This window comes from Pseudomonas sp. 10B238, from assembly GCF_000970615.1.
Taxonomy (GTDB): domain Bacteria; phylum Pseudomonadota; class Gammaproteobacteria; order Pseudomonadales; family Pseudomonadaceae; genus Stutzerimonas.
Genome location: NZ_KQ033937.1, coordinates 56,916 through 112,731, shown reverse-complemented (window position 1 = coordinate 112,731; position 55,816 = coordinate 56,916). Strand labels below are relative to the sequence as shown.

56 protein-coding genes, 1 tRNA gene, 1 pseudogene and 2 riboswitches (2 of these 60 only partly in view) are annotated in these 55,816 nt (G+C 60.2%); of the genes and pseudogenes, 28 read left to right on the top strand and 30 right to left on the bottom strand.

Annotation, left to right across the window (positions count from 1 at the left end; genetic code table 11):
• Both RT21_RS17045 and RT21_RS17040 read right to left on the bottom strand, forming a co-directional pair.
• Positions 1-1,110, bottom strand: the 5' portion of a protein-coding gene (locus tag RT21_RS17045; RefSeq protein WP_046163665.1) for an acetyl-CoA C-acyltransferase family protein. It extends 78 nt beyond the left edge of the window; 1,110 of the gene's 1,188 nt are visible here — the first part of the coding sequence; its start codon is at positions 1,108-1,110; its stop codon lies beyond the left edge, outside the window.
• A 195-nt stretch (positions 1,111-1,305) separates the two neighbouring features.
• Positions 1,306-3,444 (bottom strand): NosR/NirI family protein, encoded by a 2,139-nt coding sequence (locus RT21_RS17040; RefSeq protein ID WP_046163664.1) that lies wholly within the window; start codon positions 3,442-3,444, stop codon positions 1,306-1,308.
• Positions 3,445-3,671: 227 nt separating this feature from the next.
• Between RT21_RS17040 and RT21_RS17035 the strand changes: the two genes are divergently transcribed.
• From RT21_RS17035 to RT21_RS17020, 4 genes are all read left to right on the top strand, one after another.
• Positions 3,672-3,983: a hypothetical protein gene (locus tag RT21_RS17035; RefSeq protein ID WP_046163663.1), complete on the top strand. Its 312-nt coding sequence runs from the start codon at positions 3,672-3,674 to the stop codon at positions 3,981-3,983.
• An 80-nt stretch (positions 3,984-4,063) separates the two neighbouring features.
• Positions 4,064-4,357: a GNAT family N-acetyltransferase gene (locus RT21_RS17030; RefSeq protein ID WP_046163662.1), complete on the top strand. Its 294-nt coding sequence runs from the start codon at positions 4,064-4,066 to the stop codon at positions 4,355-4,357.
• A gap of 71 nt (positions 4,358-4,428) precedes the next feature.
• Entirely contained in the window at positions 4,429-4,782 is a 354-nt protein-coding gene (locus RT21_RS17025; RefSeq protein WP_046163661.1) for a YkgJ family cysteine cluster protein, read from the top strand.
• 34 nt (positions 4,783-4,816) lie between these two features.
• Positions 4,817-5,158, top strand: coding sequence for an FKBP-type peptidyl-prolyl cis-trans isomerase (locus RT21_RS17020; protein ID WP_045426653.1), 342 nt, complete (start codon positions 4,817-4,819; stop codon positions 5,156-5,158).
• A 132-nt stretch (positions 5,159-5,290) separates the two neighbouring features.
• On the opposite strand, the gene RT21_RS17015 is transcribed toward RT21_RS17020, so the two are convergent.
• The 10 genes from RT21_RS17015 to RT21_RS16970 form a co-directional block, all read right to left on the bottom strand.
• Positions 5,291-6,559, bottom strand: coding sequence for a D-amino acid dehydrogenase (locus tag RT21_RS17015; protein ID WP_046163660.1), 1,269 nt, complete (start codon positions 6,557-6,559; stop codon positions 5,291-5,293).
• Between the two features lie 61 nt (positions 6,560-6,620).
• A riboswitch (glycine riboswitch) is annotated at positions 6,621-6,708 on the bottom strand.
• A 4-nt stretch (positions 6,709-6,712) separates the two neighbouring features.
• Positions 6,713-6,810, bottom strand: a riboswitch (glycine riboswitch).
• A 214-nt stretch (positions 6,811-7,024) separates the two neighbouring features.
• A complete protein-coding gene (locus RT21_RS17010) occupies positions 7,025-10,144 on the bottom strand; it encodes a hybrid sensor histidine kinase/response regulator (protein ID WP_046163659.1) in 3,120 nt (1,039 codons plus the stop codon).
• Positions 10,145-10,371: 227 nt separating this feature from the next.
• Complete coding sequence (locus tag RT21_RS17005; protein WP_046163658.1) at positions 10,372-10,722, bottom strand: hypothetical protein; 351 nt, start codon at positions 10,720-10,722, stop codon at positions 10,372-10,374.
• 158 nt (positions 10,723-10,880) lie between these two features.
• Positions 10,881-12,290, bottom strand: a complete 1,410-nt coding sequence (locus tag RT21_RS17000) for a DegQ family serine endoprotease (protein ID WP_045426645.1) — start codon at positions 12,288-12,290, stop codon at positions 10,881-10,883.
• Positions 12,291-12,564: 274 nt separating this feature from the next.
• Positions 12,565-13,839 carry a DUF2254 domain-containing protein gene (locus RT21_RS16995; protein ID WP_046163657.1) on the bottom strand — a complete coding sequence of 425 codons (1,275 nt, stop codon included), beginning with the start codon at positions 13,837-13,839 and terminating at the stop codon, positions 12,565-12,567.
• Positions 13,840-13,934: 95 nt separating this feature from the next.
• Positions 13,935-14,603, bottom strand: a complete 669-nt coding sequence (locus RT21_RS16990; protein WP_046163656.1) for an HAD family hydrolase — start codon at positions 14,601-14,603, stop codon at positions 13,935-13,937.
• A gap of 124 nt (positions 14,604-14,727) precedes the next feature.
• Positions 14,728-15,201 carry a DoxX family protein gene (locus tag RT21_RS16985; protein WP_046163655.1) on the bottom strand — a complete coding sequence of 158 codons (474 nt, stop codon included), beginning with the start codon at positions 15,199-15,201 and terminating at the stop codon, positions 14,728-14,730.
• Positions 15,202-15,222: 21 nt separating this feature from the next.
• Positions 15,223-16,002 (bottom strand): HvfC/BufC N-terminal domain-containing protein, encoded by a 780-nt coding sequence (locus RT21_RS16980; RefSeq protein ID WP_046163654.1) that lies wholly within the window; start codon positions 16,000-16,002, stop codon positions 15,223-15,225.
• Positions 15,999-16,835 carry an MNIO family bufferin maturase gene (locus tag RT21_RS16975; protein ID WP_046163653.1) on the bottom strand — a complete coding sequence of 279 codons (837 nt, stop codon included), beginning with the start codon at positions 16,833-16,835 and terminating at the stop codon, positions 15,999-16,001. Before RT21_RS16975 ends, RT21_RS16980 begins: the two co-directional genes overlap by 4 nt.
• Positions 16,836-16,848: 13 nt before the next feature.
• Positions 16,849-17,121, bottom strand: a complete 273-nt coding sequence (locus RT21_RS16970) for a BufA1 family periplasmic bufferin-type metallophore (protein ID WP_045426630.1) — start codon at positions 17,119-17,121, stop codon at positions 16,849-16,851.
• A gap of 218 nt (positions 17,122-17,339) precedes the next feature.
• Between RT21_RS16970 and RT21_RS16965 the strand changes: the two genes are divergently transcribed.
• The 3 genes from RT21_RS16965 (at position 17,340) to RT21_RS16955 (ending at position 19,220) form a co-directional block, all read left to right on the top strand.
• The gene (locus RT21_RS16965) at positions 17,340-17,906 is read left to right on the top strand and encodes a sigma-70 family RNA polymerase sigma factor (protein ID WP_046163652.1); all 567 of its coding nucleotides are present in this window, start codon (positions 17,340-17,342) and stop codon (positions 17,904-17,906) included.
• Positions 17,903-18,544 (top strand): DUF1109 domain-containing protein, encoded by a 642-nt coding sequence (locus tag RT21_RS16960; RefSeq protein WP_046163651.1) that lies wholly within the window; start codon positions 17,903-17,905, stop codon positions 18,542-18,544. Before RT21_RS16965 ends, RT21_RS16960 begins: the two co-directional genes overlap by 4 nt.
• A gap of 88 nt (positions 18,545-18,632) precedes the next feature.
• Positions 18,633-19,220, top strand: coding sequence for a LysE family translocator (locus tag RT21_RS16955; RefSeq protein ID WP_046163650.1), 588 nt, complete (start codon positions 18,633-18,635; stop codon positions 19,218-19,220).
• On the opposite strand, the gene RT21_RS16950 is transcribed toward RT21_RS16955, so the two are convergent.
• Together RT21_RS16950 and RT21_RS16945 are read right to left on the bottom strand one after the other, a co-directional pair.
• The gene (locus tag RT21_RS16950) at positions 19,202-20,080 is read right to left on the bottom strand and encodes an AraC family transcriptional regulator (protein ID WP_046163649.1); all 879 of its coding nucleotides are present in this window, start codon (positions 20,078-20,080) and stop codon (positions 19,202-19,204) included. The two genes, RT21_RS16955 and RT21_RS16950, sit on opposite strands and share 19 nt — an antisense overlap.
• A 118-nt stretch (positions 20,081-20,198) precedes the next feature.
• A complete protein-coding gene (locus RT21_RS16945) occupies positions 20,199-21,161 on the bottom strand; it encodes a hypothetical protein (RefSeq protein WP_046163648.1) in 963 nt (320 codons plus the stop codon).
• A gap of 286 nt (positions 21,162-21,447) precedes the next feature.
• On the opposite strand from RT21_RS16945, the gene RT21_RS16940 reads away from it, so the two are divergent.
• Both RT21_RS16940 and RT21_RS16935 read left to right on the top strand, forming a co-directional pair.
• Positions 21,448-22,503 carry a DUF1615 domain-containing protein gene (locus RT21_RS16940; RefSeq protein WP_046163647.1) on the top strand — a complete coding sequence of 352 codons (1,056 nt, stop codon included), beginning with the start codon at positions 21,448-21,450 and terminating at the stop codon, positions 22,501-22,503.
• A gap of 58 nt (positions 22,504-22,561) precedes the next feature.
• Positions 22,562-23,815, top strand: coding sequence for a cation:proton antiporter domain-containing protein (locus RT21_RS16935; RefSeq protein ID WP_046163646.1), 1,254 nt, complete (start codon positions 22,562-22,564; stop codon positions 23,813-23,815).
• A 51-nt stretch (positions 23,816-23,866) separates the two neighbouring features.
• Here RT21_RS16935 and RT21_RS16930 read toward each other — a convergent pair whose 3' ends face one another.
• On the bottom strand, positions 23,867-24,472 hold the full coding sequence (locus RT21_RS16930; protein ID WP_046163645.1) for an exopolysaccharide biosynthesis protein: 606 nt from the start codon (positions 24,470-24,472) through the stop codon (positions 23,867-23,869).
• Between the two features lie 283 nt (positions 24,473-24,755).
• The gene (locus RT21_RS16925; RefSeq protein WP_025241475.1) at positions 24,756-25,067 is read right to left on the bottom strand and encodes a con-10 family general stress protein; all 312 of its coding nucleotides are present in this window, start codon (positions 25,065-25,067) and stop codon (positions 24,756-24,758) included.
• 435 nt (positions 25,068-25,502) lie between these two features.
• Between RT21_RS16925 and RT21_RS23840 the strand changes: the two genes are divergently transcribed.
• The gene (locus RT21_RS23840; protein WP_164863219.1) at positions 25,503-25,673 is read left to right on the top strand and encodes a hypothetical protein; all 171 of its coding nucleotides are present in this window, start codon (positions 25,503-25,505) and stop codon (positions 25,671-25,673) included.
• A gap of 236 nt (positions 25,674-25,909) precedes the next feature.
• Here the strand turns inward: RT21_RS23840 and RT21_RS16920 are convergent, their stop codons facing one another.
• The 3 genes from RT21_RS16920 to RT21_RS16910 all read right to left on the bottom strand — a co-directional run bounded on the left by RT21_RS16920 (position 25,910) and on the right by RT21_RS16910 (position 29,528).
• Entirely contained in the window at positions 25,910-27,094 is a 1,185-nt protein-coding gene (locus RT21_RS16920; protein WP_046163644.1) for an MFS transporter, read from the bottom strand.
• Between the two features lie 181 nt (positions 27,095-27,275).
• Entirely contained in the window at positions 27,276-28,181 is a 906-nt protein-coding gene (gene yedA / locus RT21_RS16915) for a drug/metabolite exporter YedA (protein ID WP_046163643.1), read from the bottom strand.
• 114 nt (positions 28,182-28,295) lie between these two features.
• On the bottom strand, positions 28,296-29,528 hold the full coding sequence (locus tag RT21_RS16910) for a M24 family metallopeptidase (RefSeq protein ID WP_046163642.1): 1,233 nt from the start codon (positions 29,526-29,528) through the stop codon (positions 28,296-28,298).
• 161 nt (positions 29,529-29,689) lie between these two features.
• Here RT21_RS16910 and RT21_RS16905 point away from each other — a divergent pair, with 161 nt between their 5' ends.
• From RT21_RS16905 to RT21_RS16880, 6 genes are all read left to right on the top strand, one after another.
• The gene (locus RT21_RS16905; protein ID WP_045426588.1) at positions 29,690-30,253 is read left to right on the top strand and encodes a cupin domain-containing protein; all 564 of its coding nucleotides are present in this window, start codon (positions 29,690-29,692) and stop codon (positions 30,251-30,253) included.
• Between the two features lie 250 nt (positions 30,254-30,503).
• The gene (locus RT21_RS16900) at positions 30,504-32,105 is read left to right on the top strand and encodes an ABC transporter substrate-binding protein (RefSeq protein WP_046163641.1); all 1,602 of its coding nucleotides are present in this window, start codon (positions 30,504-30,506) and stop codon (positions 32,103-32,105) included.
• Between the two features lie 171 nt (positions 32,106-32,276).
• Complete coding sequence (locus RT21_RS16895; RefSeq protein ID WP_045426583.1) at positions 32,277-33,287, top strand: ABC transporter permease subunit; 1,011 nt, start codon at positions 32,277-32,279, stop codon at positions 33,285-33,287.
• 12 nt (positions 33,288-33,299) lie between these two features.
• The gene (locus RT21_RS16890) at positions 33,300-34,211 is read left to right on the top strand and encodes an ABC transporter permease subunit (RefSeq protein ID WP_046163640.1); all 912 of its coding nucleotides are present in this window, start codon (positions 33,300-33,302) and stop codon (positions 34,209-34,211) included.
• Between the two features lie 52 nt (positions 34,212-34,263).
• Positions 34,264-35,292: an ABC transporter ATP-binding protein gene (locus RT21_RS16885; RefSeq protein WP_046163639.1), complete on the top strand. Its 1,029-nt coding sequence runs from the start codon at positions 34,264-34,266 to the stop codon at positions 35,290-35,292.
• A complete protein-coding gene (locus tag RT21_RS16880) occupies positions 35,282-36,295 on the top strand; it encodes a peptide ABC transporter ATP-binding protein (RefSeq protein ID WP_046163638.1) in 1,014 nt (337 codons plus the stop codon). The genes RT21_RS16885 and RT21_RS16880 overlap by 11 nt, the downstream gene beginning before the upstream one ends.
• A 141-nt stretch (positions 36,296-36,436) precedes the next feature.
• On the opposite strand, the gene RT21_RS16875 is transcribed toward RT21_RS16880, so the two are convergent.
• Both RT21_RS16875 and RT21_RS16870 read right to left on the bottom strand, forming a co-directional pair.
• Complete coding sequence (locus RT21_RS16875; RefSeq protein WP_046163637.1) at positions 36,437-36,709, bottom strand: DUF1652 domain-containing protein; 273 nt, start codon at positions 36,707-36,709, stop codon at positions 36,437-36,439.
• 346 nt (positions 36,710-37,055) lie between these two features.
• Positions 37,056-37,145, bottom strand: a tRNA-Ser gene (locus tag RT21_RS16870).
• A gap of 128 nt (positions 37,146-37,273) precedes the next feature.
• Between RT21_RS16870 and RT21_RS16865 the strand changes: the two genes are divergently transcribed.
• The 7 genes from RT21_RS16865 (at position 37,274) to RT21_RS16835 (ending at position 41,476) form a co-directional block, all read left to right on the top strand.
• The gene (locus RT21_RS16865) at positions 37,274-37,942 is read left to right on the top strand and encodes a Bax inhibitor-1/YccA family protein (protein WP_045426571.1); all 669 of its coding nucleotides are present in this window, start codon (positions 37,274-37,276) and stop codon (positions 37,940-37,942) included.
• Positions 37,943-38,030: 88 nt separating this feature from the next.
• Positions 38,031-38,423: a sulfurtransferase complex subunit TusD gene (gene tusD, locus RT21_RS16860; protein WP_046163636.1), complete on the top strand. Its 393-nt coding sequence runs from the start codon at positions 38,031-38,033 to the stop codon at positions 38,421-38,423.
• Positions 38,423-38,782: a sulfurtransferase complex subunit TusC gene (gene tusC / locus RT21_RS16855; RefSeq protein ID WP_046163635.1), complete on the top strand. Its 360-nt coding sequence runs from the start codon at positions 38,423-38,425 to the stop codon at positions 38,780-38,782. Before tusD ends, tusC begins: the two co-directional genes overlap by 1 nt.
• Positions 38,782-39,084, top strand: a complete 303-nt coding sequence (gene tusB, locus RT21_RS16850; RefSeq protein ID WP_046163634.1) for a sulfurtransferase complex subunit TusB — start codon at positions 38,782-38,784, stop codon at positions 39,082-39,084. The genes tusC and tusB overlap by 1 nt, the downstream gene beginning before the upstream one ends.
• Positions 39,081-39,416 carry a TusE/DsrC/DsvC family sulfur relay protein gene (locus RT21_RS16845; protein WP_046163633.1) on the top strand — a complete coding sequence of 112 codons (336 nt, stop codon included), beginning with the start codon at positions 39,081-39,083 and terminating at the stop codon, positions 39,414-39,416. The genes tusB and RT21_RS16845 overlap by 4 nt, the downstream gene beginning before the upstream one ends.
• Positions 39,413-40,393, top strand: coding sequence for a glycosyl transferase family protein (locus RT21_RS16840; protein WP_046163632.1), 981 nt, complete (start codon positions 39,413-39,415; stop codon positions 40,391-40,393). The genes RT21_RS16845 and RT21_RS16840 overlap by 4 nt, the downstream gene beginning before the upstream one ends.
• Before the next feature lie 84 nt (positions 40,394-40,477).
• Positions 40,478-41,476 carry a glutathione S-transferase family protein gene (locus RT21_RS16835; protein ID WP_046163631.1) on the top strand — a complete coding sequence of 333 codons (999 nt, stop codon included), beginning with the start codon at positions 40,478-40,480 and terminating at the stop codon, positions 41,474-41,476.
• A 30-nt stretch (positions 41,477-41,506) separates the two neighbouring features.
• Here the strand turns inward: RT21_RS16835 and cysG are convergent, their stop codons facing one another.
• From cysG to ftsK, 6 genes are all read right to left on the bottom strand, one after another.
• The gene (cysG, locus tag RT21_RS16830) at positions 41,507-42,904 is read right to left on the bottom strand and encodes a siroheme synthase CysG (RefSeq protein ID WP_046163630.1); all 1,398 of its coding nucleotides are present in this window, start codon (positions 42,902-42,904) and stop codon (positions 41,507-41,509) included.
• A gap of 159 nt (positions 42,905-43,063) precedes the next feature.
• Complete coding sequence (gene serS, locus RT21_RS16825; RefSeq protein WP_046163629.1) at positions 43,064-44,344, bottom strand: serine--tRNA ligase; 1,281 nt, start codon at positions 44,342-44,344, stop codon at positions 43,064-43,066.
• A gap of 69 nt (positions 44,345-44,413) precedes the next feature.
• Complete coding sequence (crcB, locus tag RT21_RS16820; RefSeq protein ID WP_046163628.1) at positions 44,414-44,788, bottom strand: fluoride efflux transporter CrcB; 375 nt, start codon at positions 44,786-44,788, stop codon at positions 44,414-44,416.
• Entirely contained in the window at positions 44,785-46,110 is a 1,326-nt protein-coding gene (locus RT21_RS16815; RefSeq protein ID WP_046163627.1) for a replication-associated recombination protein A, read from the bottom strand. The genes crcB and RT21_RS16815 overlap by 4 nt, the downstream gene beginning before the upstream one ends.
• A 75-nt stretch (positions 46,111-46,185) precedes the next feature.
• Positions 46,186-46,812 (bottom strand): outer membrane lipoprotein periplasmic chaperone LolA, encoded by a 627-nt coding sequence (gene lolA / locus RT21_RS16810; RefSeq protein ID WP_046163626.1) that lies wholly within the window; start codon positions 46,810-46,812, stop codon positions 46,186-46,188.
• Between the two features lie 15 nt (positions 46,813-46,827).
• A complete protein-coding gene (gene ftsK, locus RT21_RS16805; RefSeq protein WP_177327101.1) occupies positions 46,828-49,230 on the bottom strand; it encodes a DNA translocase FtsK in 2,403 nt (800 codons plus the stop codon).
• 213 nt (positions 49,231-49,443) lie between these two features.
• On the opposite strand from ftsK, the gene trxB reads away from it, so the two are divergent.
• The 4 genes from trxB to infA all read left to right on the top strand — a co-directional run bounded on the left by trxB (position 49,444) and on the right by infA (position 52,194).
• Complete coding sequence (trxB, locus tag RT21_RS16800; protein WP_046163625.1) at positions 49,444-50,391, top strand: thioredoxin-disulfide reductase; 948 nt, start codon at positions 49,444-49,446, stop codon at positions 50,389-50,391.
• A gap of 44 nt (positions 50,392-50,435) precedes the next feature.
• On the top strand, positions 50,436-51,116 hold the full coding sequence (aat, locus tag RT21_RS16795) for a leucyl/phenylalanyl-tRNA--protein transferase (RefSeq protein WP_046163624.1): 681 nt from the start codon (positions 50,436-50,438) through the stop codon (positions 51,114-51,116).
• Between the two features lie 52 nt (positions 51,117-51,168).
• Positions 51,169-51,876 carry an arginyltransferase gene (locus tag RT21_RS16790; RefSeq protein WP_046163623.1) on the top strand — a complete coding sequence of 236 codons (708 nt, stop codon included), beginning with the start codon at positions 51,169-51,171 and terminating at the stop codon, positions 51,874-51,876.
• Positions 51,877-51,975: 99 nt separating this feature from the next.
• Positions 51,976-52,194 carry a translation initiation factor IF-1 gene (gene infA / locus RT21_RS16785; RefSeq protein WP_002553999.1) on the top strand — a complete coding sequence of 73 codons (219 nt, stop codon included), beginning with the start codon at positions 51,976-51,978 and terminating at the stop codon, positions 52,192-52,194.
• A 185-nt stretch (positions 52,195-52,379) separates the two neighbouring features.
• Here the strand turns inward: infA and clpA are convergent.
• Together clpA and clpS are read right to left on the bottom strand one after the other, a co-directional pair.
• Positions 52,380-54,649 (bottom strand): annotated as a pseudogene (clpA, locus tag RT21_RS16780) (ATP-dependent Clp protease ATP-binding subunit ClpA).
• A gap of 28 nt (positions 54,650-54,677) precedes the next feature.
• Positions 54,678-55,040 (bottom strand): ATP-dependent Clp protease adapter ClpS, encoded by a 363-nt coding sequence (clpS, locus tag RT21_RS16775; RefSeq protein ID WP_046163622.1) that lies wholly within the window; start codon positions 55,038-55,040, stop codon positions 54,678-54,680.
• 213 nt (positions 55,041-55,253) lie between these two features.
• Here clpS and cspD point away from each other — a divergent pair, with 213 nt between their 5' ends.
• On the top strand, positions 55,254-55,511 hold the full coding sequence (gene cspD / locus RT21_RS16770; protein ID WP_045426519.1) for a cold shock domain-containing protein CspD: 258 nt from the start codon (positions 55,254-55,256) through the stop codon (positions 55,509-55,511).
• A gap of 57 nt (positions 55,512-55,568) precedes the next feature.
• Here the strand turns inward: cspD and icd are convergent, their stop codons facing one another.
• Positions 55,569-55,816 carry the 3' end of an NADP-dependent isocitrate dehydrogenase gene (gene icd / locus RT21_RS16765; protein ID WP_046163621.1) on the bottom strand. The gene runs 1,009 nt beyond the window's last position, so the window shows 248 of its 1,257 coding nt (coding positions 1,010-1,257); its start codon lies beyond the right edge, outside the window; it ends in the stop codon at positions 55,569-55,571.

Sequence of the window (55,816 nt, the reverse complement as noted above, 5' to 3'; positions counted from 1 at the left end):
GCGCTGCAGTTCGTGGATCGCCTTGACCGCAATGATCGCGCCGGTCGCGCCCACCGGATGACCGAGGGAGATACCTGAACCGTTGGGATTGACCCGCGCCGGGTCCATGCCCAGCTCTTGCATCACCGCGCAGGCCTGGGCGGCGAAGGCTTCGTTGGCTTCGATCACGTCGATCTGATCGAGACTGATCCCGGTGCGCTCCAGCACCTTGCGCACGGCCGGCACCGGGCCGATGCCCATGTAGGCCGGGTCCACGCCCGCATGGGCATACCCGACCAGCCTCGCCATGGGCTTGAGCCCCAGCGCCTGCGCACGCCCGGCCTCGGCCAGCACCAGCGCCGCAGCACCATCGTTGAGCCCGGAGGCGTTGCCCGCGGTCACGGTGCCGTTGTCCTTCTTGAACACCGGTTTCAGCGCCGCGAGGCGCTCGGCGGTCAGGTCCCCACGGATATGTTCGTCGGCCTCGAATTGCACGGTCCCCTTGCGGGTGGCAACCGCGACCGGGACGATTTGCTCACGGAAGCGGCCCTGTTCCACCGCGCGAACGGCCCGCTGTTGGCTTTCCAGCGCCAGCGCATCCTGCTGTTCACGGCTGATGCCATAGCGCTCGGCGACGTTTTCCGCGGTCACGCCCATGTGGAACTTGCCCCAGGGGTCATGCAGCAGGGTATTCATGTAGTCGATCGCCTGGCTGTCGCCGAGGCGCGCGCCCCAGCGCAGGTTCGGCAGGATGAACGGACCGCGGCTCATGCTCTCTGCACCGCCACCAATGGCTACGTCGGTATCGCCCAGCAGGATCGACTGCGCCGCCGAAATTACCGCCTGCAACCCCGAGCCGCACAAGCGGTTGACGTTGAAGGCCGGGGTTTCCAGCGGAATACCGGCATCCACCGCTGCCACGCGCGCCAGGTAACCATCGCGCGGTTCGGTGGGGATCACGTTGCCCATCACCACGTGGCCCACAGCGTCAGCGGGCGTTCCGGAGCGTTCCAGCACGCCGCGGCAGGCCGTGGTGGCGAGGGCGATCAGGTCGACATCCTTCAGCGCACCGCCAAAGGAGCCGATCGGGGTGCGCACGGCACCGACAACGACGATTTCACGTTCAGCCATAGGGGCCTCTTCGAAGCAGGGAATCGGGCGCGCCGCCAGGAGCCGGCGCACGGAATCGCCCGATCCTAGCGAAGTCCGGCTGCGGAACAATAGCCATCGGCGCAGAACTGCTGTGCAGCATTGCAGAACCGGGCGGTCAGCCTGCGTCGCTAATCTGAAAAGTCAGGCGACTAAAGCGTGGCTGGGTGACCCGCCTTATGGCGCCGGCAGCGGTTGCGGCGCCATGGCATCGGTGGCGATCAGCTCGCCATGGACGTGGCGCCCGGCCTTATCTGCCCGTTTGCGCGCACTGATGGTGGCCACGCACTGGTCGTCGTTGTTGAGGATGACGATGCACTCCAGACACTGAATGCACTCGTCATAGTCGATGCGCCCGTCACGCTTAATCGCGCCGATCTCGCAGTGGTTCTTGCAGTGCTGGCAGGGTTGGCCGCACGCATCGATACGCTTGAGCCAGGAGAACAGGTGGAACTTGCCAAGCATCGCCAACCCAGCGCCCAGCGGGCAAACGTAGCGGCAATAGAACTTGTGCACGAACAGACCCAGCCCGAGCAGAACCACGGCATAGAGCACGAACGGCCAGGAGCGGACGAAGAATAGTGTGATGCTGGTTTTGAACGGCTCCACTTCGGCGAGCCGCTCGGCCAGCGTCAGCGAATAGAAGGCGGTCGGCACCAGACCGATAAGAATCAGGTATTTCAACCACTGCAAGCGCTGATGGCGCCGATCAGAGATTTTCCACTGGCGGATACGCAGGCGCCTGGCCAGCCAGCCGAGCATTTCCTGCAGCGCACCAAACGGACAGAGCCAGCCACAGAACACGCCACGACCCCAGATGAACAGGCTAACAAAGGTGAAGCTCCAGAGGATGAAGATCACCGGATCCATCAGGAACACCCGGATATCGAAGTTCTCCCCCAGCGCCAATAACAGGGTGAAGATGTTCACTACCGAGAGCTGGCCCTGGGCATACAGGCCTATGAACACCAGCGTGAACAACAAAAAACCGGCACGGAACAGATGGAAGCCACGGCTGTGCCGGCTGATGCGATGCTGCCAGATGAACACTGCGCTCAGCAGGATCAGCGATACGACAAGCACGCCGATCTGCCACATGCGCTCCTGCCACATGCGCAGCCAGATAGGCGCCGGCTCGGCAGCAATCTGCGCCTCTTCGATGTTGAACAGCTGCTGGTCGAGCTGAAAGTCACGGGTGAACTGCGTGCTGCTTTGCACCAGATGGTTGCGCTGCAGGTTCACGTTCAATCGCAACCCGGCAGGCTCGGCAGGGTTGAACGCGCTGTGTGTCTTGATGCGGAAGATCTGCGCCTCGACCTCATCGAGCGGCGCGTCGAGCAGGTCCATCACCGCGCCGTTGTTGAAATTCATGTCATACAGGTCAATGGCGTGGCCGTTCTGCATCAGTACCAACCGGCTGGGCGATGTGGCTGGCACGAAGTCGCCCGGCACATGCCGATACATACCCGAGGAGAGCACCAGCACCGCTTGCTCGCCGGCTTTCAATTCCTCGTTGAGCTTGGCGAAGCCGGCGTCGCCCAACAGATTGCGGCCAATGCTTGGCGCGTTCAGGTAGGCGAAGTAGAGGTCGGTGAAGGGCTGCGTATCGCTCTCCGGCTCGATATCCAGGTACCCCTCAATGGAATGACCCAAGCCGCGTTCGACCTCCTCGCGGCTGATCGTCCAATGCTGGAGATAGCCGCGCTGCAGCAACTGTGACCAGTCGAGCGGTTCATAGAGGTCGGGCTTTGCCGTGGCCAAGGGTCCGCTGGCAAATCCTTCGAGCAGCTTGCGGGCCACGCTCAGGGCTGACAGCAACACGGTCTCGTTGAGGATCACTACCGACACCGTAGCCTTGCTCACCCCATCGATGCGGGCAATCGACTCACTTCCGCTCGCCCCACCCTGTGCACCGCCCACCACAATGGGTATGCCAATCGATTTCTGTTGGTACTGGTCGACGAAGTCGAACAGCGGCTGTTCCCCGAGCCCGTGCAGAAAAACCGGCTCGTGATGTTCCAGAACCTTCACCCCGGCCAGCACACCCTGGGTGTCCATGCCGATCAGCAGACGGATCGGTTTGCCGGAAAAGCCCTGCAGGTTTGAATAATCGGTGGACTCGAAGGCATAGCCGAGCAATTCGTCTAGCTGATAGACGCTGTGCACAGGCGGACTGTCCTGCTTCGGCTCGATGCGCGTGGCTTTAGGAAAAAGCTGCTGGATCTGCCCGTCCAGCCCCTGTGCGGGCAGCGTCGGGCTGGCCAGCACGCCCAGCAGCACAAGCATGCAGAAAAGAAGGCTGGCGCGGCGAGTCATGGATGCCTCTTGGCTGTTGTTATACAGCCATGCTATCCACCGCTCGCGCCCCCGCCATGCGACTTGCTGGCTGGAACGCCAGTACTTCAGTCTTAGATTCTGATCGTCAGCCGTGAGCGATCGTTTTCACCCGGTCCGATGTGCGCCCGTCGCGCAACGCCTTCGGCACGGAACGATGCACGCCGTCACCGGGCCCAAGCTAGACAACCCAAACGGGAGGCCCAGCGATGACCAAGGCAGTCAAACCGGACGCCGAACAACCCTACTTCGACGCCCCTGCCCATATTCCTGGCGGTAGCGATCACCAGATTCCGCACAGCCACCGGCTCGTGTACCGCGACTACGATGTGATCGTCCACCTCACCGGCTACGAGTACGAGACCTTCGGCGAAACCCTCTGGGCCGTGGGTGCCGAGGTGGTCAAAGAATTGGAAATCGTCGTCCCGGTGAGCGTCGACCAGACGCAGCATTACCGCAGCTACGACGAAGCCTTGGCGCATGGCACGACGCTGGGCAAGCGGCTGGTCGACGGGCTCTGACCCGCGTCCGCCAAACCTTTGAAAAGTCACTGGCTGCGGCATGCGGCCAGATCAACCAGACCAACGGGAGAATCCATTCCATGAACGACAACAACGCGGTCGTACGACACGACGAGTCCCAACAGCGCTACGTCCTTGAAGTCGACGGCAAGGAATTGGGCGTCGCCAGTTATCAGGACGAGAGCGACCGTCAGGTCTTCACCCACACGGAGGTCGATCCGAGCCTGGAGGGCCAGGGCATGGGCAGCAAACTGGTTCGCGAGGCACTCGATGACGCCCGTCGTCGCGGCAAGCGCATCGTGCCGATGTGTGAGTTCGTTGCGGCCTATGTGAAGAAGCATCACGATTGGGACGACATCATCACCGCGCAATAAAAGCACGCCGAGGGGCAAGCATTTACCGCTCAGGCGAGTACCATGCCGGCCCCTGAACCGAAGCGCTTCGCATGACCTGTACCAACCGCAAGATCGATCACCTTCGCCGGCAAATTCCGGGTTTCGCCTGCGAACCCGGCTGCCACGATTGCTGTGGCCCGGTCACTGCCTCCTCCGAAGAAATGGCCCGCTTGCCGCACAGGAGCGTTGCCGCACATGACGCGGCGATGGCGCACTGGAACTGCGTTCACCTCGGGCCGAACGGCTGCGAGGCTTACGAACAACGCCCGTTGATCTGTCGGCTGTTCGGCACCACGGCCAGCCTGCCCTGTCCGCGCGGCCGCGGTCCGGAAATCCCCACGACACCAGAGGTGGAAAAGCAGGTGCACCAACTTATCGCCAGCACCCGTCAATTGCTGGTTTAAAGGCGTAGCCAGAAAAGACATCACGAGAGACACGATGAGCAACGAACTGCGGATTGAAGACATCCAGCTCGGCGACGGCAAGGCCGTGGTCAAAGGCGCCCTGATCACCACGCAATACCGTGGCCAACTCGAAGACGGCCGTACCTTCGACTCGTCCTATGATCGCGGCAAGCCGTTTCAGTGCGTGATCGGCACCGGTCGCGTTATCAAGGGTTGGGACCTGGGGCTCATGGGCATGAAGGTTGGCGGCAAACGCAGGCTTTTCGTTCCCGCCCACCTCGCCTATGGCGACCGGCAGGTAGGTGAGCACATCGCGCCGAACTCGAACCTGCTGTTCGAGATCGAGCTGCTGGAAGTGCTGACCCGTGACGACTGAGAGCGATCTCTGAGCAGGCATCCGCCCGCTTGCGGGATTGAATAGAGAGAGCAGCCCATTCAGCGGCCGCTCCACAAACAGACGTATTCGCACCGATGACGGCTGCAGCCCGAGGGGCAGCCGTCAAGCAGATCAGGCGTGGGCCGGTTGACCGCTAGCGGCAGGAGTCGACGACCGAGCGCTGCCCATGGACTCGCTCACCACGTCACCCAGCATGTCGGCAGTAATGGCGCAGAGCGTCCAGCCGAGATGGCCGTGGCCGGTGTTGTAGAACACACAGGGTGAGCTGCCGCGTCCGACCTTGGGCATCATGTTCGGCATCATCGGCCGCAGGCCAGCCCAAGGCACCACGCTCTGAGTACTGACGCCCGGGAAGCATTCAGCCACCCAGTCCACCAGCGGACGGATCCGATCGGCGCGGATGTCGCGGTTATAGCCGTTGAACTCGGCGGTGCCGGCTACCCGAAGGCGGCTGTCACCCAGGCGGCTGGTGACCAGCTTGGTTTCATCGTCCAGCAAACTGACGGTAGGCGCTGCTGCGCGGCTGGTCTCGTCGTTGAGGTTGACCGTGATCGAGTAGCCTTTCACTGGATAGATGTTCACCCGATCGCCAAGTTGGGCGGCCAACGCGCGGCTGGCGGTTCCGGCGCAGACAACGATGCCATCAAACTGCAGGCGCTCTTCGCCACCCGAAGCCGCGACGGTCACGCTGGCACCCTTGCCATCGGTGGCAACGGCTTTCACGTTCTGGTCGTAACGGCAGTCGACGCCTAAGCGTATGGCGGCTGCCGCGAGGCCGTTGGTGAACATGTGGATGTCGCCCGTGGAATCGCACTCGGTGTAGTAGCCGCCATAGTATTGCCCTGCCAGCGTCGGCTCGATGGCACGCATTTCGTCTGGTGTCACGCTACGCCGGGGCAAGCCACCCTGAGCCAGCAATGTCGAGACTTTGCCGGCATGCTCGAAACCGGCCTTGTCGCGGTAGATGTGCAAGATGCCGGCCTTTTTCAGGTCGAAATCAATGCCCTCTTCCTCGGCCCAGGCGAACAGGTGCTCCCGAGCGGCAATAGCCATGCGAGCCGTTTCGATGGTGTTTTGGCGGTACTGCGGGATGGAGCCGATGAACTCGGCGAACCAGGACAGCTTGTGCCAGCTGGGCTTGGGATTGACCAGCAGCGGTGCATCGCTTTTGAGCATCCACTTGATGCCCTTGAGAATGGTCGACCAGTGATTCCAAACTTCGGCGTTGGAGGCGGACAGCTGACCGCCATTGGCAAACGAGGTTTCCATCGCTGCGTAGCGATGCTTCTCCAAAAGAGTGACGGCGAAACCACGCTTGGCCAGCGCGTAGGCAGTGGTGATGCCGGTGATACCGCCACCAATGACAGCTATCTTTTTCATGCGTGCAGCTCCAGAACGTCAAGGGTCAGAGCCCGTCCGCGACATGCGGATCAGGCGCCCCCTCTGTTCTGGACCTGAGAGTTTCACGAGCGGCGCTCGCTTGCTCCTTCGGTGCGACGGGCGACGACGGGCCCGGCGGCTCTTCAGAGTTCACCTGTGATAACGGTCCTTTTGCCTGAGAGTTTCCGGGGCGGTTGCTCCTTCGGCGCTGCACACGACCAAGCCGCTGCAGTCTCTCCCGATATCACTTCTTTGCCATGAGCGGCTGCTCACGGCGGTTCTACCATTACAGCTTTTGCACAATGCGCGCCAAGCGACGCTGGCTCGCCGCGGCTGGCTGCAGCCGCTCTACCGAACCTGAAATTGCACAGCTACGGTGCAACAATCAGCGCGCGTTGCAGCTACATGCGCGTTTCTACCGCAGTTCCGGGACAGAAGATAGCCCCGCCCCATCGTTGCTTGGCCTCAGCCGCCGACTATCTTAATCAGCTGGCTCAGGTCGACCGGCTTGGTCATATGAATATCGAAGCCTGCCGCCAAGGCCTGCTCCCGATCACTCGGCTGGCCCCAGCCGGTGATGGCGATCAACCGCACACTGGCGCCGGTGGGATGGGCGCGGATCATCCGCGCCACTTCGTCACCCCGTTGGCCGGGCATACCGATGTCCAGCACCACAACCTCTGGCTTGAGCTGCAGATAACGTTCGAACGCTTCGCTGCCGTCAAACGCCAAGTGCACCTCGTGGCCCTCCAGCCGAAGGATCTCGGCCATGGTTTCGGCAATGTCCCGGTTATCGTCGGCAACCAAAACGAGCCGCTTGTTCAGCGTGACGCTTTCGCTGAGATCACGGCTTGCGTCAGCAGTGCTGGCAGACAGAACCGGCAGGGTCAGGCTGAACTCCGCGCCATGGCCGAGCCCTTCGCTGCGTACCCGAAGGTCCGCTCCGTGCAGCTTCGCCAAGCCTTTGGCCAGTGCCAGGCCGATCCCCAGGCCGGAATTGATGTGCGTCCCGGCGACGGGCACCTGCGCAAACCGTTCGAAGATCAATCTGAGGTGTTCCCGCGCGATACCCAGGCCGTTATCGATCACCGAAACCTTGGCGGCGTCACCATCCCGTGTCGCCGTGATGCGAATGCAGCCGCCGTTGGGGGTGAATTTAGCGGCGTTGTTGAGCAGGTTAGTCAGAATCTGCTCGAGGCGAAGCGGATCGGCGTCCAGCACAATAGGACTGGCCGGCAGCGCCACGACCAGCTCATGTTGCTTTGCCTCGATTTTCTCTCGGGCAGTCTCGATGGCCGCCTCGATGATGGTTCGCAGATCCACCTGCTCCTTGCGCAGAACCAGCTTGCCAAGCGTGATGCGGGAGATGTCGAACAGATCGTCGAGCAGCAGCGCCATATGCCGCACCTGCCGCTCGATGATTTGTTGGCTACGGAGTTTCTGCGCATCGCTTGCCGCCGCAGAACCAAAAATGCCGGCAGCCAGGCGAATGGGTGCCAACGGGTTGCGCAGCTCATGGGCCAGGGTCGCGAGAAACTCATCCTTGCGCCGTGCAGATTCACGAATTTCCTGTTCGTGATGCTTGGCCTGGGATACGTCAGCGAACCATACGGCCAGGCTTTGATCGAACGGCGTCGCGATCAAACGCACCCAGCGCTCGCTGTCAAACCCGGTGCTGCGCAGTTCCAAATCACGCGGTTGCTGAAACCGGGCCGCCTCCAGCAAGGTCTTCAATGCTTGCGGATTGGCGGCCTCGCCAAGCACCTCGCGCAGTCGCCGCCCAGTCAGCTCGTCGACTGTTCCGCGCAGGCTGGATGCGCCAGTGAGGTTGATGAAATCGAAGCAGAAGTCGTCCACCTCGCCCGCCGGGTTCCGATGGGGAGACAGGACTGCAAAGGGCACGGTGGACGAGTTCAGCGCTACCTGTAGGCGCTGCTCCAACATACCCGCCTTGGTCTGTGCCCGCGCCCGGTCGATGAATACCGCGGCCAGGCCCGCTACGACATCGGCCAGCCGAATCTCTCTTTCCGTTGGGGATCGCGCCTCTTTGAGCTGTACCGTAAGCGTCCCGAGTACGCTGTTGTCGCTGTGCCGAATGGGCGTGCTGTGAACCGAACGAAATCCCTCGCTGCGCGCAACGGAGACAAACTCACTGAAGCAGGGGTCGGCTTCGGTATCAGTCACCACCACGCGCTCCCCTTTTTGCACCGCTATACCACAGGCACCCAGGCCGGGCTGCGCTTCATCCATGATCGCCAACGAAGCAACTGAAAAGCCCCTCGAGGCATGAATGCGCAAGGCGGCCGAACCGTCGCTGAGCGCCAGCAGCCCATGCGCGGCGCCGTGCAGCGTGCACAGGGCGTCGATGATCGCTTGCAACTGGTCGCCCAGTGCAGGCATCTGTAGCAGGCGATTGCTCAGATCCTGGACCAACTCCAGATCGCTGACCTGCTGGGTCAGATCCTGCTGCGCCAGCTCCAGCCGCGAAAGCATGTTGTCACGCTCGGCCTCGCTCGACAGACGCGCCTGCGCGGCGCTTTCGAGCGCGCGCCCGACTTCACGGATTTCTTCGATCTCGCTTTCAGGCGCCTTGAACGCCTGCCCATGACCAATCGCCTGAGCCGCCCGCCGCAGATGCCGCATCGGGACGTTGATTCGACGTGTTGCGAACAGTGCCGCCGTCACCGCAAACACCAGCGACAGCAGCAACCCGCCACCGTAAAGCGTATAGACACGCGTCGCCCCGGCTTCGACAACTTCGGTGGGAACGCCGGTCGCCACCACCCAGCCGGACGGCTGCAATCTCACAAAAGAGGTGTAGACCGAATTGCCTTCCATGGTCATGGACAGGCCGATCCCCTCCTCGCCTGAGTTCTCCTGCAGGATGGCCGCCAGCGTGGGCGAAGCCGGCATCCCCAGCGTCTCCTCGTGATTCAGCGAGCGCGCGATACGCAAACCATTGGAGTCCAGCACAGTGTTGACCCAGCCGGCCGGTAACCTTCGGTTGGCGATCACATCAGCGACACCCTGGGGCCTGAGCACAGCAGTCAGTACGTAGTGAACTGTGTCGCCCTGGTGTACTGGCACACGCAAAGGGACGCCCCAGACGCCGCCGGGTCCCTTGCTCATGCTCCCAACCTGCGGTTTGCCTGTTCGGATGACCTCAGCGAAGCTGCGCGGCTCGGCGATGGTTCTGGAAGCTGGAGGATTGTGCAGCGAAACCCGCCTCAGCACCTCACCTTCAGGGCTGACGATCAGCAAGGCATACCAGCTGGGCACCGAGGGCAACACGCGGCGAACCATATCGGCGAATCCATCGATATCGCCGTCATCGAGCAGTGGCGACTGCGACAACGCCTGGAGCACATTGAGCGACCGGCTCAGCTCGACCTCAACGGCCGTCGCGGCGAGGCGCGTAGCTTCAAGACTGCGCTGCTTGGCCAACTCCGTCTGTTCAGAGACGATCGAGAGCATGCCCAGCCCGGCCACCAGCGCCAGCGGCAGAATCCCTGCCAGTGCAATGGTCAACAACCGACTGCGCAACGGTACCGACCGTACTGACTTGGCTCCCGTTGCGTGATTCAAGATATGGCTTCCTTTGACGCCCGGACGGATCAGCCGCGAAATATTTCTGCCGAAACGAGTACAGCGCGGCGCGCTAGCTTAAGTGATCGTTTGACGGCGCGCATTGCACTTGGAAACCCGGGTACCAAACAGGTTCCATTTGCACCTTTGGCCGTGCCGTGCCATAGCCGAGCGGGAATGCATCAACATCAAGATCAGGCAGGCGCTATTACCGGACCGGCCGGGCGTCACTCGTCCCGAATGCAGGTCAACAGCGCATTCAACGTTGAGTCGCCGTACTCGCCGCTCATGGTGAGCGCACGGCGGCCCTCCGGCGCGATGATGGTGATGGGCGTGCTATCCAGGCCGGGCGAGGCTTCAGTTTCGCCGGGATGGAGCTGGCACGCCACCTTGAAGCGTTCGTGATTGGTGATCAGTACCTGCACCAGCCCGGACTCGATACCGGGTTGGGTGTCGGTTTCGAGCTCACTGACCTCGACATCGACACGCAATTCATTCAGCTCACGTTCAAGGTGCAGCGGCTCAGCCATGGCCACCGCCGGTAGCAGCAATAATCCCAGCGTCAGAGACGGGTTCATAGAAACCTCCAGAGCTTTACTCAAACCATATGGAGCCACTGCCGGGCCGAGGAGTTCGCCTGCTGTGCCGCCGAGCCGGGCGCTTACGAACCAATATCGCCCCTGGAGATGCAAGAAGGCCCGCACATGGCGGGCCTTCTGGTCTTGCTTGCGACTGCTTACTTCGGCAGTTTGAAGGTGATGAAGCTGGCGCGGCCGTCGCGCAGTACCCGCATCGATACTGAACGGTTCTTCGGCAGGTCCTTGACCACCTGGCTGAACGTCTTAACGGAATCTATCGCTTCGTTGTTCAGGTGCGTGATGACATCCCCCGGACGCAGGCCGATCATCGCTGCCGGGCCCTGGCTGATGTCGTTGATCACTACGCCACCGGAGATCTCCAGCGCCTGACGTTGCGCGTCGGAGAGTTCGGTAACCGAAACACCCAGGCGGTTATTGCTCTGGCTCTTGGTGCTCGAACCATCTGCAGAGGCCAGCACGTCGCCATCCTCAGGCAGCGCACCGATGTCGATGTTCAGCGTCTTGCGCTGGCCATCGCGCACCACTTCCAGCTTAGCCTTGCTGCCTGGTTTCATCGCGCCAACCAGATGCGGCAAATCACCGGACATATCGATCGACTTGCCATCAACGCTCAAGATCACGTCGCCAACTTTCAGGCCGCCCTTGGCAGCCGGACCGCCATCCATCACCTGGGCGACGAGCGCACCAGCAGGACGTTCCAGGCCGAAGGACTCGGCGAGGTCCTTGTTCACTTCCTGAATGACGACACCAAGCCAACCGCGGCTGACCTTGCCGTCTTCACGCAGCTGATTGGCCACGTCCATTGCGACGTCGATCGGGATCGCAAACGACAGGCCCATGAACCCACCGGAACGGGTGAAGATCTGCGAGTTGATGCCTACCACCTCGCCGTCGAGATTGAACAGCGGACCGCCCGAGTTACCCGGATTGATCGCCACGTCGGTCTGAATGAACGGAACATAACTTTCGTTCGGCAAGCTGCGACCTTTGGCGCTGACCACGCCTGCTGTCACCGTGTGATCGAAACCGAACGGCGAACCGATCGCGACAACCCACTCGCCTGCTTTCAACTCTTCGGAGCTGCCAATCTTCACGGTCGGCAGGCCGTCCCCTTCGATTTTCAGCAAGGCAACGTCGCTGCGCGGGTCGGCTCCTACGAGCTTGGCCTGCATCTCGCTACGATCCGGCAAGCGCACCATGATCTCATCAGCGTCGGCCACGACGTGGTTATTGGTCAGGACATAGCCGTCCTCAGAAATGATGAAACCCGAACCTAGCGATTGAGCTTCGCGGCGACGCTCGGGCTGCTGAGGCATTCCGCGCTCGAAAAACTCGCGGAACATGGGCGGAATGCCCTCTAGATCAGGCATTTGTGCCTGCGCGTGGCCGCGCATCGGCTGCTTCTGCTTGGTGCTGATGTTCACCACTGCGGGCGAAGCATCCTCCACCAGAGGCGTGAAGTCCGGCAGGTCGGCGTGGGCAATGAGCGTCTGTCCGAACAGCGCTACACCGGCCACGGCAGCCAGGAAGTTTCTACGAAGAATCATAGGGACTGGTCTCTCCACGATGAAAAAATGGGGTTAAAAACGACCGGTCTCGCGCCACAGCCGATTCCTGGTCAAAAAAAGCAGCGGGTTGCCGCATGCACAATGGCTGACTCTAAGCTGACAGCCGGTTTGCGGCAAACCCACCCAAGGGAGCTGGCTGTTCCGTCAGCCTGAACCAGACTTTACGCCGAAGACAGTCAGCTTCGTGTGTAGCGGGCGTAAAGGAAAAGTAAGGTTTCAACAGCAGCGCCCTCGCATTCAGCGTCACAAAACTCTATTTCCCCTGCTGGTTTGAGGTGTCCAACAGTCCGGCGGCGTCTGCAGCCTGACACACCCGTTGATAGTCGTCCGGCATTGTCAGCGCCGCCTCTGCACGTCTGAGTGCCATCGAGGCATGTCGGTTCGCTGCAAGAGCAACCGCCGCATCGCCGAGTCGACCCAATGACGCCAGCGCTTGCTGCAAGCGTATGCACACCTCGATGATCGCAGCACCGTCCCGTGCGATGGGTGTAAAGAAATCGTCGAGCATGTCCGCTGCGCTCAGCCCCGGCGCGAATACGCGGTCGAACTTTGGATCTTCCGGCGGCGTCGGCCTGGACAAGTGCGACAGCACGCGAACGCCCCGGCCAATCACATCAACTGCGGTGCCTTGGTCGTTGATGGCGGGCGACAGCGCACGCGAGGCGACCTCGGCCATGACGATAATGCCGTACCGGGGGTCTCGGTCGAAGGTCCGCTGCGCGCCGATGACAAAAGCATCGCGCAGCGCGTCGTCGCAGTCTTCACCGATCCCCACCGACCAGGCGATTGGCTGCGACGGCTCCACAAAGATCCCGGGAAGTACGCATATATAAACCGCGCGATCCTCCGACTGGGTCAGTTCGCCCAGCGCGGGCATGTCGATATGCTGCACGAAGCCGATCTTTTGCGGATACAACGGGCGCGCGCCCGGCAGGGCTTTGGGATCGACTTCCAGCGGTCGTCCGCCCAGAAAGGGTTGCTCCATTCGTTGGCACAGCGCCTGGGTGGCGGCCTTCTCGACCCTGGCCGTGGTTTCGGCAACGCGGCCCAGCCCGGACAATTGATCAATCCAGCGCAACAGCGCGTACACCACCAGGATGACCACGAAGATCGTCGCCGCGAACAGCACTACGCGCCCGTTGTCGCCGTAAAGGCCGGTGCTTAACGCGATGATGCCAACCAGGCTGAAAATGAACGAGCCGACAAAGGTTGAGAGCGTGTTCTGTGTGGTCGGGTCTTCGACCAACAGGGAAATGGCGCGCGGCGTGACGTTGTTCGTTGCCGAGCCGTAGGCCGCCACCATGATGCTCAGGGAGAAGGTGGTGACGGCGAGCATGCTGGATGCCAACACGCCGAGAATGTTGTCGACCGCATCGGAACCGATCTTGGTCGGCACGTCTTCGGGAATGTAAGGCGCCGCCACCAGCGCCACCAGCGCGGTAGCAATCCCCAATACCGAATACAAGCTGGCCCGGAACCAGGGCCGCTTACTGATGCGGATGACAAACCACTTCCAACGCTCAATCATCTGTTGCTCGCAATACGTCCGTTTCACTACAGACAAGCGCGCTGAGGGACCGTTGCGTAGGCTTGACGGTTTCTTCCCGCCTCGGCCGCCAGCGCTTAGCGGGCCAGCGCCTCGACCGTTGCGGGCAGGTCACGCATGTGATTGATCACGGCGGCTACGCCCAGCTCACGCAACGCTTGGTCATGCCCAGCTGGAATGTGGCTGGCGCCGGTAAAACCGATCACCTGCATGCCTGCCGTACGCGCCGCCAGCACGCCAGTCGGGCTGTCTTCGACGACCAGACAATGACCCGGCGCGACGCCCATGCGCTCGGCAGCCAGCAAGTACACGTCGGGCGCTGGTTTCGGTGAGCGGACCATTTCGGCGCAGAAGATATTGCCGGCCACCCGTTCGGTCAGGCCGGCACGCTGCAGCGATACTTGAACGTTGTGCAAACGGCTATTGGATGCCACCGCCAGCGGCAGCTTGATGGCCAGCAGCGCTTCGCGCACGCCTGGGATCGCCTGGACTTCTTCCGCCACGACCTTCTCGCTCTGCCGGCGTAGATCGGCATCGAAAGTCTCCGGCATGGTCAGGTCGAAGCGTTTTTCGATCAGATCGATAATGCTCGGAACGGTCAGACCGAAGGTCCCTTCCAGCGCGGCATGCAGCTGCTCGGCGGGTACATGCAGGCTCAGGGCCTCGAACAGGACGCGGTGGCTGATGATTTCACTGTCGACGATCACACCGTCGCAGTCGCTGATCAGCAAGTCGATAGAGGCCATCGAATCTCCCGTTGTGAATGCGCAGAACGGCGCGGCGACTCCGGTGTGGAGACAGCGCGTTGGACTGCAAACGGTGCGCTGAGTTTAGCCTGCGACGGTACAGCGGGCGCTCAACCATGCCGCCTCAGCGAATGCCCAACATCCGGTCAGCCGACCAACGCCCAGCGCCACGGCCGATAACGACCAGCATCAGGCCGATCCAGGTCAGGTGCGTAGGCCAGGCATCGGGGTAAACGAAGAGCTGGATCACCAGCGTCATGCCGAGCAGGGCCAATGCCGATAGCCGCGCCAACAGGCCGAGCACCAGCAGCAGTGGGAACAGATGCTCGGCATAGGTGGCCAGATGCGCTGCAAGATAAGGCGACAACAGCGGCAGCGCGTACTCGGTTTCGAACAGGCTGAAGGTGCTGGGTTTGATTGTAAGAACGCCGCTGACCTTGGTTCGCCCCGAATAAAAGAACACTGCGGCGATGGCCAAGCGCGCCACCAGACCCAACATCGAGTCGCTGGTGTGGTGTTGCAGCCATACGGCGAGTCGATTCCAGTGCTGCAACGGACTCGATGTCGGGCTGGCTGGGTTCCTGTGCAGGGTGTGCATGTCGGTCACTCCAGTTGCTGATCAATCGATGGCGAAGACCCGAGCGGCAAACAGGCACGCCAGCAGTGCATTGAAATCCAGCGCGGGCTGGGCCTCGAGCGCAAGATCCGATGCGCTGGCAAGCGTATGGCCATCGGCGCAGGCGTCGAGAAAGGTACAGCCGCCAACGCTCAAGGGCTGCCAGACGACACGGTTCTCTCGCCGGCAGAGCAACGTGCCCTCGCCCTGCCAGAGCAGTGGATCAGGCAGTTCGATGCCTTCGCGGTTGCAACGCCATAGGCTGAACGCCGGCAAAACGGACCAATGCCAGCGCGCCGCTGCATGGGGTCGCAAATGCAATTCGGCCAGCTGGATCGGCGTCATCGAGCTCAGCGTATGTAGTTCCAGTCGAGGTTGTTCCGCCGCGGCAAACGCCTCAAGCCACAGGCGATCAAGGCGCGCGATCTCGGCGAGGTACGGCAAATCGCGGGCAGGTTCGAAACGCTGCAGAAAGTCTGCAAAGCCATCGCCATAGCTGATCAACTGCGGCTGGGTCGGAGGGCACTGCTGCGCGAAAACGCAGGCCGCTGCGCTCATCCACTCGGCGCCTACCAGCCGCTCGACCGTCGGAAAGTTCGCACGCAAGGCATCTACACACCCTTTCATCACGGTGTTGCGGTACACCGCGAACCCCGGCTGCGCGATAAGCCTCGCCAGCCAATCAGCTGGGGGGGCGGCAGCGGTCGAGTTAGTCGCCATGGGTTCGCTGGCCCATAGCGCTTCGGTCAAGCCATCCTGAAACTCGGCGAGCGAGCGCGTCATGCCGCCCTCCTCCTTTCCAGCAGTCGCTGCGCGTGGTCGCGCTCGACCAACAGTTCGGCGAAGGTTGGCAACTGGTCGTCACGTTCGATCAGTGTGGGCCGCGGGCCAATGCGCTCGATCAACCGTTCATAAAGCGACCAGACGGCGTCAGCTATCGGCGCGTCGTGGGAGTCGATCAATAGCCCTGAGAGCTCCGAGCTGTCCTGCCTATGTCCGGCCAGATGCACTTCCAGTAAGGCTTCAGCGGGAAAACCGTCGATATAGGCAGCGGCATCGAAGCCGAGATTGTGGGCGCTGACGTGTACGTTGTTGACGTCCAGCAACAGGCCGCAGCCACTGCGGCGCGACAGCTCGGTGAGAAACTCGATTTCATCCCACTCATGCCCGTCGAGGTGCAGGTAGTGGCTGGGATTTTCCACCGCAATCTGTCGCCCGAGGCGTTCCTGGGTGCGCTGAACGTTGTCGACGATACGGTTCAAGGCTGCACCGGTACGCGGAAACGGCAGGAGATCGGGATTGTACTGACCTCGCCAGGCGGACCAGGCCAGGTGTTCGGAAACTAGGGCCGGCTGAACGCGCTCGACCAGCGTCCTGAGGCGTTGCAGATGGGCCTCGTCCGGCGGGCAATCGGCCGCCAGCGACAGCGATACGCCATGCAGTGAAAGCGGATGGCGCTCGCCGATAGCGTCTAGCCAGGCCAGACGAGGACCGCCGCCGAGCATGTAGTTCTCCGGGTGCACTTCGAACCAGAGCCCCGGCGCTGCACAGTCGTGCGCCGCCTCATAGTGCTCAGGCTTGAGTCCCAGGCCTGCTCCCAGAGCCGACACGCTCATGCGGAACCTCCTATCAGGATTCGATCGGCGTCAGCGAACCCATGCCTTCGGGTGTCTTGATCGAGGTGCAGGTCCCTGCGGGTACGTTCTTCCAGGCATTGCCCTGGTAATCCACCTTCGAACTGCCGGCGCAGCTGGTGCCCGCACCAGCCTTGCAATCGTTCTGACCGGCGAGCGCGACGCCATAGCATTTCTCCATGGCACCTTCGGTCTTTTCCGCAGCCGTGGCACCGGCGGCGATGGATGCAAGCGCAACGGCTGCAGCAGCAAGGGCGAGATTGTTCATCGGTTGTTTCTCCATGCGGTGTTGCTGCCAGTGGTTTTACTGGCAGCTCGACCAGTAGTTCGCCCAGTACGGTCGATTGGTTACAGCAGCAGCAAGAAATATATCTTTGAGAATTCTTCCGTCTCGACCTACCGTAGCGGCGCGCCCCGCCCTGCCGTTGGCTGGAGGCAAAGGACGGGCAGCATCGATTTTTTCCTTGCGTGTAACCAGAGCGACCGATGCAACGAACTACCAGTCACGAGGCGTTGAAGGCACGCGAAGCCCATCTGCAACAGCTGCTACTGCTGGGGCTGGACGGCGACGAGGCGGCGTACCGGCAATTCCTGACGCTGCTCAGCGCACATCTGCGCAGTTTTCTCAGGCGCAGGCTGCAATCGCCCGAGGTCGAAGACCTACTCCAGGAAGCGTTGCTTGCGGTGCACAACGCGCGGCATACCTATCGGTCCGAGCAACCGGTGACAGCCTGGGTACAGGCGATTGCCCGCTACAAACTGATGGATCATTTCCGGGCCCATGCAAGGCACGACGCCTTGAACGATCCCCTTAGCGACCAAGAAGAGCTGCTGGCCGACGAAGATCATCAGGCCCAACAGGCGCAGCGGGACCTGGCGCGGCTGCTCGATCAACTGCCGGACAAGCAACGCTTGCCCATTTTTCACGTCAAATTACAGGGGCTTTCGGTGGAAGAAACCGCTCGACGTACCGGTCTTTCGGCTTCAGCAGTCAAGGTGGGCGTTCACCGCGGACTGAAAGCGCTGGCCGCCCTGATTGGAGGTCATCGATGAAGACCGACGAGCTGATCAACATGCTCGCCAACCACGCACCGCCCGTGGATCGGCAGATCGTCACGCGCCGCTTTGGTACAGCCCTGGTCCTCGGGCTGGCGCTGGCATTGCTGGTGTTACTGACGGGCTTCGGCATTCGCCCGGACATTGGGCAAGTCGCGGCGACACCGCTGTTCTGGGCCAAGCTTGCGCTGCCGGCGAGCCTGCTTGCGGGCGCTCTGCTGGTAACCACGCGACTGGCCAGACCGGGAGCGCCTGTGGGTAACGGCTGGGTCACTGTCGCAGCGCCGGTGGTAGCGGTTTGGCTGGCGGCGTTGGGCCTGTTGCTCAGCGTTTCGGCCCATAACCGTTGGGCACTGATTTTCGGAGAAACCTGGCGAGTCTGCCCGGTGAACATTGCGCTACTGTCGATTCCAGCGTTCGTCTGCGTGTTCTGGGCAATCCGCGGCTTTGCGCCGACCCGGCTGCGTCTTGCCGGCGCAGCCGGGGGGTTGTTGGCCGGTTCGATGGCAACCCTAGCCTACAGCCTGCATTGTCCTGAGATGAGTGTCGCCTTCTGGGCCGTTTGGTATGTGCTCGGCATGCTCATACCCACCGCCGTCGGCGCCCTCCTCGGCCCACGACTGTTGCGCTGGTAAGCCGCACAACGCGCATTTTCTTCAATACCGCGGCAGTTCCCGCTCCTATCGTCGCGCTGATGTTCATGCGTACTTTCAGGAGCTTTCGATGAGTCTTTTGCTGTCCATGGCCGCCTTCGCGCTGGCTTCCTCCATATCGCCCGGCCCGGTCAACATCGTCGCGCTAAGCGCTGGCGCGCAGTTCGGTTTGCGGCCAGCCATGCGTCACGTCAGCGGCGCAACCATTGGCTTCACGCTGCTACTGTTGCTGATCGGGCTGGGGCTGAACGAACTTCTCGATCATTGGCCCTGGCTGACCGAGTCGATCAAGCTGGCTGGCGTGGCATTTCTGCTGTACATGGCGTTTCGGCTGGCCGCAGACAACGGTCGCCTGAATGCAGACAAGCCTGCGATGCGGCCGACGATGCTGTATGGCGCAGCGATGCAGTGGCTCAATCCCAAAGCCTGGCTGGCCTCGGTAGCGGGCATGGGCTTGTTCGCTGCCGCGGGCGACGCGCCCTCAGTCTGGCGCTTCGCAGCGATCTACTTCGTGATCTGCTATGCCTCACTGGCGTGTTGGGCGTATGCGGGCACCTTCCTGCGGCAACATCTCGACAAGCCCGCACGGGTACGGCTGTTCAATCGGGTGATGGCAGCGCTGCTGGTCGCCAGCGCGGCTTACCTGCTGCTGACCTGACGGGTGTCGTGGCGCACGTTTCGGCTTCCTGTCCGATAGTGCCCGGGCGTGGCGGCCAGCAGTTGCTTGAAGGCGCGCTGCAGGTGCGCCTGGTCAGCAAACCCCGCATCCAGCGCCACATCTGCAATAGGCCGGCCACGCCGCAGCTCGGCGCGCGCAAACTGCACGCGCCGATTGGTCAGATAGGCATGTGGAGTCATCCCGAACTGTTTTTTGAAGGCGCGGATGAGGCTCGACGGTGAGACGCCTGCCATGAGGCTGATCTCGCCCAGCTTGAGGGAGCGCTGATAATTGTCGGCGATGAACTCGGCGGCACGCTGCAGTTTCAGGTCACTCTCCGGGAGCCCGACCTCGAGCCCTAGTCGCTCGTGCAGCAAAGAGAAGAAAGATACGGCGGCGGTTTCCTTTTGCAGCAAGTCGGCGTTGTCATCGACGAGCACTGCATGAAAGCGGCGAAAGCCCGACTGCAGCAGCGGATCGCGGGTCATTATTGGGGCGAAGCAGCGAAAACCGCCGCCCCCCATCCCCAGGTCGTCCTGCAACTGACTCATCCAGCCAGCATCGACATAAAGCATGCGATACGCCCATGGCTGATTCTGGATCGGATTGCAGGCGTGTACATCGCCGGGGTTCATTAGCACCAGCGTGCCGGCTTCGACGCGGCACTGATGGTCGCCGTTGATGCAGGTACTGGCGCCGCTGTCGATCAACCCGATGGAGAAGGTTTCGTGGCTGTGCCGCGCATAGCAGACGCGGCGGCCATCTTCTACAGTGCGCGACTCGATGAACGGCAGCGCCTCATCGCGCCAGAAACTGGACTCCGAAGCTGAACGAGACTGGGCGAGGACGTGCTGATGCATGGTCGAATCTGTAACGGCAGTCGGGAACCTCAGCGTAGCCGAAAACGGGGCGATTGATTGGCAGCCTGCTGTGTTTCGGCATGGCGAGCAATGGCCTTCGGGGCAACGGGAACGGCCATCAGAGAATTTCCAAACCCTCGCACTTGTAATCACCAATGAAGATATCGTCCTGCAGCACCTCGCCGTCGAGGTTGAAGCAGAACAGGTAGCTCTCGGTTCGAGAGCCGATCTCGACGCTTTTCAGGCCAACGCACTCGTTGGGATGGCCCGGCAGTATCTTAAACGATGAAATGCCCCGCTCAGGAACCCGCTGACCAACCTCAAGGGTCCGGATCTGGCTGAAGTCTTCGTTGGCAATAATCAAGGTGTTGGCGCCACGCTCCCGCTCATCGATCGCCTCGTCGAATGGCTCGGTCGAGATCTTGCGCGGAAAGAAAAGCCACTCACGGCGATACGGGTGCCACTCGGCCGCCTCGTGGATCACATAGCCGTCCGGCCCGACGCCCAGCGCGTCGCGGATGCGTTGATAGCGCTCCGACCAGTCCACGCTTTGTACGGCGTAGTGGCGGTCGAGCAGCTTCACCCACTCCTCAGAGGCCCTCTTGCCGTGGCTGCCGACGACCAATTTGTCGTTGTAGAGCGTTGCCCACTCCGCTTTGAAACCCTTGAAGGCTTCGTCGCCGCTGCCGGTCATGAGAATGTTTCGAGGCACCAGCTGGTTCTGGTCGCGGATCTCACAGACCAATCCGGTGCGGTCGTCGAAGGTCACCAAGCGCTTGCCGAACATGGCCAGCTCGGAGAATTCAGCGCCGCGCCCGCCCTCGGCGATCAGGCTGACTAGCTGAAACTCGCCACCCTCATGCTCAGGGATGTCCTCGAAACGGTAGTTTGGCTTGCCCGTTTGCGGGTCGACGTCACGGTGCAGTCGATCATGGCGCAGGGTTGATTGCCAGGCGATTTGGCCGCTGTCCAGTTCAACCTGGGACGCGTGGTCTTCATCTGTGATGATGGCCAGCAAGTATTCACGGGTGGTGCTGTCGTAACGTTCGAGTCGCCGAACGTCGAAGTGCGATTCGCTCATGAGGTCAGGTGCTCGTCGGTGTTTGGCGCCACCGGCACGCCCGGTGGCTCGTCAGGTTTCGGACAGCGGGAACCTCGCAAGTTCACCGGCAGTGAACAGCACCTCAGCGGCTGCAGAACGGCTGCGTCTGTTTTACTGTCGGAACCTGAACCACGTATCCAGATGGGACCGCATGATTTTTCAGTTCTCAACTCGACAGCGTTCGACTGTCGACTCGCACGCACCAACGCCGACTCTCTCCAGCCGGGCTGCGCGCCGACTCGCCGTTACGCTCACCAGCGCCTTGATGCTCGGCCTGGCCGGCTGCGGCACGCAAAAACCGGAGGTGCCTGCGCCCCGGCCGGACGAAGTCCGCGCCAAGATCGTCCGGCTGATCCCCAGCAACATCCCGAATCGACAGGGCTGGGCCACCGACATCTACGCCGCCTTCGATGCGCTGGCGATCCCGCCGACTAACGAGAACCTCTGCGCCGTCCTGGCCGTCACGGTGCAGGAATCCACTTTCCAGGCGACCCCACCGGTCCCAGGCCTGGCGAAAATTGCCCGCGATGAGATCTACCGGCGCGCGTCCCGACTGCATGTCCCACGCTTTATCGTAGATGCGGCCTTGGACGTTCAATCACCCAACGGCAAGACCTACAGCCAGCGCCTCGCGGCGGTGCGCACTGAAGAACAGCTGAGCGCAATCTTCGACGACTTCCTCGGCATCATGCCGCTCGGCAAACAGCTGTTCGGCACGCTCAACCCAGTCAAGACCGGTGGCCCCATGCAAGTCAGTATCGCCTTCGCCGAAGACCGCGCACGCGACTATCCCTACCGCCGTGAAGGCTCTATCCGGGATGAGGTGTTCACTCGCCGCGGCGGTATGTACTTCGGCATTGCACATCTGCTGGACTACCCCGCTAGTTACACCCAGCCGCTGTACCGCTTCGCAGACTTCAATGCCGGCTGGTATGCCAGCCGCAACGCCGCGTTTCAGGCCGCGGTCAGCCGCGCGAGCGGGATCAAGCTGACCCTCGATGGCGATCTGATCATTCATGGCAGCAGCAAAGCCGGCCAGACCGAGCGTGCGGTTCGTTCGCTAGCGGGCAAGCTCGACATGAGCGAGACAGCGATTCGCAACGCACTGGAGCGCGGCGACACGCACGGATTCGAGAAAACCACGCTGTATGAGCGCGTGTTCGCCTTGGCTGAGAAGCGTGCAGGAAAGCCTCTGCCCCGCGCGGTGCTGCCTGGCATTCGGCTGGAAAGTCCGAAGATCACACGCAACCTGACGACCGCCTGGTTTGCCAATCGAGTCAATGATCGCCATCTGGCGTGCATGAAACGCGCAGGCCGCTAGCGGAACATTTTGTTACCGGCACCCCTCGCAATAGAGGTACTGCGAACTCGGAGCCTTCATGTCCCAGCTGAACATTGCACTTGCCATCATGGGCGGCGTTGCCGTCTGTATTGCCTTGCTGTCGGCGCTGATCAAGCGTAGCCCTGTATCCGAGCCGGCGCTCGCCGTGCTGGTCGGCCTTGCCGTCGGTCCATATGGCTTGAGTTGGCTCGATCTCGCACGCTGGGGCGAGACCTTCAGCATTCTCGAGCAAGCGGCGCGGCTGACGCTGGCGATCGGACTGATGGGTGTTGCCCTGCGCCTGCAGCGTGCGGCGCTCAAGGCCATGCTCAAGCCCGTCATGCTCTTGCTGATCTTCGTCATGCTCGGCATGTGGCTGGTGTCATCCCTGTTGGCCGGTTGGCTGCTGGGGTTGTCGCTGTGGGCAGCCCTGCTGCTGGGTGCAGTGGTCACACCGACCGACCCGGTAGTCGCCAGCTCGATCGTGACCGGCAAGTTCGCAAAACAGCACCTCCCGTTGCGGCTGCGCGACACCCTGTCGGCCGAATCCGGAGCCAACGACGGCCTGGCTTACGCCTTCGTTATGCTGCCAATTCTCATGCTCAGCCATTCGCCTGATCAGGCCTGGTCGCGCTGGCTCATCGAGTCGGTACTGATCGGCATCGGTGGTGCCGCGTTGATGGGCGCAATCGTGGGTTTTGCAGCAGCCAAGCTGCTGGCCGTTGCAGAGCACAAGAAGCTGGTTGCCAGTTCCTCTCTGCTGGGCTACACCGTGGCGTTCTCGCTATTGACGCTGGGACTCGCCAAGCTACTGCAGACAGATGGCGTGCTGGCGGTATTCGCAGCGGGGCTGGCATTCAACCTCTTCAGCGAGAAGCACGAAGAGCAGGAAGAAGAAAACATCCAGGAAGCAGTGGCAAAGCTATTCACGCTGCCGATGTTTGTGATCTTCGGCATCGCTCTTCCCTTGCACGAGTGGGTAGCGCTGGGATGGCCGCTGGTGGCGCTTGCGTTGCTGGTTCTGCTGTTGCGCAGGCCTCCGGTGGTGATGGTGATGTCCAGCACCTGGCGCCATTCGCTCAATTCCCGCGACTCGCTCTACCTCGGCTGGTTCGGCCCGCTGGGTATCGCCGCGATCTACTACGCCGCGCTCGCCCATAGCCATCTGCACGATCCGCTCTATTGGCATGCGGCGAGCGCGTTGATCTTCGCATCGATCATGATTCACGGCGTGTCCGCGGCACCGCTGTCGCGTCTGTATGCACGCCATCCCGGCACAGCGCCGCGAGGCAGCGCTCACCTGGACGAGTAGTCTGGCTGAGCCAATAGAACGAAGCGGGCGGACCGCGTTGGGGCGAGGCAATCAGCCCATCAGCCCCATTCCCGCAAGCACGAACGCGCCGACCGCCACAATCAGCCCAAGGACGATGGCTGCTCCGTCTCGGGTGGTGATACCCAGACCGAACAGGCAGATGGCCGAGAACGGCGCGGTGCTGGCGAAGGGCAACAGTTCAAGCGGAGGCACCGAGGTCGCAAGCACTACGCAGAGCACCGCAATCACTCGTAGAAAGCTGTTGCTGGTGGCCCAGACCAAACGCTTATTGCTCACTTTGTCCAGCCAGCGCACAACCGGACGGATTTTGTTCAGGCCCTTCTCAAGCTTCTGACCGCTGACCGAGCGATGCGCGAGAAATCCGGGCATCCAGAAATGATGCCGACCCAACAACATCTGGATGGCGAACAACGCGACGATCAGTGCGAGCATGCTCGGCACGCCGGGAATACCGCCGACCGGGCTGATCTCGATGATTGCAGGAACGAACAGGAACGGCCCGAAACTGCGCTGACCGATTTTGTCCTGAATGTCGCCAACCGATACCTTAGATTGGTTATCGCCTAACTCGACGACACCGTCGATCACTTGTTCAAGACAGTCATGTTCGTGTTCGCGCTTGTTGGTCTCGGTCATGCGGTCCTCCTCGTCGCAGTAGGGCTGTGGATACGGCAGGATGCCGCTGCGACACCTAAAGCACTGTTCCGCTGACATAATTCTCTGATGAGCTACGGCAAGTTATCTGTGATCGCGAAACAGCAAAGAACAGTCACAGCCTTGTTGCACCAAACTTGTACAACTTACAACCATGCGACTTGCCATCATTACCATGCCGCTTAATCAAACGGCATAAAAAAACGGAACTTGCTTAGCAAGTTCCGTTTATGTTCGCTTACGTTAGCAATAATGCGTTAACGTGTTACGATTTGCGGCCGCCGCCGTGGCTGTTCTCGCCGCCTTTTTTACCGGCTTCAGAGGCCTTCTCGCGGTCGTTGGCAAAGTTGCCACCGCTGTTCTGGCCGCCTTTCTGGCCGGCTTCAGAAGCTTTCTCGCGGTCGTTAGCGAAGTTGCCGCCGCTGTTCTGACCGCCCTTCTGGCCGGCTTCGGAGGCGCGCTGCGGATCGTTGGCAAAGTTGCCGCCGCTGTTGTGACCGCCTTTTTGCCCAGCTTCGGAGGCCTTTTCGCGGTCGTTTGCAAAGTTACCCGGATTTCCGCTCTTATCGTTCGACATGAGATTACTCCAGTTACTTGGTGGTACTTAAAATGGCGACCGCTTTGCAGCCGCCTCACTATCTCGGAGGACAAGAGCGGCCCAAGAGTTCTAAAAAAAAAGTATATCTAGATGAACGGCGTACAGTTCAAACTGCCATTACAAGCGCAACACATAGACAATAAATAATTGCATTTAGATAGCAACGAAACGCTAGATGCCCCACCCGCGCCAGTTACACCGCTATATATACTTTCTCCACACTCGGCGAGCGCCAACGATCAAGGTATGCGATCCGAAAACGCCGTTCATCGGCGCGCCGAAACGGGCTGGGTTTGTCAACAACCTGTAACCGAATCCGGGCAGTCTCGGAGCCATGGAAAGCCGCGACGGCTGGCGCAAGGATGCGACTTTTTTCAGGACCACCAACCACTCGACCGAGACATTGGAGGCCACATGAGCAGCAAAACTCTAGAAACCCTGGTCAAGCGATCCGACCTCAACCCCAAGCAGCCGCTTGAGTTCTGGAGGCAGCTGCGGCGCTGTAAGACTGACTATCGCCCAAGCGCGGCGGCACTGGCGAGGCGTGCGTCGATGGACCTCGAGTGCTGCGCGGCCGGCCGATAAGCATCGTCTAGCCGGCATACCCCGTACGTCGCCCTTACGTTGCAACAGAACAAACAGAAACGGGCTCAGCGTTGAGCCCGCAGGCGCGCAGGTTTAACAGTACGCCTGCCCTCTCAGATGACGGGTGAGGTCGAAAGCCATTCGCTCTCTCGCTCAGATACGACGCGACCAGAACCCTCAATCGAGCCTGTACCGCCGAAGCGAGCAGAAGGCTTCTGCAGCGGTTTGGTCATCGCTCACGCCTGGGTGGCGCGCTCCTGACGGAGCAAAAGCCAGACGATTCCGAGCGCGCCTACTGCCACCACCGCAGCGCCAAGAAAGATGCTCTGCATGCCGATGTAAGCCGCTAGCACGCCCATGATCGCGCCAGACAGACCCAGCGACAGGTCGAAGAACATGGCGAACACGCTGAGGCCCGAGCTGCGATTGGCCGTTCCCACGCGTGACACTACGCCAACCCCCAGCGCGGGATAGAGCAAGGACAGCCCGCAGCCCGTCAGCGCGGAGCCTGCCAGGGCAAAGCTGGGCGCCTCCGCAAGCCAGAGCAACAAGAGCCCGAAAATCTCCACCACCAGGCACACCATCGCCACCGAATAACCGCCGACGCGGTTGATGAGGTTCGGACACAACAACCGCGTCCCGATAAAGGCAAACGCAAAGGCAGTGAGGCACCAGGCCGCGCCATCCCAGCCGCGGGCGTTGTAGTACAGCGCGATGAAAGCGGTCAATGTGCCGTAACCAATGGTGGCCAACGCCAGACTGATACCAGGCGGTGCGACCTTCCACAGGACTTTGCCGAACGGCAAGCGCTTGCCCGGATTCAGCGGTGCATCACCGCGCCGCCAAGCCAATGCGAGGCCGGTCGAGGCAAGCGCCATCGTCACGACACCCAGGCTCCACAGGCCCAAGGATTGAGTGAGAAAGACACCAAGCGGTGCGCCGATCCCGACGCCGCCATAAGCCGCCACGCCATTCCAGGAGATCATTCGCGCTGTGCTTTCCGCGCCCAGTCGGCTGATGCCCCAGCTGATCGCCGATATGCCGATCAAGCTCTGCGCAAACCCAAGAATCAACCGGCTGCCGACCATCACGGCGATGCTTGCCATCGGCCAGGATTCCAGCAACGCCGACGCGAGCAGCAACAGGCCACTCAGCAACCCGGACGCCATGCCGATCAACACGGTCTTCTTCGCCCCGCGCTCGTCCGCCAACCGTCCCGCAAGCGGGCGGCAGAGCAAGGTGGTCAGGTATTGCGCACCGATCACGATGCCGGCGATAGCAGTGCTGAAGCCGAGATTTTCGTGGATGTAGCCCGGCAGCGACGCCAACGGGATGCCGATGGAAATGAACGAGATGAAGTTGAACACCACCAGAGACAGGATGAAGAAGGTGTCGTTGGCAGGAGGTTTCGCAGCGGGCATCGGATCGCCTGTTGAGATGAGCGGAAGGAAGATGACACGGCGGGCCAAACCGAGCCCGGCGCCTATGGAGCGCCGAGGTAGCGCGCGGGTCGTCCGAGGTTAGGACCACTAAGTGATTGGTCCGATCTTGCCCAAGCGGAAGTCATCATACAACCACCATCAGGCCGATGGCGCGCTCGATTCAGGTCTCGCTCGCCACAGCTGCGACCTTCGGCCGGCGCCATTGGGGCAAACCGATCAGGATTACCGCGCTGACGATAACCGTCATCGCCAACCACTCCTCAGGCCCGATGCGCTCACCGGCAAACGTAATACCCAGCAGTACCGCCACCACCGGATTTACATACGCGTAACTGGTCGCAGCTGCCGGTCGCACATGCTTGAGCAGATACAGGTAGGCGCTGAACGCGACGATGGACCCGAGAAACGTCAAGTAGATCAACGCAAGCCAGCCGCCCATGTCTGGCATCTGCTGCAGGCGCTCGCCACTCACCAGGCTGCCGAATAACAACACGGCGCCACCGACGAGCATCTGTGCTGCACTCGCCATTGCACCGTTCGGCAGGCTGAGGTGGCGACTCCACATCGAACCGAACGCCCAGCTCGCCGCTGCGAGCAACACGATCACCGCGCCCAGAGGGCTGGCCTGAAGGTTGTGTCCAAGATTGAGCAAGCCGATGCCGATCAGCCCCAGCAGGATCCCGCCCCACTCCAGACCCGTGGTTCGCTGGCCCCAGATCAAGCCGAACAGCAAGGCAAACAGCGGCACGGTGGCAATCGCCAGCGCCGCAACCGCCGACGCTACCCCAAGGTGCTCGGCAATGGTGACACCGCCATTGCCGCAACTGAGCAGGAGGAAGCCGACGGTTGCACATGACCGCCACTCCTTGGCGGTCGGCATCGGGACACCGCGCCAACGCAACCAGGCAAACATCAGGCTACCGGCCACGACGAAACGCAGCCCGGCCAGCAACATCGGCGGCCACGACTGGACGCCGATACGAATCACAAAATAGGTCGAACCCCAGATCAGATACAGGGCGGCAAAAGCGCCCACGAGCAGCAGCGGAAAGCGGCGCGAAGACATGACGTGAGGCCCGAGCGGGTGGTGGGATCGACCATTCTAGATAGCCCGCTTAGCCAAGAATAAGCACAGTCAGCCATTTGTTTAGCGGTGCAGTTAGGCGCAGCGCCTCACCGCTTAGCAGTGATTGAGGCCGAAGGGATCATCGATGCTGTGGCTCGGCTCGGTGAACCAGCGCGGTCCACTCTCGCTCATGTAGAAGTGGTCCTCCAGGCGAATGCCGAACTCACCGGGCACGCAGATCATCGGTTCGTTGCTGAAACACATGCCGACGTCGATGGGTGTCTGGTCGCCGCGGACCAGATAGGGGCTTTCATGGATTTCCAGCCCGATCCCGTGACCGGTGCGATGAGGAAGGCCCGGCAATTGGTAATCGGGACCGAGGCCGCAGGCTTCGAGCGCGCCTCGCGCCGCCTCGTCCACTTCTTCACAGCGCGCACCCAGGCGGGCCGCCGCAAAGGCGGCCAACTGTGCGTCCTTTTCGAAGGTCCACAATGCCCGCTGGTGTTCGCTCGGCTCGCCGAAGACGTAACTGCGGGTGATGTCCGACAGGTAACTGTGCACACGACAGCCCGTGTCGATCAGGACCATGTCACCGCGCTTGAGCGTTTGCGGATACTTCACACCATGGGGAAATGCACTCGCTTCGCCGAACAGCACGATGCAGAAGGTTGACCCTGGCGCACCGACTGCCCGGTGCGCCAGCTCGATAAACCGAACCACTTCGGTGGTGCTGATGCCCTCGTACAGGATGCTCGCCGCCGCTTTGTGCACTTCCAGCGTCATGTCCTTAGCCCGTTGCATCAAGGCGATCTCGGCACTCGATTTACGCTGCCGGCAATAGCTTGTCACGGCGCTCGCATCGGTGAAGGCGTAGCCTGGATCCAGCAAGCGCAGGCCGTCGAACATGAAAAACGGCAACGACGGACACAGACCAATGCATGGGCGGAGACTGGTGTTCGGCTGGATGCCCATGCGCTGCAAACAGTCGAGCAACAAACGATAGGGGCTTTCGTGTTCCCGCCACCCGTTGACTGCACCATCAACCACCATGAAGTCGCGAATCGTGCCCTCTTCGAAGGCCGGCGCCAGGTACTCCAGCGCACCATCGGCGGGCAGGATTGCACCAACCATGCGCTCGCTCGGGCTCCAGCGCACGCCGGTGAAGTACTCGAGATTCGCGCCCGCGCTAAGAAAAGCGGCGTCGAGGCCAAGCTGTCTCATGCGCCGCTGTGCCTTGTCGATACGGTCCAGGTACTCGTCTTGCGCTATCGGCTCGACGCCATCCAGCATGTTGCGCAAGCGCCCAAGCGCTTCTTCCTGCGTACTGCCGCCGACACCGATGGTCATGCCTGTTCTCCGAAACCAGCCGAAAATGTTCGCCGAATTTAAGTACAGCTTAATTTTTCTGGCAAAGTTTTTTTCTGCGGTGCCGTGAAAAAGCCAAAATCAAGGCTGGCGCGAGCCTGTCCCGCTGGCCGTATACTGGCCACTTTCACAAGGCGAATTTCATGACAGTCGACCGTATCGGCGAGCGATTGCGTCGTCACAGGCGCGCCGCGAACAAGACCCTGAACCAGGTAGCCAAGGAGTCGGGGCTGACAGCGAGTTTCCTGTCCCAGGCCGAACGTAACCTTACGGGTGTCTCGATTTCGTCGCTGGCGAACATCGCAAAATCGCTCGGCGTCCCGCTCAATTCGCTGTTTGATCAGCCCAGCCAACCGCAGCCAGATTCCCACCAGGGCGAACGAGTTCGTTACACCATCGAAGGCCAGCCGCTGGCGTACGAGCGCCTGTCTACAAGCTTTCCAGGCAATCTGCTGAACGCCGTCAAAGTCAGCATGCCAGTGGGTTACCAGTCCGAACTCATTGCCCACGAAGGCGCCGAATTCGCCTATGTCCTCTCCGGACGGATCATCTACACGGTCGATGGTCGCGACTATCCGTTGGCCAGCGGCGACTCCATACATTTCGATGCGGGCAAGCCTCACCACCTAGCCAACGTAGGCGATCAACCGGCCGAAGTGCTCACCGTAACGACCATGGGCCTGTTCGACGATTTGACCACCCGCTAGCTGGCACCGCTATTGCTTGATCTCGATACCTGAAGCTCGCCAACGAAATTTAGCAGCGCTTAATTTCTGTTGACCGTGTTTTCAGCATGACTTAATTTCGAGGCAGGCTAGGCTGTGATCTTCAGGACGCAGCCGCCAACAGTGTTCTGCGCCGAGCGGGCGAACCCCCACGGCGACACCGGCGTGCAGTGAGCCACTGTTCGGTCCACGAGACCAACCCTCGATGAACATAAAAAAGAATGAGGTTTGCATGCGAAACACTCTCTCCATCCGAGCATTGCTCGCCGCGGGACTGATCCTCGGCTCGCCCCTCAGCTTCGCCGCCAGCAGCCTGGTGTACTGCTCCGAGGGCAGCCCCGCCGGTTTCGATCCCGGTCAGTACACCACCGGTACAGACTTCGACGCCGCCTCGGAAACTGTATTCAATCGTCTCGCCCAATTCGAACGAGGCGGCACTCGCGCCCTCCCCGCGCTGGCGACCAAATGGGAGGTCAGCGATGACGGCCTCACCTATACTTTCCATCTGCGTCCCGGAGTCAAGTTTCATACCACTGACTACTTCAAGCCCAGCCGCGAGTTTAATTCCGACGACGTCCTCTTCACTTTCCAGCGCATGCTCGACAAGGAGCATCCGTTCCGCAAGGCGTACGCCAGCGAGTTCCCCTATTTCGTCGACATGGGCATGGACAAGAACATCACCAAGGTCGAAAAGCTCGACGACATGACGGTCCGCTTTACCCTCGACAAAGTAGATGCCGCCTTCATACAGAACCTCGCGATGAACTTCGCCGCGATCCATTCAGCTGAATATGCCGATCAGTTGCTCCAAGCCGGCAATAGTGAACAGATCAACCAGAAGCCCATTGGCACTGGGCCGTTCGTGTTCAGCCGCTACCAGAAAGACGCTCAGATCCGCTTCAAGGGCAACAAGGAATACTGGAAACCCGAAGACGTGAAGATCGATAACTTGATTTTCGCGATCACGACCGACGCCTCGGTCCGCGCGCAGAAGCTTCGTGCCGGGGAATGCCAGGTCACGCTCAACCCTCGCCCGGCGGACATCGAAGCGTTGCAGAAAGATCCCAACATCGAGGTACCGAGCCAACCCGGCTTTAACCTCGGTTACATCGCCTACAACGTTGAGCACGAGCCACTCGGCAAGCTTGAGGTGCGCAAGGCGTTGGACATGGCCGTCGACAAGAAATCCATCATCGAGGCCGTCTATCAGGGGGCCGGCCAATTGGCTGTGAACGCCCTTCCGCCCACTCAGTGGTCTTACGACGAGAGCATCAAGGGCACCGAATACAACCCGGAAAAAGCGCGCGAATTGCTTAAACAGGCAGGCATCAAGGAAGGCACCGAAATCACCCTGTGGGCAATGCCCGTGCAGCGCCCCTACAACCCCAACGCCAAGCTGATGGCGCAAATGATCCAGGCTGATTGGGCGAAGATCGGCATCAAGGCACGCATCGTGAGCTACGAATGGGGCGAATACATCAAGCGCGGCCATGCGGGGGAACATGACGCCATGCTGATAGGCTGGACTGGGGACAATGGCGACCCGGACAACTGGATGAACACTCTGTATGGCTGTGATGCCGTAAATGGCAACAACTGGTCCAGATGGTGCGACGCGACATACGACAAAGTGGTCAAGGATGCCAAGCGCATTACGGATCAGGCTGAACGCACAAAGCTGTATGAACAGGCGCAGCAGATCATTCAGGAGCAGGTGCCCATCACGCCTATTGCCCACTCCACCGTCTACCAACCGATGCGCAACAGCGTGGAGGGCTTCGAAATCAGCCCCTTCGGGCGCAACTCCTTCTATGGCGTAGAAAACAAGCGTTGATAGTAGCGAAGCCAGGCCTGCCCCTTGGGCAGGTCTGGCTGACCTCCTTTGCATGTTTTGGACTGCCGGTCCGCACAGCCAAGCGCTATCAGCCCAACGAAAGTCGCGAACTTGAGTACGGCGATCGAGGCTGTGCTGTCGCGTTGCCATAGTTTTACCAGGAGTTCTGCAATGTTCAGCTTCATAGCCCGCCGCGTGGGTCTGCTGATACCCACCTTTTTCGGCATCACGCTACTCACCTTTGCCCTGATTCGCATGATCCCCGGGGATCCGGTGGAAGTGATGATGGGAGAGCGAAAAGTCGATCCGGAGATGCATGCCCAGGCCATGGAGCGGCTGGGTCTGAACAAGCCACTCTACCTGCAGTATTTCGATTACATCGGCAATCTGGCGCAAGGTGATCTTGGCGAGTCGCTGCGTACACGCACCAGCGTCTGGAAAGAGTTCACTACCCTGTTTCCCGCCACCCTTGAGCTTGCCTTCGCGGCACTGATCATCGCTGGCACCCTGGGTCTGCTGGCTGGCGTGGTCGCCGCACTGAAACGCGGCTCGCTGTTCGACCATGGCGTCATGGGCGTTTCGCTGGTGGGTTACTCAATGCCGATCTTCTGGTGGGGGCTGATTCTCATCATGTTTTTCTCCGTAGGCCTTGGCTGGACGCCTGTTTCGGGGCGAATCGACCTGCTCTACGACGTACCGCCCGTCACCGGCTTCATGCTGATCGACACCCTGCTTAGCGAAGAAGAAGGCGCATTTCTGGACGCTCTTCACCACATGATTCTCCCGGCAGTGGTGCTGGCGACGATTCCCCTGGCGGTCATCGCCCGCATGACGCGCTCGGCGATGCTCGAAGTGCTGCGCGAAGATTATGTCCGCACGGCTCGGGCGAAAGGTTTATCGCCGAACCGAGTGGTGTTCGTTCATGGGCTGCGCAACGCGCTGATCCCCGTCCTGACCGTGTTCGGCTTGCAGATCGGCACCCTGCTGGCCGGAGCCGTACTGACCGAGACCATCTTCTCCTGGCCGGGCATCGGCAAGTGGCTGATCGAATCCATTGGCGCCCGCGACTACCCAGTAGTGCAGAACGGCATCTTGCTGGTCGCCTGCCTCGTCATCCTGGTCAATTTCACCGTGGACATCCTCTACGGCCTGGCCAACCCCCGTATTCGCCACCAGCGCTAAGGAGGCCGAAGCATGAACAGCATCGAGACCCTGCCGGCCGCCGAACCGACTGCTTATTACCCGTCACCCCTTCGGGAGTTCTGGAGTGCCTTTCGCCGCAACAAAGGCGCACTGGGTGGCCTGATCTTTATGGTGTTGCTGGTTGCCTGCGCCCTGTTCGCACCGGCTTTGGCGCCCTACAACCCCAGCGAACAATTTCGCGACTTTTTGCTCACCCCGCCAGCATGGCAGGAAGGCGGGACGGCGCAATTCATACTTGGCACCGACGAGCTCGGGCGGGACATGCTTTCGCGGCTGATCCACGGGGCGCGGCTGTCGCTGCTGATCGGCCTCGCTTCGGTCGTCTTTTCACTGCTGCCCGGCATCCTGCTCGGCCTGCTGGCAGGCTTTTCACCTACTCGGCTGGGGCCGTTCATCATGCGCTTGATGGACATCATGCTGGCCCTGCCCTCGCTGCTGTTGGCGGTAGCGATCGTGGCGATCCTCGGCCCAGGTTTGATCAATACCATCTTCGCCATCGCCATCGTCTCCCTGCCCTCCTACGTGCGGCTGACCCGGGCGGCGGTGATGACAGAACTCAACCGCGACTACGTGACAGCCTCGAAACTGGCCGGCGCCGGCACCTTGCGCTTGATGTTTATCAGCGTATTGCCGAACTGCATGGCGCCGCTGATCGTCCAGGCCACGCTCAGTTTTTCCTCAGCGATTCTCGACGCCGCCGCGCTGGGCTTTCTAGGCCTCGGGGTGCAGCCGCCTACGCCGGAATGGGGAACGATGCTGGCCTCTGCGCGTGACTATATCGAGCGCGCCTGGTGGGTCGTATCCCTCCCAGGCTTGGCGATCCTGCTCAGCGTTCTGGCCATCAACCTCTTCGGTGACGGGCTTCGCGATGCGCTTGATCCCAAGCTTAAGAATGCCGCGTGAGGGGTCCACAGATGCTTCGTTCAGAACTTACGGACACAAGGGACAACCGCCCATGAGCCTCCTCGAGATTCAAAACCTGTCGGTGCGCTTTGGAGACGACGGCGCGCCACCTGTAGTGGACGGGCTAGACCTCAGCGTCGACAAAGGTGAAGTGCTGGCCATCGTCGGTGAGTCCGGCTCTGGCAAGTCAGTCACGATGATGGCCTTGATGGGACTGGTCGATGCGCCGGGCAAAGTGGCGGCTGATCGCCTCCAGTTCGCTGGCCAGGATTTGTTGACTCTCAAGGGGCGCCAGCGCCGTCGAGTGATCGGCAAGGATTTGGCCATGGTCTTTCAGGACCCGATGACCGCGCTCAATCCCAGCTACACCGTGGGTTTCCAGATTGAAGAGGTGCTGCGACAGCATCTGGGCCTCAAGGGCAAAGCCGCTCGGCAGCGAGCACTCGAGCTGCTCGAGCGGGTTGAGATCCCCGGCGCCGCCAGCCGTCTGGACGCCTTCCCCCATCAGCTGTCCGGCGGCATGAGCCAGCGGGTGGCTATCGCCATGGCTATCGCAGGCGAGCCACAGCTGTTGATCGCCGACGAGCCGACCACAGCGCTCGATGTCACCATTCAGGCACAAATCATGGACCTGTTGCTGAGTCTGCAGCGCGACCAGAACATGGCACTCATCCTGATCACTCACGACCTGGCTGTGGTAGCCGAAACCGCTCAGCGCGTCTGTGTGATGTATGCGGGCCAAGCGGTCGAGACCGGGCGCGTACCAGAGCTGTTTGACGCACCCGCTCATCCGTACACCGAAGCGTTGCTCGCCTCCATACCAGAACATTCGAATAGCCGGCGTCTTGCGACCTTGCCGGGCATCGTCCCAGGTCGATACGACCGCCCGGCGGGCTGCCTGCTCTCGCCACGTTGCCCTTACGCTCAACCACGCTGCGGAGAACGACCGGCACTGGAACCCTACGACCGCGGCGAGGTGCGCTGCTTTTACCCGCGCAACATGACACCTGGCGAAGCACCTGAAGTGCTGCCGGAGTCGCAACGACCTATTCAGCCACCCGGAGAACACCATGCCTACTGAGCCGTCGACAGGCAGCGTGCTGTCCGCACGCGAGCTGACCCGCCACTACCAAATCTCACGTGGGCTGTTCAAACCACACGCCACCGTACGCGCGCTCAACGGCGTGTCCTTCGAACTGGCGTCCGGCGAAACGCTTGCGGTGGTGGGCGAATCCGGCTGCGGCAAGTCCACGCTTGCACGGGCTTTGACACTCATCGAGGAGCCGACGTCCGGATCGCTGCAGATTGCCGGGCAGGAAGTGGCAGGCGCAGACAAGGCTCAACGCAAACAGCTACGCCGCGACGTGCAGATGGTCTTCCAGAATCCCTATGCCTCGTTGAACCCAAGGCAGAAGATCGGCGACCAGTTGGCTGAGCCGCTTGTTATCAATACCGGGCTGTCACGCAGCGAACGCCGGGAGCGCGTGCAGGCGATGATGCAGCAGGTCGGGCTGCGTCCCGAGCACTACCAGCGCTATCCGCATATGTTCTCCGGCGGCCAGCGCCAGCGCATCGCCCTTGCGCGGGCCATGATGCTCAATCCGAAGGTGCTGATTGCCGACGAGCCGACTTCGGCGCTGGATGTGTCGATTCAAGCGCAGGTGCTGAACCTCTTCATGGATCTGCAGGAGCAGTTCAACGCCGGCTATGTCTTCATTTCTCACGATCTGGCCGTGGTACGTCACGTCGCGGACAAGGTATTGGTGATGTATTTCGGCAGCCCGATGGAAATGGGGCCAGCCGAGCTGATCTACACCCGCCCGCTACACCCCTACACTCAGGTGCTGCTGGCCGCGACGCCAAGCATTCGGCCTGACTTGACGAAGCCGAAAATCAAGGTCAGCGGCGAACTGCCCAACCCGCTCGACCCACCTACCGGCTGCGTTTTCCATACCCGCTGCCCTCACGCCACCGAACGCTGCAGTTCAGAAGTCCCGGCATTCCGCCCTTTGGACGACAGGCTGGTGGCCTGCCACTACGCCGAGGAGGTGGGCTCGGTACCCCAAACCGCTTCGGTAGCCTGAGGCGAGTCAAACCCGCGAGTTGCTTCATGAACTCAAACGAAAAAGGCCCCAGAACATGGGGCCTTTCTACTTGAGAGTGGCAGGGTCAGTGAGATTCGACGCCGCCGCCTATCTTGGATGACGCCTTAGACAAACGTTCAGCTAAATGGCGATTTGTCGTTCTCTCAAGCGCTCGAGCAGAGCCGGCCGTAGTGCAATGACGTCGAGTTCGATCACGCTAATCAACCCTGCTAATTGCGCTCGCGTAACCGATACGCCACACGGGAGCCCGGTCAAGACCAACGACTCCCCTGTCAACTCATCCAGCAGCATCGCCTGGATGGTCTGAGGAGAATCCATTGAGGCCGTGAACAACAGCGGCCTGAAGTGTTCCTGCACGAGCGCCAAAGCCTCGGGCAGCCTAATCCGGATCATCTGACAATTCCTTTTGTCCGAGCGGAAATTTTAGTTACCAAGCGCACCCATCGCTCGCCAAAGAAACGCCAACCACCTCACGTTTAAGCACGGGGTCACGTCAATCGTTGGGCAGAGGCCACGAGCTCGCTCAAATTATCCCATCTGAAGGGTTCACGCAGTGCGCCATCACTCAACGCCTCACACACTAGCTGGGGCAGGCGAAAATCGCGGCTTTGGCGTCTTAGGTCGGCTTTCGTCCTGCCGCACTCGCTCCCTTGGGACCAATCTGGGAACGCTTACACAGCCGTTCCCGTACCCCAGAAACGCTGAAGGCCCCGTAATACGGGGCCTTCAGTTCGTGATATGGCGGAGGAGGTGAGATTCGAACTCACGGAAGAGTTTCCCCTTCGACGGTTTTCAAGACCGTTGCATTCAACCGCTCTGCCACTCCTCCGCAGAGAGCGGGCGCAATAGTACCCGAACGAAACAGTCTGTCAAACACTGTCGTTAGGAGGAAACAAAAGCTCTGCTATGATCCGGGGCAATTCACCTTAGGCTGAATACATCTACAGGAGTGTCGCCATGCTCAAGCAACAGTACGCACCTACGCATACGCAGGTTGAACAGAAGGAAGTCAGCCGCGTTCTGCGCAACACCTACGGCCTGCTGGCCATCACCCTGGGCTTCAGCGCCTTCGTCGCCTACATGGCGATGCAAGCCAACGCAGCCTACCCGAACATCTTCGTGGTGCTGATCGGCTTCTACGGCCTGTTCTTCCTGACCGTGAAGCTGCGCAATTCCGCGTGGGGTCTGCTTTCGACTTTCGCCTTGACCGGTTTCATGGGTTACACGCTGGGGCCGATCCTCAATATGTACCTGGGCACTGCCAACGGTGGTGAACTGATTGCCTCGGCGCTGTCGATGACCGCTCTGGTGTTCTTTGGCCTGTCGGCGTTCGTGCTGATCACCCGTAAGGACATGAGCTTCCTCAGCGGTTTCATCACCGCTGGTTTCTTCGTCCTGCTCGGCGCAATGGTCGCTGGTTTCTTCTTCGAGATCAGTGGTCTGCAGCTGGCAATCAGCGCAGGCTTCGTGCTGTTCTCGTCGGTGTGCATCCTTTACCAGACCAGCGCCATCATTCATGGCGGCGAGCGTAACTACATCATGGCCACCATCGGTCTGTACGTTTCGCTGTACAACCTGTTCATCAGCCTGCTGCAGCTGATGGGCATCATGGGTGGCGACGACTGATCAGTACCCATCGAATCAGCCCGCTTCGGCGGGCTTTTTCGTTTCTAAAGCTGGCGTATCATGTCAGGCAGTCATGCAACGGTGGCCCATGAAATTCGCAATTGCTCTGTTTTCCCCTGCCCACTCCCCCGCCTCACGCCGCGCCTTGCGTTTCACCGAGGCGGTGCTGGCGGGCGGGCACGAGGTTGTCCGGCTGTTCCTTTATCAGGATGGTGTACACAGCGCGTCGGCCAACACAGTGACCGCGCAAGACGAACTGGATATCGCAGAGCAATGGCGTCAACTCATCAGTTTCCACGGGCTCGACGGTGTGGTCTGCATCGCCGCGGGTCTGCGCCGTGGCGTACTGGATGAACAAGAAGCCAAACGCCACCAGCGCCCTGCAGCGAACCTTGCAGCGGGTTGGGAGCTGTCCGGTCTGGGGCAGCTGCACGAAGCCAGCCAGCACGCCGACCGCCTGGTCTGCTTTGGAGGCCACTGATGGCGCGCTCGATGCTCATCATCACGCGGCAGTCGCCCTGGTCCGGTCCTTCCGCACGCGAGGCACTGGATATCGTTCTGGCCGGCGGCGCGTTCGAATTGCCACTCGGGCTGTTGTTTCTCGATGATGGGGTGTTTCAGCTAGCGCCTGCTCAGAAGGCCACTCAGCTGCAGCAAAAGGACCTGACGGCCAATCTGCAGGCACTTCCCATGTTTGGCATCGACGCGCTGTACGCGGCCAAGCGCAGCCTCAGCGAGCGCGGGCTGGATGAGGCCACGCTGTCGCTGCCGGTAGAGTTATTGGACGATGCCGGCCTACGCGCCCTTATTAACCGCTACGACCATGTGATCACGCTCTGATGGCAACTCTCCACCTGCTTTCACACTCCCCGTTTGCAGATAGCCGCCTGGCCAGCTGCTTGCATCTGGTCACTGCCGACGATGCGCTGTTGCTTTGTGGGGATGCGGTATATGCACTGAAGGACGGCACCGCCCAGCGGAAAGCGTTGGATCTGATGCCCGAGAGCATCGCGCTGTTTGCGCTGGACGAAGACGTGACCGCCCGTGGCATCAACTCCCTGCCGTCGCGCCTGCAGCAGGTCGACTATGACGGCTTCGTCGAGCTCTGCTGTCGTTATGACCGGACCAATTCTTGGCTATGAACGGGCTGATCATCAATGGCATAAGCGTTGCTGTGGATCAGGAAGGCTTCTTGGTTGATCTCAACGATTGGAGCGAGCCGGTCGCAAAAGCACTGGCGAACGCTGAAGGGATCACCCTCCAAGCCGAACACTGGGAAATTCTCCGGGTGCTGCGCGAGTTTTATCAGGAGTTTCAGCTGTCGCCCGCAACGCGTCCGCTGATCAAGTACACCGCATTGAAACTTGGCCCGGAAAAGGGCAACAGCATGCATCTGAACCGCCTATTCAAAGGCACCCCTGCCAAGCTGGCTGCAAAGCTGGCAGGCCTGCCGAAACCGAGCAATTGCATATGAGCCTGGTCACCCCTGCCGAACATCCTTTCGCCGTCTTCGTCCGCATTCTCGGCAAAGGCAAGCGCGGCGCCCGTGACTTGACCCGCGAAGAAGCGCGCGAAGCCATGGGCATGCTGCTTGACGGGAAGGCGGAAGACACGCAGCTCGGCGCTTTTCTCATGCTGTTACGGCACAAGGAAGAAAGTGCCGAAGAACTGGCGGGTTTCACCGAAGCCGTGCGCGAGCGCCTGCAAGCGCCAGCAATCGCGGTGGATATTGATTGGCCAAGCTATGCCGGCAAGAAGCGTCATCTGCCCTGGTATTTGCTTGCTGCAAAATGCCTGGCACACAACGGCATTCGGATTCTGATGCATGGCGGTGGCGCACACACCGCAGGTCGGATGTATACCGAGCAGCAGCTCGAGCTATTAGGTATCGCTAGTTGCCGCGACTGGGCTGAAACTGCCAATGCTCTGGATAAAGACAACCTCGCTTTCATGCCACTCGGTGCTTGGATGCCGGAGCTTCAGCGCATGATCGATCAGCGCAACATTCTCGGCCTGCGTTCCCCTATCCATTCGCTGGCTCGCATCCTCAATCCACTGAGTGCCCGCTGCGGACTGCAGAGCATCTTCCACCCGGGCTATCAGGCAAATCACAGGGAAGCCAGTCGGCTGCTGGGCGATACCTCAATAGTGATTAAGGGCGAAGGGGGCGAGATCGAGGTCAACCCCGATGGCGTTGCGCACCTGTACGGTACCCAGGCGGGCGAGTATTGGGACGAAGACTGGCCGGCGCTTTCGCCGCAACGTCACGTCAAACCTGCGCAGCTCGATCCGCAGCATCTGGTTGCTGTCTGGCAAGGTGCCGAAGATGCCTACGGCGAGCTTGCAGTCGTTGCGACGATGGCCTTGGCACTCCGAGGCCTCGACCACCCGCGTGAAGCAGCGTTCGATCAGGCTCGTGAGTTCTGGGCGCATCGGAATCTATCGACCTGAACGATTGGTTTGACCGGGCTTTACGACTCATCAATCGAGCCATGACACCTACACTGTTTTTAATTCGAAACCGTGGAGGTGAGCATGGGACTTCTGGTCGACGGCCAGTGGCAAGACCGCTGGTACGAAAACAGTAACGATGGAGAATTCCAGCGAGAGCAGGCCCAACGGCGAGACTGGGTCACCACGGACGGTTCGCCAGGGCCTGATAACCGCCCCGCCGTTCAGGCACAAGCAGGTCGCTATCATCTCTATGTATCGCTGGCCTGCCCCTGGGCTCATCGCACCCTGATTTATCGCAAACTCAAACAGCTCGAGCCGTTGATCGACGTTTCGGTGGTCAGCTGGCTGATGGCGGAGCACGGCTGGACATTCGACAAGCAACGCGGCTCGACTGGTGATGCGCTGGATGGCCTGAGCTATCTGCATCAGCGCTATACCGCTGATGACGCTCAGTACACCGGCCGTGTGACGGTTCCGGTGCTTTGGGATAAGCAGGAGCAACGCATCGTCAACAACGAATCGGCCGAGCTCATTCGCATCTTCAACGGCGCTTTCGATGATCTGACTGGCTCGAGGCTGGATCTCTACCCAGAGCCGCTACGTGCCGAGATCGACGTCCTCAACGAGCGCATCTATCCACGCGTCAACAATGGCGTCTACCGGGCCGGGTTTGCGTCAACGCAGAAGGCCTACGAAGCAGCATTCGATGAATTGTTCGCCGAGCTCGATAGGCTCGAACAGCGGCTCAACGAGCATCGCTACCTGACCGGCGAATACCTGACGGAGGCGGATTGGCGTCTGTTCACCACCATCGTTCGCTTCGATGCCGTCTACCACGGTCACTTCAAATGCAACTTGAGACGGATCGAAGACTATCCCAACCTTTCGAGCTGGCTACGAGAGCTGTACCAGTGGCCGGGGATTGCCGAGACCGTCGACTTCACCCACATCAAGCACCACTACTACGCCAGTCACCGGCATATCAACGGCAATGGCATCGTACCCAAAGGCCCGGAGCAGTCGCTGGACCGCGCCCATGATAGGGATCGCCTGGCCGGAAAGGGCATCTGGTCGCGCTAAGGCCGCGACCGTCTCGGACGGCCGCGATAGTTACCTGTCGCGGTTCTGTGCGCCTTCGAACCATGCAAGTTTTTCGCGTAACTGCACCACCTCGCCAATGATGACGAGCGTTGGCGCCTGCACCTGTTCGTTGGCCACTCGCTCGGCCAGGTTGGCGAGCGTTCCGGTAAACACTCGTTGGTTGATCGTCGTTCCCTGCTGGACCAAGGCAGCAGGGGTATCGGCAGCGCGACCGTGTGCGATCAGCTGTTGGCAGATAACCGGCAGACCGACCAGCCCCATATAGAACACCAGCGTTTGGCTGGGCGCGACCAGTTCTGACCACGGCAAATCGCAACTTCCATCCTTCAAATGCCCCGTCACGAAGCGTACCGACTGAGCATGATCACGATGGGTCAGCGGAATACCGGCATAGGCCGCGCAGCCACTGGCCGCGGTGATCCCGGGGACGACCTGGAACGGCACGTCGTGCGCCGCCAGTTCTTCGATCTCTTCGCCGCCTCGCCCGAATATGAACGGATCGCCACCTTTGAGCCGCAACACGCGCTTGCCTTCTTTGGCCAGGGTTACCAGCAACTGGTTGATCTGATCCTGCGGCACCGCATGCGCTGCGCGCTGTTTACCGACATAGATGCGATCGGCATCGCGCCGGCACAGGTCGAGGATAGCGGGCGCTACCAAGCGGTCGTAGAGGACCACGTCGGCCTGCTGCATCAGGCGCAGGGCACGGAAGGTCAGCAGATCAGGATCGCCCGGTCCGGCACCGACCAGATAGACCTCGCCCAGGGTTTTCGGCTCCGCACCGGACAGCTTTTCCTCCAAGAGCCGCTCGGCCTCTTGCGCCTGACCAGCGAGCGCACGCTCCGCGACGCTGCCCTGGAAGACTTCTTCCCAGAACACACGCCGCTGCTGTACGTCTGCAAATTTGGCCTTGACCTGGCTGCGGAATTTCTTCGCCAGGCCTGCCAATTCGCCATAGACCGCTGGCACCCAGGTCTCGATGCGCGCGCGCATGAGGCGCGCCAGCACGGGAGCATCACCACCGCTGGAAACAGCGATCATCAGCGGCGAGCGGTCAACAATGGCCGGAAAAATCACCGTACACAGCTGCGGCGAATCCACCACGTTAACCGGCATGCCAAGCGCCTTGGCGTCTTCGGATACCTGCTCATTCAGCGGCTCGTCATCGGTCGCAGCGATCGCCAACACGCAGCCTGACAGGTCGCCAGCGAGATAACCTCGAAGGATTGTCTGTCCGCCGCCTTGCGCTACCAGCTCGCTCAACTGCGCCTCTACTTCCGGGGCGACAACCCGCAGCACGGCGCCCGCTTCTGACAACAAACGAGCCTTGCGCAGCGCAATCTCCCCACCGCCGACGACCAGTACCGGACGGCCCTTCAGATTGTGGAAAAGCGGCAAAAAATCCATGGACCAGTCCTGGTGACAATATGAGATATAGCCATCTCAAACCTTACGGCTGTGATGGCCCTTGTCGAGAATCAAGAGAGTCCGGATGGTCGTTCGGCCATTTCCCTGCGAGGCACATCACCCGGCTCTCTGCACCTGCATCGGCACACTATCGCCGGATCAACCGATCACTTCGATACCGCCCATGTAGGGCTTGAGTGCCGCCGGCACACGGATGCTGCCATCGGCCTGCTGGTAATTTTCCAGCACTGCGACCAGCGTACGACCTACGGCCAGCCCGGAGCCATTCAGCGTATGGACCAGTTCGGGCTTGCCCGTTTCCGGATTGCGGTAGCGTGCCTGCATACGGCGCGCCTGAAAGTCGCCGCAGTTGGAGCAGGAGGAGATTTCACGATACTTGTCCTGACTCGGCACCCAGACTTCGAGATCGTAGGTCTTAGTCGCACCGAAGCCCATGTCACCCGTGCACAGGGCCAAAACGCGATACGGCAGTTCCAGCAGCTGCAGTACCTTCTCGGCGTTGGCCGTCAAGCCTTCCAGCGCTTCGAACGACTGACCCGGCTCGACGATCTGAACCATCTCGACCTTGTCGAACTGGTGCTGACGGATCATCCCGCGGGTGTCACGGCCAGAAGCGCCCGCTTCGCTGCGGAAACACGGCGTATGCGCGACGAATTTCAACGGCAGCTGCTTGGCATCCAGAATCTCGCCGGCAACGATGTTGGTCAGCGAGACCTCGGCGGTGGGAATCAGATAAAGGTCAGCTTCGTTCTCACGGCTGATCTTGAACAGGTCCTCTTCGAACTTCGGAAGCTGGCCGGTGCCTTGCAGCGCCGGGGCCTGGACCAGATACGGCGTGTACGCCTCTTCGTATCCGTGCTCGCGGGTGTGCAGATCCAGCATGAACTGCGCCAGGGCGCGATGCAGACGGGCGATCGGCCCGCGCATCAGCGCAAAGCGCGCACCGGATAGCTTGGCCGCGGTCTCGAAGTCGAGCCAGCCGTGCTGCTCGCCCAATGCGACGTGGTCTTTCACTTCGAAGTCGAAAGTCTTGGGCGCACCCCAGCGACGAACTTCGACGTTCTCATCTTCATCTTTGCCCACTGGAACCGATTCGTGCGGCAGGTTCGGCAGGCTCAGCATCAACTGATCCAGCTCGCTCTGGATGCCTTCCAGCTCGACCTTTCCGGCTTCGAGTTCTGAGCCCATACGGTCGACATCGGCGAGCAACGGCGCAATGTCCTCACCACGCTGTTTGGCCTGCCCGATGGATTTGGAGCGAGCGTTGCGCTCGGCCTGAAGTTGCTCGGTACGGGTCTGCACGGTCTTGCGCTGGGCCTCCAGCGCCTCGATACGCGCCACATCCAGCTGGTAGCCGCGGGTCGCGAGGCGGTCGGCCACGTCTTGCAGCTGTGTGCGTACCAGTTTCGAATCAAGCATGGTGGGTCTCGTCTATGGAAGCTTTGAGGAAAGGCCAAGAAGCGAAGTTTACTGTGATCCAGGCCAGGTTCATAACCTGCCAAGCGTAAGTCCGAGCCAGGCGGCCAACAGACCACCGAGCACACTCACGCCTATGTAACCGAAGGCTGTCGCGGGCTGGCCGCTTTCCAGCAGTCGCAAACCGTCCAGCGAGAAGCTGGAAAACGTCGTTAACGCACCGAGAAAGCCAACGATCAACCCGCTGCGCATCTCCGGGGACAGTTCGGGACGGTGCAGAAAAGAGGCGTACAGATAGCCAATTAGCAAACAGCCAAGCAGATTCACTGCGAGGGTTGCGAAGAAAAAGTGCCTAGGCCACTGAGTGGAGACCCATGTCGAGACGCCGAATCTGATCAGCGTACCTACAACACCGCCGGCGGCCACGGCCAGAACCATGCGAATCATGTTTTTCTCCGCTGCCGCGGGCTTTGCTGATCGAGACGCGCCAGATGCTCAAGTTTGTCGCGGATTTTGCTCTCCAGACCACGCGGTACGGGGTCGTAATAGTGGCGCGGCTCTATTGCTTCTGGAAAATAGTCCTCACCCGCAGCGTAGGCGTCAGGCTCATCATGGGCGTAGCGATATTCGTTGCCGTAGCCCAGCTCTTTCATCAGCCGGGTCGGCGCATTACGCAGGTGCATGGGAACCTCCGCCGAGCCGTTTTCCCGAACGTCCCGCATCGCTGCATTGAAGGCGCTGTAGACCGCGTTGCTCTTCGGCGCACAAGCAAGGTAGACGATCGCCTGGGCGACGGCCAATTCGCCCTCCGGACTTCCCAGCCGCTCCTGCACATCCCAGGCCGACAGACACAGGCTCAGCGCCCGAGGGTCGGCATTGCCAACTTCTTCGCTGGCCATGCGGACCACACGTCTGGCGATGTACAGCGGATCGCAACCACCGTCGATCATTCGTGCAAACCAGTACAACGAGGCATCCGGATTCGAACCGCGGACCGACTTATGCAAAGCCGATATCTGGTCGTAAAAGGCCTCCCCCCCCTTGTCGAAGCGCCGCCGGCTGTCGCCCAGCAGATCCTGCAGCAGCTCGACGCTGATCTCGCCGCCCTCTTCGGCGAGGTCCGAGGCGTTTTCCAGCAGGTTCAATAGCCGTCGCCCATCACCATCAGCAGCTGCCATGAGGATCTGAAAACTCTCATCCGGCAGGCTCAGATGGAGGTCGCCCAATCCCTTAGACTCGGTCAATGCGCGCGTGACCAGCCTGCGTAGCGCAGCCTCGTCGAGGCTCTTGAGCACATAGACCCGGGCACGCGACAACAAGGCATTGTTAAGCTCGAACGACGGGTTTTCGGTGGTGGCACCGATGAAAATCAGCGTGCCATCTTCAACGTAGGGTAAAAAAGCGTCCTGCTGAGACTTGTTGAAGCGATGCACCTCATCAACGAACAAGATCGTACGCCGTCCGTATTGGGCCGCTTGCTGCTTTGCAATCTCCACGGCCTGGCGAATCTCCTTGACGCCCGCCAACACCGCCGAGACGGTCTCGAAGTGCGCGTCAGACACTTTGGCCAGCAGGCGCGCTAGGGTGGTCTTGCCGACTCCCGGCGGCCCCCAGAAGACCATCGAGTGCAACGCACCCTGCTCCAGCGCCTCACGCAACGGTTTGCCACGCGCCAATAGGTGCTCCTGCCCGACATATTCGTCAAGGCTGGCGGCGCGCAGGCGTGCAGCTAGAGGTTGAGCGACAGGTTCACGGCTGAACAGGTCCATCGGCGACGGAAGCCTCTGATCCAAACGGCCTGCGGGAAAGCAGGCCGTGTGGGTAAACGGAAAAGCAAATGCCTGTTACTCGGAGATGACGTCGGCCCCATCGGGAACTTCGAAGGTGAACAGCTCGGCCTTGAGTGGCTGGTTCAACTTTACGCCTTGGAACAGGATGTTGGTGCGTTGGCCAACGCCGTCAACCATTTGCATGTCGTTGATCACGCCACCGCGAAATGACAGACGAAGGCTGTCGAACAGTGTGTCCTTGGCTTTCGGCTTGAGCGTGAAATCGACCACTTCCCCCGCCTCCTGGTGCGACACCTCGAAATTCTCATTGATTGCCGATACATCGCCCGATAACAGCAATGCCGGGGTATGGGTCAAGCGCTGGTCCAGTGTCTGGATGGTGACTTGCTCGAGATCCGGGTCGTACAACCAGACTTTCTTACCGTTAGAAACCAGCAACTGCTCCATCGGTTCATCGGTATGCCAACGAAACTGGCCCGGGCGCTTGAGCGCCATTTCACCGGAGGTCTCCTGCAGCTGGGTTCCGGTGCCATCCAGAGACAGCTGGGAAAAGCGGCCGGTCAAGGTTTCTGCCTTCTGCAGCAGGCCGGTCAGGCGTTGCACAGAGGCGGCCTGGTCAGCGTGAGCCGGAACCAGTGTGAACAGCAGAGCGGATGCAAACAACGCACGAATCAATTGCATGAAGCCCTCGGCGACCTAGTCGCGGGTAGGAGGCGGCGCGAGCACTTCGCGCGAGCCGTTGGTGTTCATAGAGGTCACGACGCCCGCCATTTCCATGGATTCGATCATCCGTGCGGCGCGGTTGTAGCCGATCTTGAGCTTGCGCTGAACGGCAGAGATGGAAGCCCGGCGACTTTCAGTGACGAAGCGTACCGCCTCATCGTAAAGCGGATCGTCTTCACTGTCCTCACCGCTGCCGCCCTCGCTTCCACCATCGAAGCCGCTTCCCGAGTCTTCAACGCCGACCAGGATCTCTTCGATGTAATCCGGGGCACCGCGAGCCTTCCAGGCCTCGACAACACGATGCACCTCTTCATCGGAAACAAATGCGCCATGGACCCGAATTGGCAGACCAGTGCCCGGCGGCAAGTAAAGCATGTCGCCGTGGCCAAGCAGTTGTTCGGCACCGCCCTGGTCGAGAATGGTCCGCGAGTCGATTTTGCTTGATACCTGAAACGCCATCCGGGTTGGGATGTTGGCCTTGATCAGGCCGGTGATCACATCCACCGACGGCCGCTGGGTCGCCAGGATTAGATGGATACCTGCCGCCCGTGCCTTTTGGGCAATACGTGCAATCAGCTCTTCGACCTTCTTGCCGACGATCATCATCATGTCGGCGAATTCGTCCACCACGACGACAATGGTTGGCAGCTTCTTCAGGAGTGGCGCTTCGTCTTCCATGCTTTCGCGGCGATACAGCGGGTCGGTCAGCGGCGTACCGGCATCCTCCGCGTCCTTCACCTTACGGTTGAAGCCGGCCAGATTACGTACACCCATGGCCGCCATTAGCTTATAGCGGCGCTCCATTTCGGCGACGCTCCAGCGCAGCGCGTTGGCTGCTTCCTTCATGTCGGTCACGACCGGACACAACAGGTGCGGAATGCCTTCATAGATCGACAATTCAAGCATCTTCGGGTCGATCATGATCAACCGCGCGTCTTCCGGCGTGGACTTGAAAAGAATCGACAGGATCATCGCATTCACGCCGACCGACTTACCCGAACCGGTGGTACCGGCAACCAAGAGGTGCGGCATCTTTGCCAGATCAGCAATCACCGGCTTACCGCCGATGTCGTGGCCAAGCGCGATGGTGACTGGCGACTTGGCATCGTCGTAAGGCGCGGACGACAGTACCTCCGAGAATCGAACAATTTGCCGGTCCTCGTTGGGGATCTCGATACCGACGGTAGTCTTGCCGGGGATCACCTCAACAACGCGCACGCTGATAACCGCTAGCGAGCGGGCCAGATCCTTCGCCAAGTTGGAGATGCGGCTAACCTTGACCCCGGCGGCCGGCTGGATTTCGAAACGAGTGATCACCGGGCCCGGATGAACCGACTCGACGATTACCTCGACGCCAAACTCCTTCAGCTTGATTTCCAGCAACCGCGACATGGCTTCGAGCGATTCTGGTGAGTACTGCTTCTGGTGCTTTTCCGCCACGTCCAGCAACGACAACGGCGGGACGCTGCCTTCGATTAGCGGATCAACGAACAAATTGGCCTGCTTTTCCTTCAGCACTCGCTTGCTCTGCTCGACCGGCTTGGGCGGTGCAGCTGCAGGAATTACTGGAGGCGGGCGCTTGTCGCGCTCGCTCATGTGTTTGCTCAACGACTCCTCGCGCTCAAGCAGCCGTTCCTTGACCTTGGCGCGCTCTCGATGATCTGGGAGCGATCCGGCGACATCGTTTACCACATCATCGGCTTCGCGCAGCTGCGCAACAACTTGCTTACGCTCGTTACGAGCGGACCACCAGCGGCTAAAGAAACTCTGTATCAGCTCTACCAGGTCGAGCGTAATCTTGCCGGTCAGGTCCATCACCTTGAACCATGAAAGGTCCGTGAACACCGTCAAACCGAACAGGAAGAATGCCAGCAGCAGCAGCGTGCTGCCCTGAACGTTCAGCGCGGCCTCGGCGAGCTGTCCCAGGCTTTCGCCCAAAGCGCCGCCCGCCGAAGCAGGCAAACCATCCGCAAACTGAAAGTGAATATAGGCGAGCGCAGATCCGGAAAGAATCAGAAAGACGAGCCCGATCAGCCGCCAGGAAAACAGCCACCCGTTCCAGCTCCAGGGTTGGTGCCGTGCGCGAAAGACCTGCCAGGTCTTGACGCCTAGCAACAACGGAAACAGGAAAGCAAAGTAGCCGAGCGCCATGAACAGCACATCGGCAAACCAGGCGCCGGCACGGCCGGCGGCATTCTGGACCTGCTGGACGTTGCTGGTATGGGTCCAACCAGGATCGGAGGGATCGTAGGTAAGCAGCGCCATCCAGAGGTAGGCACAAAGCGCGCCGAGCGCGATCAGTGCCCCTTCTTTAAGGCGGTAATGCAACTGCTGTCGCCAGACGGAAGCTGGCGCGGTAGAGGAGGTATTCTTCAAAACGCTTTATTTCCTGCGCCCGCGGCGCGCTCTATGAACCGTAGTCAGCCTGAACCTGGACATTGTACGGGTTTGTCGATTCGATGGCATGCCGGTTCCGTGCCGGCTTGGGCTTTTGTCCGTGCTTCGGTGTAGCATAAACGCCAGTTTTTAAAACGTGACTCGACTGGAGCACGCTTCTCTATTGGTAACAAAGGCTTATGAGGGCTTTTTATGAATGAAGTCAAGCATTCACGTCTGATCATCCTCGGCTCGGGCCCGGCCGGTTATACCGCGGCCGTATACGCAGCCCGGGCCAACCTGAAACCGGTAATGATCACCGGCATTCAGCCCGGCGGCCAGCTGACAACCACCACTGAAGTCGACAACTGGCCAGGAGACGTCGAAGGTTTGACTGGCCCAGCGTTGATGGAGCGGATGCAGAAACACGCAGAGCGCTTCGACACCGAAGTCGTGTTCGACCATATCCACACAGCTGAACTGCAGCAGCGGCCCTTTATTCTCAAAGGCGATAGCGCAACCTACAGCTGCGATGCGTTGATCATCGCAACCGGAGCGTCCGCCCAGTATCTCGGCTTGCCCTCAGAGGAAGCGTTCGCCGGACGTGGCGTGTCGGCATGCGCCACCTGTGACGGGTTCTTCTACCGCAACCAGGTTGTGGCGGTGATCGGTGGCGGCAATACCGCTGTGGAAGAAGCGCTGTACCTCTCGAATATCGCCAAAGAAGTTCACTTGATCCACCGTCGCGACAAGCTTCGCTCCGAGAAGATTTTGCAGGACAAGGTCATGGAGAAGGCAGCCAACGGCAATATTCGCCTGCATTGGAACCACACGCTGGAAGAAGTGCTTGGTGATGCGAGTGGCGTAACAGGCGTAAGACTGAAGAGCACCGAATCCGGCGACGAGCGGAACCTTGAACTAGCAGGTGTCTTCATTGCTATCGGGCACAAGCCCAACACCGATCTTTTCCAAGGCCAACTTGAGATGAGAGACGGCTACCTCGTCATCAAGGGCGGCAACGAGGGAGATGCTACCAGCACCACCATCCCTGGCGTATTTGCTGCAGGCGATGTGGCCGATCACGTTTATCGCCAAGCCATCACTTCGGCCGGCGCCGGCTGCATGGCCGCGCTCGATGCCGAAAAGTTTCTGGACCTGTAACCCTTCTCCGGGCGGATGCCCCCATCCGCCCCGTGGCTATCGATATGCTGACCTGGCTGCAGCGCGACAACCTGTCGTTCCCCCCACTCGAAAAAGCCATGCGTGAGCCCAACGGGCTGCTCGCTGCAGGAGGCGATCTATCGCCTGAACGCTTGCTGGCGGCCTACCGTCATGGCTGCTTCCCTTGGTATCAGGAAGGACAGCCACTGCTCTGGTGGTCACCCGACCCACGCACAGTGCTCTATCCCGAAGAGCTGCATGTCGCCCGCAGCCTGCGCAAGAAGTTACGGCAAGGAACATTCAGCATCACCCTCGACCAAGCGTTTCGAGACGTCATCGAAGGTTGTGCCGGCCCGCGCAACTACACTGACGGCACATGGATCACCATGCCGATGCAAGACGCTTATCTGGAGCTGCATCGACTCGGCATCGCTCACTCAGTCGAAGTCTGGCAAGACGAACGGTTGGTCGGCGGCCTCTATGGCCTCGCAATGGGTCAACTATTCTTCGGCGAATCGATGTTCAGCCGTACGACCGACGCATCCAAGGCGGGATTTGTGGCACTAGTGGAACGTCTCAGAGACTGGGGATTCAAACTGATTGACTGCCAGATGCATACGCAACACCTGGCCAGTTTTGGCGCGAGACCCGTACCCAGGCAAACCTTCGCCAATACGCTCGCCAGCTATCTGGATGAACCCAGTACAGCCCGATGGGAGTCCTAGTCGACGAAGCCAAGCTGACCTACACTGACTTCAAGATTTTCGAGAGCTGACCATGACTTCACTGGCTCGTCTCAAGTTCTACGCCACCCAGCCTCACGCCTGCAGCTACCTGCCCGACGAACAGGCCACCACGCTCTTCCTCGACCCCAGCCAGCCGATGGACGTACAGGTGTACGCAGAGCTGTCCGAAATGGGCTTCCGCCGCAGCGGGGACCACCTCTACCGCCCGCATTGTCAACGTTGCACAGCATGCATCCCTGCGCGGATACCCGCCGACGGGTTACAGCTCAATCGGCAGCAGAAACGCATCCTCAAGCGCAACGCCGACCTGACTGTGAGCGACGTCCGCCCTTCGTTCAGCGAAGAGTACTACGCGCTCTACGCAAACTATATCGAACAGCGCCATGCAGACGGCGACATGTACCCGCCAAGCAGAGACCAGTTCCATACATTCCTGGTGCGTGATCTGCCCTTTTCTCGCTTTTACGAGTTCCGCCTGGAAGGCCGCCTGCTCGCTCTGGCAGTGACCGACCTGCTGCCCAATGGGCTTTCCGCCGTTTACACCTTTTACGACCCCAGCGAGGAACGCCGTAGCCTTGGTCGCTTTGCAATTCTTTGGCAGGTTGGTGAAGCTGCCCGCCTCGGGCTGAAAGCAATCTACCTAGGCTACTGGATCAAAAACTGCCGCAAAATGAACTACAAAACCGAATATAGGCCGATTGAACTGTTGGTTAACCAGCGCTGGATAACTCTAACCTGAGCCCTTGGCTCTCGGGGCCCTTTCAGGCACAATACTTGCCGCTTTTACCCGGGCATTCTTCGTACCGGGTCTATCATTGGACACCGAGGGTTTTACTGAATGTCGAAAGAAGACAGCTTCGAAATGGAAGGTACTGTCGTCGACACCCTGCCTAACACCATGTTTCGTGTGGAGTTGGAAAATGGGCACGTCGTTACTGCGCACATCTCCGGAAAGATGCGCAAGAACTACATCCGGATTCTTACCGGTGACAAGGTTCGCGTGGAACTTACGCCTTACGACCTGAGCAAAGGCCGCATCACCTACCGCGCCCGCTGACAGGACGCGAGCATGAACGCCCGGCATAGTCCGGGCTTTTTGTTTGTGCTCATGCCACGACCTTGATCATCTCAAGCGACAGAATGCAAAGCGCTGGGTAGCCCCAGCTTTGCGCTTCGCCACCTTGATCAGACAAAAACGCCCGGCTATGCCGGGCGTTTTTTTGCTTCCATTACCTCAATGCGTTAAGCCAACTCGGCAGACGTCTCAAAGTCAAAGTAGGGCTCGCCATCACGAATATCGATGTGCACGACACCGCCGTGTTCGGCCAGTTCACCGAACAGGATCTCCTCAGCCAGTGGCCGCTTGATCTTGTCCTGAATCAGCCGAGCCATTGGTCGCGCCCCCATTTGCACGTCGTAGCCGCGCTCAGCCAACCATCCGCGTGCCGCATCGGACACTTCGAGCGTGACATGCTTGTCCTCGAGCTGCGTCTGTAGCTCGATGAGGAATTTGTCAACGATGCTCTTGATGACCTCATGGCTAAGACGGCCGAACTGGATGATCGTATCCAGACGGTTGCGGAATTCAGGCGTGAAGCTCTTCTTGATCACTTCCATGGCGTCGGAAGCGTGATCCTGATGTGTAAAGCCAATGGACGCTCGTGCAGCAGTCTCCGCACCCGCATTAGTGGTCATGATCACGATCACGTTACGGAAATCCGCTTTACGGCCGTTGTTATCCGTCAACGTGCCATGGTCCATGACCTGAAGCAGCAGGTTGAAAACCTCCGGATGCGCTTTCTCGATCTCATCAAGCAGCAATACGCAATGCGGCTGTTTGGTGATGGCCTCCGTCAGTAACCCACCCTGGTCGAAACCGACATAGCCAGGCGGCGCGCCGATGAGTCGAGATACGGTATGCCGCTCCATGTACTCGGACATATCGAAGCGTACTAACTCGATCCGAGAGCCCGCGCCAACTGGCGGGCAGCTTCTGTTTTACCCACACCGGTGGGACCAGCGAAGAGAAACGAACCTACTGGCTTGTCTGGAGCTTTGAGCCCTGCCCGTGACAGCTTGATTGCCGTCGCCAGAGAGTCGATTGCGTCATCCTGACCAAACACCGTCAGCTTCAAGTCGCGCTCCAGGTTTCGCAGCAACTCCTTGTCTGATGTACTTACATGCTTGGGGGGAATGCGAGCGATCTTCGCTACGATATCCTCGACCTGCTCGACTTCGATTCGAGCGACGCGCTTGTCCTCGGGCTGAAGCCGCTGATAAGCGCCCGCTTCATCGATGACATCGATGGCCTTGTCAGGCATATGACGATCATTGATGTAGCGGGACGCAAGCTCTGCCGCAGCGCGGAGAGACTCATCGCTGTATTCGATGTTGTGGTGCTGCTCGAATCGACCCTTCAACCCACGCAAGATGCCAATGGTGTCTTCAACCGATGGCTCGGACACATCGACCTTCTGAAAGCGCCGCGCCAGTGCACGGTCCTTCTCGAAGATGCCGCGAAATTCCTGGAAGGTAGTCGAGCCAATGCATCTGATCTCGCCAGAAGACAGCAACGGCTTGAGAAGATTGGACGCGTCCATTACCCCGCCAGAGGCCGCGCCTGCACCGATAATGGTGTGAATTTCGTCTATGAACAGGACAGCTTGCGGACGCTTGCGAAGCTCGTTCAACAGCGCCTTGAAGCGCTTCTCGAAATCACCGCGATATTTTGTACCAGCGAGCAAAGCCCCCAGATCAAGCGAATAAACGACGCTGTTGGCGAGCAGCTCGGGCACCTGGTTATCTACGATACGCTTGGCCAGACCCTCGGCAATCGCAGTCTTGCCCACACCAGCCTCACCAACGAGCAACGGGTTGTTCTTGCGACGGCGAGCCAAAATCTGCGCGACCCGCTCGACCTCATGTTCACGCCCAACCAACGGGTCGATACGGCCTTGGCGCGCCAGATCATTCAAATTGCTTGCATAGGCATCGAGTGGATTTCCGGCTGCGGACGAATCGCCGCCCTCCTCATCTTGCATTTCCCCGTCGCTTTCAGGATTGCCGTTGTTACCAGGCACCTTGGAAATGCCGTGAGCAATGTAATTGACGACGTCAATGCGGGCGACATTCTGCTGCTTGAGCAAAAACACCGCCTGGCTTTCCTGCTCACTGAAAATCGCAACCAGCACATTGGCGCCAGTGACCTCACGCTTGCCCGAGCTTTGAACGTGGAACACTGCCCGCTGCAATACTCGCTGGAAGCCTAGGGTCGGTTGGGTTTCGCGCTCGTCATCGTGCTGCGGAATCAGAGGCGTAGTGGAGTCGATGAACTCCTGTAGGTCATGACGCAGTTTATCGAGGCTGGCTCCGCAGGCGCGCAACACCGTTGCGGCCGCTTCATTGTCCAGCAGGGCTAGCAGAAGGTGCTCAACCGTCATGAACTCATGACGCTTGGTACGTGCCTCCTTGAAAGCCAGATTCAGAGTGACTTCGAGCTCACGGTTCAACATAGCTTTCACCTCTTACCCAGCAGTCGGGTTAACCGTCCTTCTCGATCTCACAAAGCAAAGGATGCTGGCATTCCCTTGCATATTGATTGACCTGCATTGCTTTGGTTTCAGCGACGTCGCGAGTGTAGACGCCACAAACGGCCCGCCCTTCGGTATGAACCGCCAGCATGATCTTGGTGGCTAGCTCCCGATTGTGATTGAAAATTCCCTCCAGCACCTCCACGACGAAATCCATCGGCGTGTAGTCATCATTAAACATGACAACTTTGAACATCGGTGGTGCCTTCAGCTGCGGCTTGGCTTCTTCGACCGCCAAGCCAGAGGAGTCGTCGTCCGAGGGCTTCGGACGATCTTGATTGAATACTAGTCGAATCTCTGGAAATGCACGCATGCGTATAACAGTTCTAGATCGGGGCGCCGAGGCCGGGTAAATAGAAGGGCTTCACAGCCACCTGACGAGTCGCCTTGACTATCGGCAAAACGATGATACAAACAGTATGTGCCACAACGGCAACGGGCTGCGCATGTGGGCCATGTGCTGCATCAGCGCGGAATGAAATGGATGTTACTCCAGTGATGGACTCCTTTGCAGAGGGATAACAGCATGCTAAGCGGTAAGGTCAAGTGGTTCAACAACGCTAAAGGCTATGGATTTATCGTAGCAGACGGCGGCGATGAGGACCTGTTCGCCCACTACTCTGCCATTCAAATGGAAGGGTACAGAACTCTGAAAGCTGGGCAAGCGGTCATGTTCGACATCCTGCAAGGTCCCAAGGGCCTGCACGCAACCAACATTCGGTCGCTGCAGACCACTGCGGAGGCGGTTGCACCTGCCTCACAGGGCTCGACCGTAGACGCCTGATGCCAGGCAACAAAAAGGCCGATCATTGATCGGCCTTTTTGTGTTGCTCCCTCAAAACTACATGTGGGAGATCATGGCATCACCGAACTCCGAGCAGGACATCAGCTTAGCCCCATCCATCAGACGCTCGAAATCGTATGTCACCGTCTTGGCGGCGATAGCGCTTTCGGTCGATTTGATGATCAGGTCGGCTGCTTCCACCCAACCCATGTGACGTAACATCATTTCCGCGGAAAGGATCAACGACCCTGGGTTGACTTTGTCCTGCCCCGCATACTTCGGCGCCGTGCCGTGCGTGGCCTCGA

Coding starts and splice junctions, on each gene's coding strand:
- RT21_RS23840 (WP_164863219.1), top strand. CDS start 25,503: ATGAGCAGCAAAACTCTAGAAACCCTGGTCAAGCGATCCGACCTCAAC.
- RT21_RS16885 (WP_046163639.1), top strand. CDS start 34,264: ATGAGCCTCCTCGAGATTCAAAACCTGTCGGTGCGCTTTGGAGACGAC.
- RT21_RS16790 (WP_046163623.1), top strand. CDS start 51,169: ATGACTTCACTGGCTCGTCTCAAGTTCTACGCCACCCAGCCTCACGCC.
- RT21_RS16930 (WP_046163645.1), bottom strand. CDS start 24,472: ATGACCGAGACCAACAAGCGCGAACACGAACATGACTGTCTTGAACAA.
- RT21_RS16815 (WP_046163627.1), bottom strand. CDS start 46,110: ATGGACCTGTTCAGCCGTGAACCTGTCGCTCAACCTCTAGCTGCACGC.
- RT21_RS17025 (WP_046163661.1), top strand. CDS start 4,429: ATGACCTGTACCAACCGCAAGATCGATCACCTTCGCCGGCAAATTCCG.
- RT21_RS17040 (WP_046163664.1), bottom strand. CDS start 3,444: ATGACTCGCCGCGCCAGCCTTCTTTTCTGCATGCTTGTGCTGCTGGGC.
- RT21_RS16950 (WP_046163649.1), bottom strand. CDS start 20,080: ATGCATCAGCACGTCCTCGCCCAGTCTCGTTCAGCTTCGGAGTCCAGT.
- RT21_RS16900 (WP_046163641.1), top strand. CDS start 30,504: ATGCGAAACACTCTCTCCATCCGAGCATTGCTCGCCGCGGGACTGATC.
- tusC (WP_046163635.1), top strand. CDS start 38,423: ATGGCGCGCTCGATGCTCATCATCACGCGGCAGTCGCCCTGGTCCGGT.
- RT21_RS16925 (WP_025241475.1), bottom strand. CDS start 25,067: ATGTCGAACGATAAGAGCGGAAATCCGGGTAACTTTGCAAACGACCGC.
- RT21_RS16875 (WP_046163637.1), bottom strand. CDS start 36,709: ATGATCCGGATTAGGCTGCCCGAGGCTTTGGCGCTCGTGCAGGAACAC.
- RT21_RS16955 (WP_046163650.1), top strand. CDS start 18,633: ATGAGTCTTTTGCTGTCCATGGCCGCCTTCGCGCTGGCTTCCTCCATA.
- RT21_RS16965 (WP_046163652.1), top strand. CDS start 17,340: ATGCAACGAACTACCAGTCACGAGGCGTTGAAGGCACGCGAAGCCCAT.
- serS (WP_046163629.1), bottom strand. CDS start 44,344: ATGCTTGATTCGAAACTGGTACGCACACAGCTGCAAGACGTGGCCGAC.
- aat (WP_046163624.1), top strand. CDS start 50,436: ATGCTGACCTGGCTGCAGCGCGACAACCTGTCGTTCCCCCCACTCGAA.
- clpS (WP_046163622.1), bottom strand. CDS start 55,040: ATGCGTGCATTTCCAGAGATTCGACTAGTATTCAATCAAGATCGTCCG.
- RT21_RS16960 (WP_046163651.1), top strand. CDS start 17,903: ATGAAGACCGACGAGCTGATCAACATGCTCGCCAACCACGCACCGCCC.
- RT21_RS17035 (WP_046163663.1), top strand. CDS start 3,672: ATGACCAAGGCAGTCAAACCGGACGCCGAACAACCCTACTTCGACGCC.
- infA (WP_002553999.1), top strand. CDS start 51,976: ATGTCGAAAGAAGACAGCTTCGAAATGGAAGGTACTGTCGTCGACACC.
- RT21_RS16895 (WP_045426583.1), top strand. CDS start 32,277: ATGTTCAGCTTCATAGCCCGCCGCGTGGGTCTGCTGATACCCACCTTT.
- yedA (WP_046163643.1), bottom strand. CDS start 28,181: ATGTCTTCGCGCCGCTTTCCGCTGCTGCTCGTGGGCGCTTTTGCCGCC.
- lolA (WP_046163626.1), bottom strand. CDS start 46,812: ATGCAATTGATTCGTGCGTTGTTTGCATCCGCTCTGCTGTTCACACTG.
- cspD (WP_045426519.1), top strand. CDS start 55,254: ATGCTAAGCGGTAAGGTCAAGTGGTTCAACAACGCTAAAGGCTATGGA.
- RT21_RS17005 (WP_046163658.1), bottom strand. CDS start 10,722: ATGAACCCGTCTCTGACGCTGGGATTATTGCTGCTACCGGCGGTGGCC.
- crcB (WP_046163628.1), bottom strand. CDS start 44,788: ATGATTCGCATGGTTCTGGCCGTGGCCGCCGGCGGTGTTGTAGGTACG.
- RT21_RS17000 (WP_045426645.1), bottom strand. CDS start 12,290: ATGATTCTTCGTAGAAACTTCCTGGCTGCCGTGGCCGGTGTAGCGCTG.
- tusD (WP_046163636.1), top strand. CDS start 38,031: ATGAAATTCGCAATTGCTCTGTTTTCCCCTGCCCACTCCCCCGCCTCA.
- RT21_RS16890 (WP_046163640.1), top strand. CDS start 33,300: ATGAACAGCATCGAGACCCTGCCGGCCGCCGAACCGACTGCTTATTAC.
- RT21_RS16985 (WP_046163655.1), bottom strand. CDS start 15,201: ATGCACACCCTGCACAGGAACCCAGCCAGCCCGACATCGAGTCCGTTG.
- RT21_RS16910 (WP_046163642.1), bottom strand. CDS start 29,528: ATGACCATCGGTGTCGGCGGCAGTACGCAGGAAGAAGCGCTTGGGCGC.
- RT21_RS16935 (WP_046163646.1), top strand. CDS start 22,562: ATGTCCCAGCTGAACATTGCACTTGCCATCATGGGCGGCGTTGCCGTC.
- RT21_RS17020 (WP_045426653.1), top strand. CDS start 4,817: ATGAGCAACGAACTGCGGATTGAAGACATCCAGCTCGGCGACGGCAAG.
- RT21_RS16840 (WP_046163632.1), top strand. CDS start 39,413: ATGAGCCTGGTCACCCCTGCCGAACATCCTTTCGCCGTCTTCGTCCGC.
- trxB (WP_046163625.1), top strand. CDS start 49,444: ATGAATGAAGTCAAGCATTCACGTCTGATCATCCTCGGCTCGGGCCCG.
- cysG (WP_046163630.1), bottom strand. CDS start 42,904: ATGGATTTTTTGCCGCTTTTCCACAATCTGAAGGGCCGTCCGGTACTG.
- RT21_RS16940 (WP_046163647.1), top strand. CDS start 21,448: ATGCTCGGCCTGGCCGGCTGCGGCACGCAAAAACCGGAGGTGCCTGCG.
- RT21_RS16880 (WP_046163638.1), top strand. CDS start 35,282: ATGCCTACTGAGCCGTCGACAGGCAGCGTGCTGTCCGCACGCGAGCTG.
- RT21_RS17030 (WP_046163662.1), top strand. CDS start 4,064: ATGAACGACAACAACGCGGTCGTACGACACGACGAGTCCCAACAGCGC.
- RT21_RS16905 (WP_045426588.1), top strand. CDS start 29,690: ATGACAGTCGACCGTATCGGCGAGCGATTGCGTCGTCACAGGCGCGCC.
- tusB (WP_046163634.1), top strand. CDS start 38,782: ATGGCAACTCTCCACCTGCTTTCACACTCCCCGTTTGCAGATAGCCGC.
- RT21_RS16975 (WP_046163653.1), bottom strand. CDS start 16,835: ATGAGCGTGTCGGCTCTGGGAGCAGGCCTGGGACTCAAGCCTGAGCAC.
- RT21_RS16945 (WP_046163648.1), bottom strand. CDS start 21,161: ATGAGCGAATCGCACTTCGACGTTCGGCGACTCGAACGTTACGACAGC.
- RT21_RS16835 (WP_046163631.1), top strand. CDS start 40,478: ATGGGACTTCTGGTCGACGGCCAGTGGCAAGACCGCTGGTACGAAAAC.
- RT21_RS16990 (WP_046163656.1), bottom strand. CDS start 14,603: ATGGCCTCTATCGACTTGCTGATCAGCGACTGCGACGGTGTGATCGTC.
- RT21_RS16920 (WP_046163644.1), bottom strand. CDS start 27,094: ATGCCCGCTGCGAAACCTCCTGCCAACGACACCTTCTTCATCCTGTCT.
- RT21_RS16995 (WP_046163657.1), bottom strand. CDS start 13,839: ATGATTGAGCGTTGGAAGTGGTTTGTCATCCGCATCAGTAAGCGGCCC.
- RT21_RS16865 (WP_045426571.1), top strand. CDS start 37,274: ATGCTCAAGCAACAGTACGCACCTACGCATACGCAGGTTGAACAGAAG.
- RT21_RS16980 (WP_046163654.1), bottom strand. CDS start 16,002: ATGACGCGCTCGCTCGCCGAGTTTCAGGATGGCTTGACCGAAGCGCTA.
- RT21_RS17015 (WP_046163660.1), bottom strand. CDS start 6,559: ATGAAAAAGATAGCTGTCATTGGTGGCGGTATCACCGGCATCACCACT.
- RT21_RS16970 (WP_045426630.1), bottom strand. CDS start 17,121: ATGAACAATCTCGCCCTTGCTGCTGCAGCCGTTGCGCTTGCATCCATC.
- RT21_RS16845 (WP_046163633.1), top strand. CDS start 39,081: ATGAACGGGCTGATCATCAATGGCATAAGCGTTGCTGTGGATCAGGAA.